Consider the following 57,671-nt stretch of genomic DNA (forward strand, 5'->3'; position numbering starts at 1 on the left):
GGCAGGAGAAGTAAGAAGATGAAAGTTACCACACTTTTCAAATCAGACTTCCCCCATGACTAGCATAGACCTTGGAGAGCTAATTACAACCATCTTTGTGATAGTAGATGATTGGTATGAAAAGCAAGTAAAAAATCCAACAGTGTTAAAACCGGGGGTGAAAGCCAGAATGAGTGATAGTGAAATCATGACACTAGCACTAGTAATGGATTATTTGCCTATCCCTTGAGAAACGCAATTTCTTGGTTTTATCAGGGGAAATTACAAGGAATGGTTTCCGAATTTACTTGACCAAAGTCAATTTAATCGGCGGTACTTTATGGATGGGATGTTAGAGAAATTACGCCGCAGTTGGGTAGAGCAATTGGTTGAGGAAGGTGAAAAATATTTCCTTCTCGACACTAAACCATTGCCAGTCTTGGGACTCAAACGCGACAAGCGAAGAAGTGATAATGCTTGTAGTGCTGCCCCTGGTCGGTGTGCTGCCAGAGAGATGCATTATTTTGGCTACAAGCTAGTGATGCTGTCAACTTGGAATGGAATCCCTATTGCTTATGACTTAGTGCCTGCTAACACTGATGAAAGAGTTGCTGCTTTATGTGTTTTAAAAACTATTCAGCATAGCCATATTTACGCAGATAAGGGATTTATCTCTGCCGATTGGCAACAGGCGATCGCTCGGCGCACAGGAAATCGCATCTGGACACGGATGCGCGATAACCAGCATCTTCAACATTCTCATGCCTTGAACCGTTTTATTAGTCGTGTTCGCCAACGCGTTGAGGGAGTTTTTCACGAAATTCAAAACACTGGTCGTAATCCCGAACGCTTGCTCAACAAAACTGTTGATGGCTTTTGCGTTCATATTGCTGCCAAAATTGCCTCTCACACTTTACGTCTGTTGCTTCTTCGCCATTTTGGTATCAATGTTCTTACTTTTCAATCTCAACCGATTTAATTCACATTAGGCGTAATTCGTAATTCGTAATTCGTAATTAAGACATCTAGAAAAAAGTGAGGAGTTTGAAGTTAGTTGCCAGTTGTGAATGGTTATTTTTTGCGTCCGCGCGTCTTTTTTATCTCTGGCTGCTCCCCTGCTTTTGTCTGGATATTGATTTTTGCTATTTCTGGAATTCAACTTTGGGATGAGGTATCCATAGTTAGATTAGAGCATGAATTGTTTATGTGAGGTGAATTCTACTTTTGGCAGGACTTTCATTCAGTATGTATGTTCGCAGTTGAGTAGTTATAGACACTTAAAATCACTAAGAACGGTATCAAACTCCATCATCTGAGAAAAATCTAATTTTACTTCAAAGAGCAATTAGCTTGGGTAATAAATATGAATAGTCACTCATTTGTAGCTTCTGGCAAGCAGCAAAATAACTGTTATCAATTTGTTGTAAATAATACGTTGCAGGCTAAAGAGGATGGGGCTAACGGTAGGAGCGAATCTGCTTTAGGTGATGGCTATTTACGCTCTTGTGCTTTGAAGTTAGCTCAACAAGGAGATTATACTGAGGCGATCGCGCTATTAAGTCAATTAATTCAGCGCCATCCGCAAAATGCAGTTGACTACAACAACCGGGGGTTAATCTATTTTCAAAGCGGTGAAGCACAAAAGGCGCTACACGACTATAACACCGCTCTACAACTTAATCCGAATTTGGCTAGTGGTTATAACAATCGGGCAAATTACTACGCAGCTTGTGGAGAATTAGCAGCAGCAATTGCCGACTACGATCGCGCCATTGATTTAAATCCCAGTCATGTACGAGCATGGATTAACCGAGGTATTACATTACGGGATTTGGGACAATATGAGGAGGCAGTTGAGAATTTTGAGGTAGCACTGCTTTTTGGTCAGCTAGAAGGTCATATCTGGGCTGAACGCGGCAGGACTTATCATCTTTGGGGCGATTGGAATTGTGCGATCGCTGATTATCGTCGCGCCTTGACTCAACTACCTTCCCTGGATAACACCAAAGATATTCCTGGTTATCGCTTGCGTTTACAAATCAAAAATTGGCTAAACGACTTGCTTTCACTTTAGAGCAAGGAACTAGGGGAACAAGGTAAATATAGCAAAGTGCTGAGTCACTGAAGTTTGCAAGGGCGGGGGGAACCCCCCGAAGTTGCTCCACTTGGTGAGGAAGTTCAAGTCTTGGCGGTTCCCGTCGAGTTGAAACTGCCGAACCCGAAGGGGCAAAGACGACACTTGCTTCAACCGAGGGAACCAAGGGCTAGCAGTGTCTCCCCAAGACCGCACTTCTCTTTGCACGCAACTTCTCGCGCTCGTGCTAAGTATAAACCCAGTTGCTTAACAAGAACACCCGCGCAGCACTTCAATCACCCCAATTTGATATTTTCTTTAGGGTGATGAGTCTGATGCTTCGACTTCCTTGCTATCCTGAGGGACTATTACAACAGGAAGCTGGTTAGGGGCAAACCGATATCCTTGTTGTTCCATAATACTTTTAGTTTGACGCGGATCGAAATTCCGACTGAACTCCGCTTGCAAACTATTGACGCGTCCTTCCATGAGCTTGACTTCTGTACGGATTTCTCGCAATTTTTCTTGTTGCGACCAGTGATATGGCAAAAGTTGCACTAGAGCAGATATTGCTGCTGCTGAAATTGCAAAGTTTACGGTTATCTTTACCGTAGTTTCCAGTACCATCACCTGGTGAGAGCGTTGGCGAAGATGCCGCTTTGGTCGAGTCACAGCCCGACGTTTTTGTATAGGTTGTAACTGAGGTGTGGAGGGTTGAATCGCGTTCATGATGCTCAAGAGAACTTTGCTGATTGAATGACAACACCGTAAACAGGCATCTAGCACTAATTACGGCTTGATTTAGCTGACATATTACTTCATTTTTGAGAAATTGCTACACGTATGTTAAACGTCAAAAAATAATAGAACATACGTAAGTATCTGGTGTTTAACACTTGATGGCATCCAGCCACCAGCATCTGGAATCTGCACCTGTCTGCCAGGATTATTATTCTTTTGTGACTTTATGTCAATTCTGAATTGTTGTCTCTTTATATGAATGACAACTTGCAATGTGGTAGATAACCGGCATTTTCCCATTTTTAGGAAGTTAAAATGTATCTGAGCGCACAAAACAAGTTTATAGTAGTTGTATTTAACTAGTTACTGTTAGTCATGTTGCGATCGCATCACTATCAACTTGCTGAACATAACTTTTAGCTCGTAAGGGTGACAATACTTTAACCTTGTTTCTCATATATTGAGCTACGAATTTTTACTTAAGTTAATAATATTTTTTATACTAATTACCTCAGCAAGTATGTTGGATATTGCGATGAATAAAATAACTTGCGTCCATCGCATTACATACCTTGGCTGAGTAGAAACAACAATCAGGCTGAACCTGATTGTTGTTTGAGGGTGTAGCGGTTTCTAGTACGATTCGCTCAACATGCGATCGCAGGCGTTATTTGTAAAGTTCTGTTGCTAACCGCCAAGCCAGAACTCCTGGAATCAACGCTACAACCAAAGCAATGTAAACTTGAGTGTCTGAGATCGACGTAACCATGAATAGAGCGTTTGACATGAGCATGGATAAAAACCTCCTAACTGGAATAGATTTTAAATAGTTCGTCTACTACTTTTCACTGTTTTGACAAGTTAGTGGAATATCTTGTTACAAGATGCAACATAAGCAGCGATCGGCCAGTATTCATTAGTTATTCTTCATTGGACAAGTTGATAAACCTATGAATTTTTATTTGGGGATCGACTACGGCACTTCAGGCGCACGCGGGATCGCAATCGATGAGACAGGTTGCATCCAGGCAGAAGTGCGACATCCAATGAAAATGTCAATCGCAGATCGCTGGGATTCTGCTTTATGGAGTCTATTAGCAGAAATCCCAGAGTCATTGCGGCGAGAAATTAAAGCGATCGCAATTAATGGTACTTCTTCTACTGTCTTGTTGTGCGATGCAACTGGCAAGCCTGTAGATGCACCTTTATTTTATAACGATGGGCGGGGAGCGGTGGTGCTAGAGCAATTGCAAAGCGTAGCACCTGCCAATCACACCGTATTGAGTGCTACTTCTAGTCTTGCTAAACTACTGTGGATGTCGCAACAACTATTTTTTGGAGAAGCCAAATATTTCTTGCATCAAGCTGATTGGTTAGCGTTTTTGCTGCATGGACAGATAGGTATTAGCGACTACCACAATGCTTTAAAGCTGGGTTATGACGTAGAAGAATTGAAATATCCAGAATGGTTAAAGAAGCTACAAATACCGATTCAGTTACCTCAAGTTTTACCGCCGGGTACTCCTATCGCTGAAATCCGCCCAGAAATTGCAGATAAGTTTCGTTTTCGCCGTGATTGCCTCGTATGTGCTGGTACGACTGATAGCATTGCTGCTTTCCTTGCCAGTGGTGCAAAATCCCCTGGAGAAGCGGTGACTTCCCTGGGTTCAACTTTGGTACTCAAACTATTAAGTCAAAAACGCCTAGAAGATGCGCGATATGGAATTTATAGCCATCGGCTAGGTGACTTGTGGCTGACTGGCGGTGCTTCTAATGCCGGAGGTGCTGTGTTACAGCAATTTTTCACTAACGCTGAATTAGAAAGTTTAAGCTGCGAGATCGATCCATCAAAAGCCAGTGAGTTAGATTATTATCCGCTATTGAAAGCAGGCGATCGCTTTCCTATCAACGATCCCCATCTACCTCCGCGGTTAGAACCACGTCCAAATAATCCTGTGGAATTTTTGCATGGTTTGTTAGAAAGTATGGCCCGCATAGAAGCATATGGCTATGAATTATTACAGCAAATGGGAGCAGATAAGTTAAATTTTGTTTATACAGCTGGTGGTGGTGCTGCAAATTCCACTTGGACTGCTATTCGTGGACGATGTTTAAAAGTGCCTGTAATTTCGTCAGTGAATGCGGAAGCTGCTTATGGAACAGCATTGCTGGCGATGCAAGGAGTGGAAAAAGAAAAAGTGGCTTGAAGAAGAATGCAGAATGCAAAATTCAGTAATCTTCAGCGTGGGAGATTGGAACCCGTCACTAATTCCAATAGATTTTTTTGATAGGATTGGATGCCTTTGTCTAGTAGTTGGTGATACTTTCTCTCACTCAAAATTGCTACTGACTCTAATAATTTAGCATCATTCCCCAACACCCGTACAATCTGTTCGCAAATATCTTCTATATCCGTATCTATCCCGGTGACAATAGACATATCGCGGCTGATACTAGGTTGATTAGATACCAGATTATAGGGTTCCAGGTTCATCTCTGGGCAGCTATTCGGGGATGGGTGCTTCGCAGCAAGCGAATGTCATCTATCCCCTTAACTAACATTACCAAACGATCTAGCAGCCCCTAACCTGATGCCGATCCTGTATAGCAAAGTTTCAGTAAACCGGGATTATTCTACCTCAATCCAGTTACCATCAACTAAAACCTCAATTTTCAAACCATTGCAACTGTATGGATGGGGAGTTTCATTCAGGCGGTAAAAGATACCTGAAACAATTGCATCAAAAGAAGCCTTTAGAACAGCTATGTCATACGCGATTTTTTAATTGACTGACTCTTAATCGTGACGTATTTACTGCTTATAAATCTAGCTCAAGCTCCATTTAGGCTTAATTTTTGTCTAAGTTCGTTACGTTATAAGTACAGTAATTAGCACTTTATAATGCTAACCTTTGCAAAGCCAATAAACCAGCACCATAAGCAGGTTCATATCTGGGAAAAATCACTTTGACATAAGGAAACTTTTTAGTAATAGATACTGTAAATCTTTCATGTATCTTGCATCTACCTCGCCAAATACTTCCTGTTGTCACTACTTCAACAACTGAGCCAAGACTAAAAATTGCATCAATTACTGTAGATGTAGCTTTTACTAACTCTTGTACAGCATCATCAATTATTTTATTTGCTACTTCGTCTCCTGACGCTGCTGCTAAATCTACAATTGGTGCTAAAGCTGCTATTTGTTTTACTCCCCATCCTCGCCGATATATTACTTCTATTAAATCTTCTATACTATTCAAACCAAGATGCTCTATGAAAGCGTCTATTAAACTCGTAGATATATCTCGTCCATCATAAGCTTTTAATGCTGCTTGCATCCCAGTAACAGCAATTTTATAGGCGCTACCTTCATCTCCTAAAATATAACCCCAACCGCCAACACGCTTAGTTTCTCCTTGATGATTTCGCCCGAAAACTATAGAGCCTGTGCCAGCTGCTACTACAATTCCTACAGGATGACCAACTCCACCAACTAAAGCAATCAAAGCATCATTATAAATTACAATATTAGCTGGTTGTAAATCCCAATTAACAAGTAATAATTTGCTGGTTTGTAGTTCTTTTACTAAATTTTTTACTACTTCGATATCTCCTGTACGACCTACACCTGCTAAACCCAAACAAATAGCTTCAATATTGATTACATTTGTGATTTTTCTCGCTTCATTTACCGCCATATGGATTGCGTATTCAATCGATTTTAGAGATGCTTCAATACCTATACTTTGATAGTTAGATGCACCTGCTTCACCACGACCTAGTACTTGACGCGTGTCATCCATCAAGATACAAATAGTCTTGCTACCACCACCATCTATTCCCAAAATGTAACTCATGGACTGTATTAAGGATAATTATTTAGATGATTCTTCTTTTAAAGGAATAAAAAACAGAGCAATCATTCCCGGAATGGTGAGTAAACAGACCAAGATAAAAAATAATGGATATCCCAACGCTTTTTGTAAGTAACCACTAATTATTCCGGGTAGCATCATCCCTAAAGCCATAATGCCAGTAGATATAGCAAAATGGGAAGTTTTGTATTCTCCTTGAGAGATATACATTAAATAAACACTAAAAGCTGTGAATCCGAAACCATATCCGAATTGTTCTAAAGAAACCAACGGATATACTAATGTTAGCGAAGGTTTAGTATAAGCTAAATAAACATAAAATAAGTCTGGTAAGTTCAAAGCTAAAGCCATAGGAAATAAACATTTTTTCAATCCATATTTGGAAATGACTAAGCCTCCTAAAATTCCGCCAAGAATTAGAGATATCACGCCGAATGTTCCGTAAACCAAGCCAACATCTGATGTTGAAAGTCCTAGACCACCGACTTCTGGTTTATCCAATAGAAATAAAGAAGCTATCTTGACGAGCATTGCCTCACCAAATCTGTAGAGCAATATAAATGCTAGGATAGCTATAATCTTCTCTTGAGCAAAATACGAGCTAATTATTGTCCAAAATGGTATATTATCTGTTTCTTTGATCTGTCGTTGGTTATCTGATTTTGCTATAGGTAAAATCAGGCGATGGAAGATAAAAATTATTGCTAAAATTAAAGCAGAAAAACCAATAGCTAGAGTCCAGCTTAAAGGAATATTATTGAGAGATACTTCAAGTTTTCCAGCTATAAATACTAAAATACCAGAGCAAAATATAACAGCCAGTCTGTAAAACAGCGAACGGATGCCAACAAAAAATGCTTGTTGTTCAGGACTTAAGGCTAGTAGATAAAAGCCGTCGGTGGCAATGTCATAAGTGGCGGAGATAAATGCTCCTATTGTCAATCCAGCAAGGGATAGGAAAAAGAAGCTTGGTATTTGTAAAGATAATGCTACTAAGCCCAAACAGCAGAACATGGCAAATTGGGTGTACAGTATCCATCTTCTTTTGGTGGAGTAAATATCTACAATTGGCCCCCAAAACATTTTGATGACCCAAGGTAGGTAGAGAAAACTTGTCCATAAGGCAATTTGTGTATTGTCTATTCCTAGTTTTTTGTAAAAGATGACGGAGACTGTATTGATAATTACGTAAGGTACGCCGGAGGTGAAATAGAGGGTGGGGATGAATGTCCACGGGGAAGGGGGTATTGTTTTCATGGATTTTTTAACGAACCGCGAAGGTCGCAAAGGTCGCAAAGGAAGATTAAGAAGAGAGGATAATGCGTTTGATACCGTCTCTCAGGAGAGGAACGTTAAAGTTAATAAGAAGGGCTAAGGGGTAATTAGTCATTTTAAGGTAAGAGAGGACTTGTGCTTCATGAATAGCGGTTAAGTTTTGAACAGCTTTTAATTCAATAATTAGAAAATCTCCAACTAGAAAATCTAACTTACCCTCGCCTACCGAACGTCCTTTGTAGTGTACTTTTACGGGATGCTCAAACTTGTGAGGTATATTGCGAATCAAAAACTCTTCTCTGAGTGCTTTGTGATAAACCTCCTCTAAAAACCCTGAGCCTAAGATTCTATGTACTTCAATTGCTGCACCAATGACTTCGTAAGCTAGCTTTTCTATCTGCTTAGTAGGTTGTCTCATCTTACCTTCCTCCTCTTCCTTTGCGTACTTCGCGTCCTTTGTGGTTCGTTTCCATCAAAGCCTCTCCAACCCTGTGGCAAAATTTATTAGAGTCCTTCCACCTTAGTTTTCCCAGCATGATCGCAACCATTCCGAATCTCCCTAGTCTCTACGATCCCTTTACCACTGAAGCCAAGTGGCAAAAATTTTGGGAAGAAAACCAAGTCTACAAAGCTGACCCCAATCAAGGTGGCGAACCCTACTGCATCGTCATTCCGCCCCCTAACGTCACTGGTAGTTTGCACATGGGTCACGCTTTTGAGAGTGCATTAATTGATGTCCTTGTGCGCTATCACCGTATGAAAGGACGCAATACTCTCTGGCTACCCGGAACCGACCACGCTAGCATCGCCGTCCACACGATGTTGGAAAAGCAACTCAAGGCAGAGGGTAAAACTCGCTATGAATTGGGACGCGAACAATTCCTAGAACGCGCTAGGCAGTGGAAAGCAGAATCTGGGGGAACGATTGTCAACCAGTTGCGACGCTTGGGTGTTTCGGTAGACTGGACGCGGGAACGGTTTACTTTGGATGAGGGTTTATCGAAAGCTGTTTTGGAAGCTTTTGTTAGCCTTTACGAAGAAGGTTTAATTTATCGTGGCGAATATTTGGTGAACTGGTGTCCGGCTTCGCAGTCGGCAGTGTCTGATGTGGAGGTGGAAAACCAAGAGGTCAACGGAAATCTCTGGCACTTCCGCTATCCCCTGACGGATGGTTCTGGGTATGTGGAGGTGGCAACAACTCGACCAGAAACCATGCTGGGTGATACCGCTGTGGCAGTTAATCCCAATGATGAGAGATATCAGCACCTAATTGGCAAAACGCTAACTCTACCAATTATGAATCGGGAAATACCTATCATTGGTGATGAGTACGTTGACCCAACATTTGGCACGGGTTCGGTGAAGGTGACTCCAGCCCACGACCTGAATGATTTTGAAATGGGTAAGCGTCACAATCTGCCGTTTATTAATATCCTCAATAAAGATGGCACGCTGAACGCAAATGCTGGAGAGTTTCAAGGACAAGACCGCTTTGTTGCCAGAAAGAATGTGGTTTCTCGCCTAGAAGCAGATGGCTTTTTAGTGAAGATAGAAGATTATAAGCATACCGTTCCTTACAGCGATCGCGGTAAAGTCCCGATTGAACCCCTCCTCTCGACTCAGTGGTTTGTCAAAATTCGCCCTCTCGCAGATAAAGCGCTAGAATTCCTCAACCAACAAAATTCGCCGGAGTTCGTCCCCCAACGCTGGACTAAGGTTTACCGTGATTGGTTAGTTAAACTCAAAGATTGGTGCATCTCTCGGCAATTGTGGTGGGGTCATCAAATTCCTGCTTGGTATGCTGTCAGTGAAACGGGCGGACAAATTACCGATAACACGCCGTTTGTAGTGGCGAAATCGGCAGATGCAGCATGGGAAAAAGCTAAAGCACAATTTGGCGAAAATGTCCAGCTAGAACAAGACCCAGATGTACTGGATACCTGGTTTTCTTCTGGACTTTGGCCGTTTTCAACTTTGGGCTGGCCGGAACAAACTCAAGATTTAGCGACTTACTACCCCACGACTACCTTAGTAACAGGTTTTGACATCATCTTTTTCTGGGTTGCCAGAATGACGATGATGGCTGGGCATTTTACTGGGCAAATGCCGTTTCAAGATGTTTACATCCACGGGTTGGTCTTGGATGAAAACGGGCAAAAGCAATCTAAGACTAAGGGTAATGGCATTGACCCGCTGCTGCTGATTGACAAATACGGTACTGATGCCTTGCGCTACGCCATGATTAAGGAAGTTGCGGGGGCTGGTCAAGATATCCGCTTGGAGTACGATCGCAAAAAGGATGAGTCAGCTTCAGTAGAAGCATCCCGTAACTTTGCCAACAAGTTGTGGAATGCTGCCCGGTTTGTGATGATGAACTTGGACGGCCAAACCCCAGCCCAATTAGGCGAACCAATCGCCACCGAACTGAGCGATCGCTGGATTCTTTCGCGCTACCATCAAGTTGTGAAACAAACTGCTAATTACATCGATAGTTACGGTTTAGGGGAAGCGGCGAAGGGACTGTACGACTTCATTTGGGGCGATTTCTGCGATTGGTATATTGAACTAGTAAAATCTCGCTTGCAAACAAGTGCCGATCCTGCATCCCGGCGAGTTGCCCAACAAATCCTCGCTTATGTACTGGAAGGGATTTTAAAACTACTTCATCCCTTTATGCCCCATATTACTGAGGAGATTTGGCAGACTCTCACCCAACAACCAGCATCCCCACAAACTTTATCTTTACAACTCTATCCTCAAGCAGATAGCAAACTGATTAATCCAGCTTTAGAAGAACAATTTGAATTGTTAATTGGCACTATCCGCACAATTCGGAATTTACGCGCTGAAGCAGATATTAAACCAGGGGCAAAAGTAACTGCGAATTTGCAAAGTGAAAACGCAAAGGAACGCGAAATCGTCACAGCAGGCCAATCTTACATTAAAGATTTGGCAAAGGTAGAAACTTTAACCATTACTGATGGGCAAAAAGGCAAAGCAATTACGGCAAAAAAACCACAGAAAGGTTTAAAGTTCCTGGGCTTAACTATTGTTGCGATTGTCTTTTTGAAGGTAGCTTTAGCTATTGGAGATGCAATTAATGATGTTCCCTTGTTAGGAAATTTCTTTGAAGTAGTTGGGTTTGGTTACAGCAGTTGGTTTATAGCCCAAAATTTAGTGAGTTCGCAAGCTAGACAAAGGTTGTGGGCAAAGTTATTCCAGCGGACTACTCAAAAAGAACTGCCCCTAGAATCACAACAGCCCCAAGCACCAGAAAAAGCGATCGCTGGTGTAGTTGGTACAATCCAAGTGGTAATTCCCCTCAGTGGTGACGTTGTAGATATCGAAACCCTGCGTGCCAAACTAGAGAAAAGCCTCAGCAAAGCTGAAGCAGAAGTAAATTCTCTCAGTGCTAGATTAAGTAATCCTAATTTTGTGGATAAAGCTAGAGCAGATGTGGTGCAAGGAGCAAGGGATGCTTTAGCAGAGGCTGAAAAACAAGCAGAAATTTTGCGCGTCCGCCTTCAGGCATTGGTGTAGTCATCGCTTGCGTGGTTTAGTATCGCTGCAATGGGTAATGGGAGATTTTGATTTTCCCTTGCCCATTATCAATTAAAAATTCTTAAAAAATTAAAAGTAGAAAATATGTTTGGAACTTAAAATTTGAAATAAGAACAAAAATTAAGATCATGCTATATCTAGCCCAGGTACATAAAAACGAATTTTTAGACCAGTACCAGTTGCGTTTATTAGCGCGTCAGGAAGCTGATAATGTCTGGGCAATTATCCCGGAAGAGGCTTTCATTCTGCTGGGGAAAGGAAACATTATGAATGAAAAATTGCTTGTTTTAGTTGAGCTTTCCCCTACAGGCGACATCGAAAGGCTAGAAGAAGCTACCGACTGGGTACTGCACTTGGTGCAAGCCTATCTCAGCACTGGTATTACTCCTGATTTCTTACAACAAGAAGCAGAGCGAGCCGAACAGTGGCGACAATCTCTAACATTGCAAAACCAAGACTTAGCACGTCGTTCCCTAGAATTGGAAGCCCGTCGAGAACAAATTCAAGCTTTAGAAGAAAGTATTAAACGCGATAAAAACGGTTATACGAGAGATGATGGAGGCGACACGTAGGCTATTCACAAAACTTTAAAAAGTTTTGAAACTGTGTATAGACATTAATTTTAATAAATATTAGTAAAGAAATCATAACTTGGTTAATCTCAGTTCATACAACCACAGTAATAGCCCTACTTTGGACAATACTGAATTTAGAACTTTGTCTTTCACCAATTTATATTTCCCACAAATCTAATCTTTTTTGGCAACATCTTCAAAGTCTGTCACCGCGCAAGCAAACTCCCTGAAAGCTGTTTTCATCAGAACCTCTCTCATTCCCCTCTCCAGCGAAGAATTACGTATAAGGTCTGTTAATTCTACAAATAGCAGAGAAAACATAAAACGATCTTGGCGGTCAACCTGTTTCATGCAAGACAATATAAACTCATAAAGCTCTGTTTTTCTAGGTTTGGTTTGTTCTTCCCATAATTGCAGCGCCAGTCGAAAAGTTTTCAAGCGTATCTCGTTAGTGTTGTAAGATGTGTCTTTATAGCGAATTGATACGCGTTGAGGCAAGTCCATAAGCTTTATATAGAGACTCGATATAAAATCTTATTCAGATATATTTTGTCTCATCCGGAAAACAGTATTCTCCGACAAATTTGCATTCAAATCTATTTAGTAGAGACAAATCATGATTCGTCTCTACTAAGAATAGCTACAACCCTAGATTTTTGTAGATAAAGATAAACTTGCAGTCTGGTCTAATTTTCGATCTTGAGTGTTATTAACTTCTTCGGCTGCTAATAATTCACGAAGCAGATGAGCTACAGCTTTTTGTGCCAAGCGGTTAGTAACTTGCTGTCCCAAACGCTGTACGCCTGGATTTACTGATAACTGGGTAAGTTGCGGAACAAGCTGCATTGGATCGAAACCACGAGTTTCTCGGAGAATATTTAAAATGTGTTTGATATGCTCCAAAGTTTGTTGCTGTTCGACTGTGGCCGCAGGAGTTTCGTTAACTGCTGTCAAGCCTACCCGTTCTCGTAGCAAATAGGTAAAGTTATGCAAAACATTTTTACCTAAAGCATTGAGTCCATTAGCAAATTCATCTACCAATTTGTCACGAATGAAAGCACCACGTTCGGAAGAGAGAAAGTCTAACCCTTGATTTAAAACCAAATTAAAGTCGTAGTCTTGATTTTTGCGGGCGTTGCGTAACAGATTTTCTAAACGATTCCAACGGAATTTTCCTTCCTTAAACAGCAAATCTCGCAATGATGTTCTTAATTCTGGTGATGGGTCGGTTAACAAGCGTTTAGAAACGTAAGGATAAGCTTCGCTGAGGACTTTGAAATTGGGATCTATATATATAGCAATACCTTCCAGCGTCACGAGTGAGCGAATAATTAAAGCGTAGTAGGGAGGTACGCGGAAGGGATACTCATACATCAAAGCTGATAGTTCGTCGGTGATACTTTTAATGTTGAGTTCAGCAACACTAGCACCTTGAGCATCAGCAAACACTCTCGCAAAAGCCGGAATTATTGGTGTTAAATCGGTATCTGGTGATAAGAAATCTAGTTTGACGTAATCGCTGGCTAAACCTTCAAAATCGCGGTTAACGACATGAACGATCGCTTCAATTAAACCATAACGCTGGGGCGGTTTAATTTCACTCATCATCCCAAAATCGAGATAAGCCAATTTGCCATCTAGTGTTGCCAACAAATTTCCTGGGTGGGGGTCAGCATGGAAAAATCCATGTTCTAACAATTGGCGCAAAGAACACTGTACGCCCACTTCAATCAAATAACGAGCATCTATACCTCGATCGCGGATTTCTGCTGCTTGAGTTAACTTGATACCATCAATCCACTCCATCGTCAAAACGCGACGATTAGTGTATTCCCAATAAATTTTTGGTACGTATATATCTTTTATATGACCGTATAACTGAAAAAAACGCTCAGCATTTTCGCCTTCATGGATGTAATCCATCTCTTCAAAAATGCGCTCGCCTAATTCATCTAAAATACCAACTAAGTCGCTCCGCACTCGTTTGACATTCTTCTGTACCCAACCTGCAAGGCGACGCAAGATATACAAATCAATTGTAATTCGCTCTCTCAAATCAGGACGTTGGACTTTAACAGCAACTTCCTCACCAGTTTGCAGTTTGCCTTTGTAGACTTGTCCCAAAGAAGCAGCTGCTATTGGCTGGGGTGAGAGTTCTACGTAAATATCTTGGGGTGGCGCGCCTAGTTCTTCTTCAATAAACTGATATGCAATTTCGTTGGGAAAAGGTGGTAATTGGTCTTGTAGCCGAGTTAGTTCTTCTAAATACACGGGAGGAACCAAATCCGGTCTCGTGGATAAAGCTTGCCCAATTTTGATATAAGCTGGCCCCAATTGCGTCAGTAACTCTCGTAGCTGAACAGCTCGACGACGTTCATCTTTAACGACAATTCCCCTACGACTGTCCCACCACAACCCAAAAACAAAGGACAGAGTTGGCCCCAAAACTGCAAAAATACGCTGCAAAACTTGCAGCGGTCTTTTTCTATAATACGCTTCTATCTCCACGGGATTGTAGCGTATTGTCTCAAACTGGGCTGGTATGGTTAGCGCCTGCTGTTTTCGGGTTGTTAAACCCTGAGAAGGTCGCACTACCAACGCTTGTGTACCATTTTCTGGTATCACTTCAGTAACCTGTGGTTCGCCCTCAAGTGATTGGGGAGTTGGAGGAAGTGTCTTAACAATCATGAACAAAGCCACCAGTTAGTATCGATATCGATTATGTTAAGTATTGTAACAACCATGTTTACAATCCAGCACCCCTCAAAAGGGTATAAGATTTACTATTTTAAAAATAAAACTTTTGTGGCACTTAGTACTTACAATAATTATGGGCAGCTGCAATTATTTTTTAATCTACATTTTGGCAGTTTTTGACCCCTTTATTCGGAATTTTGCAATAAATTCACGCTAGCTGCGATCGCCATTTCCATGGTAGATCGTTATGTAGGATAGAGGCTCTATTTTTCTTAAAGGAAAAATAGACCTTGATTTTTGTTTCACTGCGTAAGTCCTATTTTTTCACTGCCTCACATCAGTAAGCATTCCCTAGCTGAGTCAGGAAACAAAAAATTAGGAGCATGAAACAGTGTTTAGGAAATTCGTAATCAGTGTTTTATTATTGCCCGCTTGCCTTGGGTTTGAGATAGCCACTGCATCTCAAAAAAATGAGTTACAAGTGCTACTAACTTCTGAGCAATCGAGCGCCCTAACTGTACAGACAAAGGCAAATAAAAATGAAGGAAATTCCTTAGCAAATGCAGTTACAGAATATTCCTCAATTCCAGAAGATTGGGAAAGTGATACTGAAAAAGTAAAACATAGAAGATACCACCATTACAAAAGATATCGTCAAGATTATCGTCATCATAGGCGGTATTATCAAAGGTACAGAAATTATCGCCTTCGTAGGTATTACTATCCCCAAAATATTTATTACCGCAGACAATATCACAATCAATATCGGAATTACCACCAAAGAGTTTACGATCCGCTGTACTGTCATTATCTCAGATACTATGACCATCGACAGAGGAATTCTCGTTTAAGCTGCTACTAGTTAGTAAAGAGTAGGGAGTTGGAAAATGAGGAAACAACTTCTATCTCCTGTACAGACGCGATTAATCGCGTCTCTCCCAACTCAGCACTATTTTTCTGTCTCAGGGCGATCGCCTGGGGGATGTGGCGGAACTCCTAAAGCTTCAATTAACTTTTCTTCGCTCACGCCCAGTTTGGCGGCAGCAGCTTGAAAATCGGGACGAGGAGGAGGGCCAGATGGGCGCTCTGTCGGTGGGTTAGCAGGCACTCCCAATGCTGCTTTTAATTGAGTTTCTGTGACTCCTAATTTTTGAGCAGCAGCCGCAAAATCAATTCGAGGTGGTTGACGGTCTGAGCGCTCGCCTTGTGGCTGACGGTCAAAGCGCTCGCCTGGGGGACGTGGCGGAACTCCCAAAGCTTCAATTAACTTTTCTTCGCTCACGCCCAGTTTGGCGGCAGCAGCTTTAAAATCAGGACGAGGAGGAGGGCCAGAGGGACGCTCTGTCGGTGGGTTAGCAGGCACTCCCAACGCTGCTTTCAATTGGGCTTCCGTGACACCTAGTTTCTCAGCAGCAGCAGCAAAATCTATGCGTGGTGGTTGTGGTCTTCTTTGTTGCTGTTGGTCATTGGGTGGTGATGCATTCTGGGCGATCGCATTGGATGGATTAGCGATCGTTTTATTTGAACCTACAAAATTAAAAGCCCCGATCGCAACAGGAACAGTAACCAGAATTAATAGTCGCTTCATCTTCATGACAATCAAACTCCTTAATTTGAGGGTGTAGTGTTGTCTATATTTCGATTAAGCCGACTAAAAATTACAATTTGCCTTTTTTCTGAATTACAGTTTTGTAATCTATGGATGATGGCTGTTAAGTGTTAACTATTATGAATTACTAGATAATCATGCACGTCCTGTTTGTTGAAGACGAACCAAAAATTGCCAACTTCGTGCAAGCTGGGTTAAAAGAGCAAGGATTTATTGTTGATTACTGCGACAACGGTAATGAAGCATACATCCAAGCGATGGATAACGAGTATGATGCGATCGTGCTAGACATCATGATACCGGGAAAGGATGGTCTAGCCATTCTTAAGAGCTTGCGCCAAGCAGGACGGAACGTGCCAGTAATTTTATTGACAGCTCGTAACGAACTGGACGATCGCCTCGAAGGTTTGAATCTTGGGGCAGACGATTATATAGCAAAACCCTTTTTTGTTGAAGAACTAGTTGCCCGGATTCATGCTGTAGTGCGTCGGAGTTTTGGCGATCGCCAAAATCTGCTTTGTGTTGGCCCTCTCAAGCTAGATCGCATTGCGCGAGAAGTTACCTGCAATAGTCAAGTTGTGGAACTTACCACCCGTGAGTTTAATCTCTTAGAATACTTGATGCGCTCTCCCGGACGAGTTTTTACCCGCACACAAATCCTAGAACATGTCTGGGGTTATGATTTCAACCCCAATACCAATGTGGTTGATGTGTGCATTCAACGAATTCGCAAAAAGATTGACTCTATTGGTGGCTTGAGTTGGATAGAAAGCGTGCGAGGAGTCGGGTATCGTTTTCGCAATTCTCATTCCTAATCGTGAGACCAGGGATTGCGGAGATGAGGGGGATGAGGGGGATGAGGGGGAGAAAGAATTAAAAATCCCTACTCTTGTACAGACGCGATTAATCGCGTCTGTACGATAACTGATAATCGCGTCTCTACTCAGCACTTACTTAATAACTAACTGTGAAACTCCGTTCTTTTCGACTTAGAATTGCTTTGTTGTCTGCCATACTAGCTGGTGGCACTCTAGCAGGGTTTGCAATTGTATCATGGTGGCTAATTTACGAGGCTAAAGTTAGTCGCCTCGATGCAAAACTAGAAGCGCAGTTGATGCGCCCACCAATCAAAGATTTTTGGCAATCTTATGAAACCTTCTTAACTCCTGAATTGCAGATAGATGTAGAAACTCCTATCGCCCTTTTGGTAATCGATCGAGATGGTAAGAAGCTTTATCAATCTGCTAGCTGGCCTGCCGATTTGAACTCGAAGGGTCTGTGGTCTTCACTCCCTCAGATATTTCCATCCCCATTACCACCCCCAGAACAGCGGACAACAGAACAACCTCCACAAAGACCCCCATTCCCTAACGATCGCCTGCCGATGCCACCGCCCCGTCCGCAATTAGTTACTCGGCGCACGACTACAGGAATCTGGCGCGTTGCTGCGGCTACTTTTCCCCAAGGTCAATTAGCGATCGCTATCAGTTTACATACAATTGACCGAGAAATGACCGCGATCCGCGATATATTTCTAATTTCGATACCTGTCGTACTTCTCATAGTTGCTGGTGGTGCTTGGGGATTATCTGGTAGTGCTTTGCGTCCCATCCAGCAGTTGATTGTGGCGATTCAGCAAGTCACAGTCAAAGGATTAGATCAAAGAGTTCCCATTGCTGCAACGGATGTGGAATTTTTGGAATTAATTCAAGTGTTTAACAAAATGCTGGAACGCTTGGAACGCAGCTTTAACCAGTCTTCGCGCTTCAGTGGCGATGCTGCCCACGAACTTAAGACACCGCTAGCGATTTTGCAAGGCGAACTCGAACGCACCTTACAAAAAGCGGAAGCAGGGTCAGAAATGCAACAAAGCCTAAGTAATCTGCTAGATGAAGTGCATCGCCTCAGTGGAATTGTACGAAAACTGTTGTTGCTGTCTCTAGCAGATGCTGGACAAATGAGTTTATATCGGGTCGAAGTCGATCTATCCAAGATGCTAGCTGAAATGCTAGAGGATATAGAATTACTCGCCCCACATCTAGAAGTGCAAACCAAAATTGCTGCTGGATTGCAGGTGCAGGGCGATCGCGATTTGCTTGCCCAAGTGTTACAAAATTTGTTGAGCAATGCCATCAAATATAACCTCTCAGAAGGGTGGATGCAGATTGATGCTGGCTACCAAGGAAAAACTGTGTTGATAACTATCAGCAATTCTTCCCAAAACATTGCCCCCAAAGAGCGAGAACGCATTTTTGACCGTTTCTATCGGGGAGATCCAGCCCGAACCCGAAAAGTAGAAGGAACAGGGCTAGGACTGAGTTTAGCTAGAGAAATCGCCATTGCCCACGGCGGCAATCTCACCCTCGATAAGGCGGTGTCAGGTCAAACTTCATTCACTCTCGGCTTACTGAGGGGGTAGTAGCACAGGAGATAATGGCTATTTATCCTGATAGCCTCCTGCATACGTAATTACACACATGGTTTTATAGATTTTGTGAGTGCCATAAGCAACACCAGCTACTTTGAACGCACTGTTAAAGATATTTTTGCGATGACCTCGTGATGGAACTCCATCATCAATAATTAATTGCATAACAATATCTTGGGCTGTGTTTGGGCCATAACTGATGTTTTCCCCAGCTGTAGTTTGCCATTTACCGTAGCGATCGATGCGATTAAAGGGGTCGCTACCATCACTACCATAATGACCCGTTGCACCTTTCGATCCTTGGTCTTTGACATGATCTTTAGCGCCTAAAGACATACCTTTGGATGCAGTCAACGCACCTACAGACCGGACTGATTTGAGAAATGCGATCGCCTCATTAACTGGTTTTACTCCTTCTTGAGTTCGTAAATAGGTATTACCAGGTAGTTTGACGTAGTTGCCTTGGAAGTGTTTTTTATAATTTTCCAAAATAGAGATGTATGCTGTGGGATTTGTTCGCACTTTGGTCATTTCATCTATCACCTGCTGTTCTAATGGTGATAAATAACTGGCCTTGGCTAACACATTCGTACTAGCTGTTTGGGCCATACCAGGTGTTGATGCTGCTACAAATGAGCTAGGTTGAATTAATTGATAAGAACTGTAGCTTGTCAATAAAGCTAGTATAAATACGTAAACTTTTTTGCGGTGCATGAATTACCTCACAATTTTATACTTAGGCAAAAGTTTGGCTAATTGATGCACTACAGTCTGATAATTGGTTAATTAACGCTCAATTTTCAAAAGAACGTGAAACTGACATAAAGAATATAGTAATATTTTTAACATTAAAATGTGAATGGTATTTCTACTATTAGTGTAATTAATGACCAGTACTGTAGGGAAAAGGTAAGTCGTCAAACTGTGAGTAGCGGTATCAGGGACTTCCAAATAAATAAATATCCCATTGCTGTTGAAGCTGTTGAAGCTGGGGGAGAAGAATCAGGCAAAAATTGGATAGTTTATTTCTGGGAGTTACCTAAAGCAGAGAAAGAATAGAGGAGTTTGAGCAAAATTTAAATAAAATCAGCAATATTAAAATAAAATACTTTGCTTAATTGCTTGGGATAGTTACAATAGTGGTTCTTTTTATTCTTCTGCTAATAAAACAATCAAACTAGATGCAAAAAAACGATTATAATTTTTTGAATAAAATAGAACTTTGGGAACAATAATTTTAAAACAATGCTTTTCAAAGCATTTATGTCAACTTATATTTTTCGGACTTATTTATATTTGTATATATAAATAAGTTTAGCCAGAGCATATATTTCACATATCCTCGATAAAATCATTAGAGTCGCAATAGCAGCCGTAATAGTGAAACAAAGCCCTAAATGTTAAAACGTTTGAAGATTGGAACCAAGATTGGATCGGCTTTTGCCATAAGTCTGGGACTTTTAACTACGATTGGTCTAATCTCCTACCAAAGCACCAAAGAACTTATTGAAACTTCGTATTGGGAAAAACATACATACGAAGTGTTAAGTCAACTCAAAGAACTTAATATTGAGCTAAAAAATGCTGAGACTGGGCAACGCGGTTACATAATTACGGGCGAACAGCGCTATCTAGAACCTTATAACGTTGCTATTAAAGTACTGGATCGAAAAGTCAAAGAACTTCAAAAATTAACAGCAGATAACTCCAATCAACAGTTTAGGCTGGAAAGGTTGCAGCCACTAGTAAATAGGAGAATCGCTGTTATGAAAGAAGCGATCGCTCTGCGACAAAATCAAGGCTTGGAATCTGCCCAGAAAGCTATCCTGACAGACCAGGGTAAGCAAATAATGGATGAAATCCAGAATGTCATCCAGGCTATGGAAGCTGAGGAAAATGGTTTGTTGAAACAACGCTCTGATAAAGCGCACGCAGCCGCCCAGCAAACTGTAAATCTCATTACCTATGTTATTCCATTATTCTCGTTGATTTTAGCTGCGATTGGATTCATCCTTACCCGACAAATATCAAGACCGCTAAAGCAATTTTCTAATGTGGCGGAAAGTATTTCAGATGGCAATTTATCGGTGAGTTTACCAAATAGCGATCGCCAAGATGAAATTGGCGTACTCACACGAACTTTCAACGAGATGATTGCTAATCTGCGAAGCACAACTCAACAAAATGACGAGCAAAATTGGCTGAAGTCTAATTTGGCTGAGTTTACTCAGATGCTCCAAGGGCAACGCAATCTAGAAAGCGTTTCTCGGTTGATCTTGTCAAATTTAGCACCAATGGTTGGAGCACAACAAGGTGTTTTTTATTTGATGGATGAGCTTGACAATCAGCCTGTACTGAAGTTATTGAGTAGCTACGCTTACCAGGAACGCAAACATCTCGCAAACCAATTTCGCTTAGGTGAGGGACTAGTAGGGCAATGCGCCTTGGAAAAGCAAAGAATTCTCCTGACTGAAGTTCCCAGTGACTACATCCGCATTAGTTCTGGCTTAGGAGAAGCATTACCACTCAACATTATTGTATTGCCCGTACTCTTCGAGACAGAAGTAAAGGGTGTGATTGAACTTGCTTCTTTTCAGCACTTCAGCGAGTTACATGTAGCATTTCTAGAGCAATTCAGTAAAACTATTGGTGTATTTTTAAATAATATCGCAGCAAGTTTACAAACTCAGCAGTTACTAGAAGAGTCCCAAGCATTAACCGAAGAATTACAACTTCAACAAGAAGAACTCAAACAAAGCAATCAACTTCTAGAAGAGCAAACACGCGATTTAGAAGAAGCACAATTCTTCCAGAAGCAACAGCAAGAAGAGTTACAACAATCGAATGAAGAATTACAGCAATTGAATGAGGAGCTAGAAGAAAAAGCGGAATTGTTAGAACAACAAAACCGAGAAGTTGCTCGCAAGAATCAAGAAATCGATCTGGCAAGGCAGTCTTTAGAAGACAAAGCAGAGCAACTAATGTTGTCTTCTAAATATAAATCAGAATTTCTCGCAAATATGTCCCATGAGTTGCGAACTCCGCTGAACAGCTTGTTAATTTTAGCTAGACTACTAGCAGATAATTCGGCGGGCAACTTGACTGATAAGCAGGTAGAGTATAGCCGGACAATCTACTCTGCTGGAACGGATCTGTTGGAGTTGATTAATGACATTTTAGATTTAGCAAAAATTGAATCAGGAACTCTGTCAGTAGATATTGAAGAAATCACTTTTGAAGATTTGCAGCAATCTTTGGAGCGGACTTTCAATCAAATGGCGCGGAATAAAGGACTCAGTTTTGTAATTGAACGAGATAATAATTTACCTCCGACTATTTCTCAAGACCCCAAACGCTTGCAACAAATATTAAAAAATTTATTGGCTAACGCTTTTAAATTCACCGAACAAGGAGGCGTGAAATTACAAATTAGCATAGCTCCATCAGCTCAAACCGATGTTGTGAGCAGTAGTACTCCTATAATTGCCTTTGCCATCAGCGATACAGGCATTGGCATTTCACTCGATAAACAAAAAATTATTTTTGAAGCATTTCAGCAGGCAGATGGCACAACTAGTCGTAAATACGGTGGGACTGGCTTAGGTTTATCAATCAGCCGCGAACTGGCTCAACGGCTAGGGGGAAGAATAGGACTAGTCAGCCAGCCAGATCGAGGAAGTACCTTTACCCTCTACCTACCCCAAACTTATACAGGAAATGAGCCAATAGTTACCGAACAGAGAAAAGGCGTGCAAGTTCTCTCCCCACTTCCTCAATCCCCAGTTTCCAGTCCTCAGTCCCCATTGTCCTTAATCCCCAGTCCCCAGTCCCCACGTTTCCTAATGAAATAGCAGACGATCGCCAGACAATTCAAAGTGGCGATCGCGTCTTACTGATCGTTGATGATGATGATAAATTTGCCCGGATATTACTAGATATGGCACGGCAACAGGGCTTTAAAGTGATAGTTGCTCTCCAGAGTAAACAAGGTTTGGCCCTCGCACAACAGTTTAAACCCGATGCAATTACTCTAGATATCCATATGCCAGAGATGGATGGTTGGACAATCCTAGATCGTCTCAAGCACAATGCGGAAACTAGACATATTCCCGTACATATATTTTCTGTTGACGACAGAGAACAACGAGGTTTACAGCTAGGAGCAGTCACCTACTTGCAAAAACCCGTATCTCCCGAAGCGCTGACTGAAGTATTCAGTGAAATTACAGACTTTATAGAGCGTAAGGTCAAAAATCTTTTAGTAATAGAAGATGACCCCGTGCAAGCCCAAAGTATTATTGAACTCATTGGCAATGGCGATGTCCAAAGTACAGCAGTGGGTACAGGAGCAGAAGCACTGCGGATTTTGAAATCTCAGCGATTTGATTGTATCGTGCTGGATTTAGGTTTACCTGATATGAGCGGGCTGGAATTGATCGAGCGCATCAAACAAGAACCCAGCTTCTTAAAACTGCCAATCGTCGTTTACACTGGCAAAGAATTAACTCGACAGGAAGAAACTCAACTGAGGCGGTTGGCAGAAAGTATCATCATCAAAAATGTGCGATCGCCAGAGCGTTTGTTAGATGAAACTGCTTTGTTTTTACATCGGGTGCAGTCTAAGTTGCCCAAACCTAAGCGTCAGATGCTAGAGCAACTGCACCAAACCGATCCCGTGCTAACTCATCGCAAAATTTTGATTGTGGATGATGACTTGCGAAATATTTTTGCCCTTACTAGTTTCTTAGAAGGGTATCAAATGCAAGTGCTGTTTGCCGAAAACGGCAAAGACGGCATTGAAATGTTGCAAGCCAATCCTGACACGAATGCTGTGTTAATGGACATCATGATGCCAGAAATGGATGGTTACGAAACCACCCGTGCAATTCGCCAGCAACAGCAATTCCGGTCGCTGCCAATTATTGCCTTAACAGCCAAAGCAATGCCAGGCGATCGTGAAAAGTGTATCGAAGCTGGAGCTTCTGACTATATTACTAAACCCGTAGATACCGAACAACTACTTTCACTACTCCGGGTTTGGCTATATCGTTAGCAGTTGTCGTAGAGACACGATTAACATTTGCCGTAGAGACGCGATTAATCGCGTCTCTACAAGAGTCAGTTGTTATTCTTGCTCCCCCTGCTCCCCTGCCTTATTGCGGGACAGTCAACGGCATACCGTTATCTTGGGGTTGCAATTGAAGTATGAAGGGAACTGCTTTCTTTACCCACTCGGAAATAGGCGTGTAAGCAGCGGCTTCTTCTCCAAAGCATCTTTTTAACATATCAGTATGAATGATTCCAGGATTGAGAGGAATCGCAGCCATACCAGCAGGTAATTCTTGAGCTAAAGAACGAGTTAATCCTTCAATTGCCCATTTAGAAGCACAATAAGGTGCAACATCAGGAGAAGTAGAACGTCCCCAGCCGGAACTAAAGTTAACAATGATGCCTCGTTTCTTTTCTATCATTGCCGGGACAAAGTGGCGAATTAAATGAAAAACTCCTTTAATGTTAATATCTATCAACTGTGAAAACTCCTCAGCAGAAATCTGCCACAGAGGTGCTGGGTAATTAATAATTGCCGCGTTATTAACCAACAAATCAGGTGGTTCGTATTGGCTGAGTAAACGCTCCGCCCAGGTTTTTACTTGCTGCTCATTCGCTACATCTATGACAGCAAAATCGTGGGACGAACCAAACTTTTGGCGTAGTTTTTCTACCGCAACTTCTGAACGAGCGCAGCCTAAAATAGTATGTCCTTCCCGAATAAATTGCTCAGTCATAGCATAACCAAGACCTCGACTGATACCACTTATGAGGATGCGTTTAACCATATTTTTCCTTGGCATTAAAAGCTGTTGGCTACAAAGTAACTATTGCTGCCTAAAAAACGCATTAATATTTTAAGTCACATGATTAACTTTAAGCTGTTAGGCTTTTAAATTGCACATTGACCAAAGTTGACTGTTGACCGCTGAGTGTTAACAGTCAACAGTCAGCAGTCAACAACCACATTTTGACTTTTAACTTTTAACTTGGAGCGACAACTCATATGGGATTGCTATAGTTTCTTCTTGATTCCATTTACTACCTTGACAAAATTCATCTACCCAAGAAGCTAAAGTACGGGCATTAGTACTAGAAGATAGATCCGCTTTTTTGGAAATGTTTAATGTTTGTATTTTTGCATTGCCGTTGCCTTGAATTTCTTTTGTGACGAGCAGTGATAATTTTTTGCCATTGCTAGAAATTTCGCTAGCCAATGATGGTGATGGCAGCGTTTTCGCTGTGACAGGAACCTCAGTGGTAATTTCTAGGGACGATCGCACTAGTTTTTGCCGTAGAATAGCAGCTGGTAGTTTACTAGAGTTAGGCATTCTTTCAAGAGATTGGGGAGCTATCTTAGTTGCGACTGCGATCGCTGGTACGGGCTGATGTGTGCGAGTAACTTCAGTCGTAGCTGCAAATGATACTACAGGTTGATAACTCCGTCTGATTTCGGTTGGCTGCTGTCCTGAATCTAACTGCTTTGTTGAAGATTGGTATTTAGTAACAGCAAATGATGGTACAGGCTTATCCTGCCAATATTCCTCTTTTAGAGACTCACTTTCAACTTGGTCGGCGGTCAAAGAATCCTCTAATTTTATTAAATGTAATTCTTCATCGGGATCGAAGTTGAGGCCTAAAGCTGCAATGATGCGATCGGGATTATTATTTAGCTCTAGAATAAAACCAAGTATTTCATCAAACTCTGGCTCTAAAGCAGATAGAGTTGCCAAAATAAAACCAGACAAAGGACGGCGCAATCCATCATAGGTGTCCCAAATTCGCATTTTGACCAACCAAGTACGATTTTGCTCGTAGTAACTCAGCCACTTCAGTTTCAAAGATTGTCGTAGCTGCTGAATGTCCATCGGATGCCTCACTTCAGTGAATAATAGTGCAAACCTGTATATTTTTAACGATAAAGAATTCAGGAGGAGGCAGTCAGAATTCAGTATGAATTCTATACAATTAGGGGATTAATATGTGGGTATAAATCCTTATTTATTGATTCTGAATTCTGAATTCTGCATTCTTCTTTAATTAACTTCATCCCTGGGGGTGAAAACGATGGTAGAGCATATTTTTAACCCTTTGACCATCTATTAAGTGATGTTCTACCAATAGAGGTACTTCTTCAGGTAGAACGCGGTTATACCAAACCATCTCAGGTAACACTAAAACCATCGGCCCATTGCCACATTGTCCCAAGCAACTGCTAGCCATGATTGTCACACCAGGAATCGGCAAAGCGGCAAAAGCCGCTAATACCTTTGCTGCACCTTGCTTTTTACAAGTGCGGTTTTGGCACACCCGCACACATCTAGTAAAAGAGGGTTGGTCTGTTTTGGGGAAGTTTGATGATTGAGTTACGTCAGTCATTTTTTAATGAACAGGTAGAGGCACAGAAGAGGGCAGGGGGAGATAAATTATAACTGACTATTGTAGAGACGCGATTAATCGCGTCTCTACGACAATTGACTAATCTACTGATAGTCCTTTGGAGGCCAGCCATTCGCGGTTAAATATCCGCGACTGATAGCGGGAACCACTATCACATAGAATTGTGACAATGGTGTGTCCTGGCCCTAATTGTTTAGCTAGGGCAACAGCTGCCGCAACATTAATACCAGTAGAACCGCCCATTAATAGCCCATCTTTTTGCAGTAGTTGGTAAACGACCCGCAAAGCTTCTTTGTCATCTATTTGGATGGCATCATCAGCGGGTGCGCCTTCCATATTGGCTGTGATGCGACTGTTACCAATACCTTCGGTGATAGAGTTTCCTTCTATTTTGATTTCACCAGTTTTGACATAGCTATAAAGTCCACTACCCAGTGGGTCAGCAACAACGCATTTAATCGCCGGATTTTGTTCTTTTAGGTACAAAGCTACACCAGCAAAAGTACCACCAGTACCTGTTGCAGTTGTCCATGCATCAATTTTACCATCTGTCTGCGCCCAGATTTCTGGGCCTGTGGTTTCGTAATGGGCGCGACGGTTGGCTAAGTTATCAAACTGATTCGCCCAAATGGCGTTTTCTAACTCAGCAGCTACTCTGCCAGACAGCTTGACATAGTTGTTTGGATCTTTGTAAGGTACGGCAGGAACGGGACGAACTTCTGCTCCTAATGCTGTTAATGCATCTATTTTTTCTTGTGACTGAGTGTCGGGAATAACGATCAAGCATTTGTAGCCTTTGGCATTGCAAATATGTGCTAAACCAATGCCAGTATTCCCAGCAGTTCCTTCTACAACAGTGCCACCGGGTTTGAGTAAACCTTTTTCTTCCGCGTCTTCGATAATATAAAGTGCAGCGCGGTCTTTGACTGAACCGCCAGGATTGAGAAATTCTGCTTTAGCAAGGATTTCACACCCAGTTTCTTCACTGAAGCTGTTCAAGCGAATCAGGGGTGTGTTACCAACTGTGCCAACGAAGCCATTTTTAATATCCATTCTGACTGTACCTGTGTTTTTGCCTATAAAAATTGTGGCTTATTGCGATGGTATGATTTACAGCTTCTTTGTCCAAAGTTTAATATTGTGCGATCGCTTGAGATTTAAGCTTTCCATTCAAACTCTGGGATATCTACTCCCAGCATAATGTTACGTAGCGTTCCTATGGGTAAATCGCGACCTTTATGATACGGCACAATTACTTTGAAGCTGTCGCTCAATATTTCGCCATTTGCGATGACTACCTTTTTGAGAGACTAGCTTAAACCCGTAACGTTGCAAAATGTTCTTAACTTCATCGGCATTCATCCGTGGGGTGCGGCTCATCCCACAGAAACCTCGCGTGTAACAGACCCTGGCGCTAGTTCAATCGAGTCAGGCTCAAGATAAAGTGCGTAGACGCAAAGCGGCTTGTCGTTAGACATCGCTTCACGAATATTTTCTAAAGCCTCTTGCTCTGTTTCTCCTGCTGAGACGCAACCTGGTAACTCAGGACACCAAACGACCCAATCACCTGTTTCTGAATCTGGTTCAAGAATTACACGCCACTTCATTGTCATACCTGCTGAGTTTGATTACATTATTGCGGTAGCGAGACAATTCCAAGGCTTTTTGTCAGACATCGCAACCACACTTTACTCAAATTCAGTTTAAACCTAGGTAAATTGTTCTTCAACGGTTGGAGGTTAGGAAAATAAAAATAATCAAACACAAGAAGACGCGATTCAAATACAAGAAGACGCGATTCATTGCGTCTCTACAAGGGGGAATGGGGTGGTTGTTCGCGATCGCGTTCCCAATTCATTGGGTTATTGATAATATATTGTCTAATTCGATCGAGGGCAAATTTATCACGAATTATGTTGTCATGAAACCTTTCTTGCCATCCAAAACCTTGATAAATTTGATTAATTTCAAATTTACATCGTCCTTTGTACCATCTAACAATTTTAGAAAGAGAATTTTTGGACAACATTGGGTTAAATAGTCCAGTCACCCCACCCCGTTCACCACCCGCTTTTGTAGAGACGCGATTTATTGCGTTTTCTTCTTGTTTTGGAATCGCGTCTCCCTGTATTTGATTAATAATCAAAATTCCATGAATATGATTAGGCATGACGCAGAACGCATCTATATGGCAATTAGAAAAATTATTAGGAATCTCGTACCAAAATTTCTGAGCAATTTCTCCAATTGCTGATAGTTGCATTTCACCCTCTACAACCTCACCAAAAAAGTATTTTTTACCGTCTGTACAAATAGTAACGAAATATCCCCCATCACTAGCATAATTCCATGCTGGCAAGCGTGTTGAATCAATTCGATATTTACTTTTGTATTTAGGTTCGCTATTTTGTGGTTGAGGAGCGTCATTATTCATAATTACATCTTTGATTGATACGAAAATTTATGCAATTATTGCTTTGCATTGATGTAATTGCCAACCCAAAAAATTCGGAATTATTTTCACTATGTAAATGTTGGAAATAAAGACGCGATTCATCGCGTCTCTACAAGAGGCGATCGCTTTTTTGATCGCATTTCCGTTCTGTTTACAATATCTATTTTATTAGGGGCGATGTCTGCGACGGGCTACGCCTACGCATTTCCTGGATTGCGGAAATATCGGACACACCAAAATGCTTGTAGAGACGGCGATTTATCGCGTCTCAAAAACCCAACCGTATTGACACCCGATTTATCGCGTTTGTATAAAGGTTGATTTTTCAAGGTCATCGCTGCTTACACATTTCCCTTATGTTTTGGCTGGAGGAAGTATTTTTCTTTCCTACTCTCCATCTTTCACTTTCTCTTGTTGATGCCAAGCTTGATAAAAATCTGGGTAGGGCATACTTTGGGCGCACTCCCAGATAATTCTGTAGCAATTATTAAATCGCTCAAAGTCATTTTTGTAAGTTTCAGGTGATAAGTAATTGTTCAACACAGTGATAACATTCGGCATCTGTTCCTCTAACAGAATTTTCTCTAAGCTTTCTGCCGCTGACGTTCGGACAGAATCATCAAGTTGTGGTTTGCCGATTAACTCCACCAAAGCATCAATCACTTTTATGCGATTTGTCTGAGGTAGTGCTGTCTTTGCTCCCTCTGCGATTGGTTCGAGAAATCTCGCCCACTCGTTTTGTTCAACCTTAAACTCGCCAAAACGCCATTTAACTATTTCCGCCACAATAGCATCTGCGTTGCAAGAATTTTTCCACTCATCAACCCCCGCAGCAGCTAGTAAATAAGCGCGAAACTCGTAAAATCCCCTTGTGACTGTATCAATAGCTCTGTATTCTCCGCACCCATCATCAAATTCTATCAACGCCTGAATAAACTCTTCCTTCTCCTCCTTCCCCACATCCTCACGTCCCAGCCACAGCAAAATCACCTCTTTCCACTGCGGTACAAAAATACGATAAACGCCTAGCGCGGGGTTGTCAGGAACATGATTTAGAAACTCGTGCCAATCATCAACCACTAACGCTGCAAAATATTCCTCAAATGTGGGATGGTAGAAAGCGTAAACTTTCTCTTTCGTTGCTGATTCCGCAGCCAGTCCAACTTCATTTAGCCATCCCAACTTTAACGCTAACCAAAATAAAGAATTTGGCTGTTTTGGATCGCCTAATTCCTCACGCACAAACTTATGTGTTAGCCGAAACCGTGACGTTTCTCGCTCAATTGCCCGTTTCGCCAAACGTCCCAAAGCTGCATTTAATTCCTCTTGCTGCTGTTCGGTGGTAGGGAAGCGGTTTTCTTTCCACTTGTAAAACTCTTCCACAAACTGCTGATAAAGTCCGGCTTTAGTTTCTGGTAAACCTTAAAGCTATAGTTTGCAACTGAGTAGTTTTTCCCGCACCCGGTTCCCCAATTAAAGCGATGCGGTGTCCTTGAGTTTTACCAACACCATCACCGATAACTTGCTTTAAAAAAGCCTGATGTTCAAATCGCTGCTTCTCTTCATAACTCGGTTCGTAAAGCCGCGAACCTTGTTCTGGGGAAATATCCTTGCTGCACTTCTTCTGTTTGTTACGCTCCACCAATGCTAAAGGAACATGAATTTCGTCTAGCTCAAATTTCATCTCTTCATCAGCAAACAGCAACTCATTTGTGGTGAGACGCTTGTGCTTTTGGAGCATAGCGCGGCAGGTTTTTTGCCAATGGAAGCTATTATCTGTTGTTTGTTGCTGGGATGTTTCTCTTAAATTTGTCTTTTGGTGGTATTCCTTCCACTTCTGCTTAACCACCTCCAGATTTTCTTTTATCGTCGCTGTCTGATATTTTAGCGTCAGGGTAAATTTCCAATAACCTTGATTATTCGCGGCTTTTTGCGGTTCTCGCAGTCCCAAATTCCATAACCAGTTGAGTGCAGTTTGAAGCTCTTGCAATTCTCTTTCTTTCTGAGAAAGGTTAGATTCTGCTTTTTTTCGGGGAAGTTTTAAACTTTTACCAGCATCTTTAATCTGTTTGAGTAAATATTCCTTCTTTGTACCAACTTCAGATGTTTTGCTTCTGTTTCCTGTTGTCTTTTGGATTTCATATCCGGTAATTTGCAGCTTATCAGCATTCCAGACAACGCAAAGTGGAAGTTTTGACTCGCAGTCTTGCTCTTGCGACAGTTGCAGCAATGCTTCTACCAGACTGAGTACATTTTCTAAAACTGATTCATCTCCACGAATATTTCTTGACATCAGTCTGAAATAATTTTGAATTACCCAAACAAACCAGCTTCCCCAAGCCGCAAAAGCTGACGATACAAGCATTATAGACGTTGCGTGGGGGATGTGTCTGGGGAAATACCCAAAAAAATAATTGACCTTGTAAACCCAAAAACAAGGTGAATTCAGATGTCAGCTAAAAAAACTGGTAAGAGTGCAAGTCAAAAAGCGATGTCTACGACGGGCTACGCCTACGCTTTCTTACTAATCCTGCAAACAATCTTAATTGGCGTAAATGCCGAAAACCGCCTTCAGCAAAGAGACTCACCAATCGAGGTTTTAATGTGGATGATTAACCAGTGTATCCCAGTCCTCAAACAAGCCAGCAATTTGCAAGAAAAACAAAAAAAGAGCCTGTTACCCACACATCACCGTTCTAAGGATAAATAGCAACACGGTTCGGTTAAGGTTATTAGACGAAAATTATAGATCCTAAAAACGCGATAAATCGCCATTTTTACTTGTAGAGACGGCGATTTATCGCGTCTCTCTAACCATTCGTCCACAACACAAGTCAATTCATTCACAACACAAGTCAATTTGTTCACAACACAAGTCAATTCGTTCACAACACAAATCGATTCGTCCACAACACAAATCGATTCGTCCACAACACAAGTCAATTCGTTCACAACACAAATCGATTCGTTCACAACACAAATTGATTCTCAATGATTTGTTGTCTGGCATCGTGTAATTACTGGGATAGCAATCCAATCTTATTATAAAAAACACTTGATTTCGCAAGTTTTACTGAACCACTAAATTGTCCTATTGAGACATCCTGGAAAGATAAGTTTAGTAAAAGGTGTACACTGATGACACGCAAGAAAAAAACCTCTACTGTGCTAGAAAAAACCGAACAGAAAGTAATCGGATTTAAATCGATTGATTCTAACCTTGACTTTGGTGATTCCATCAGTTTAAACCATTTAACCCAGTTAACAGGGCAACTCCGCAATCAGCTTGACCAGTATAATATGATGCTAACTGCCCTGGACTCGGCAAAGGCAGAAATGAAAACCCTTGAAAAGACCATTCGGAAAACTTCAGAACGCTTAGTCAGTGGTGTAGTGTTTAAGTATGGCAAAGATAGCCGGGAATACGAGATGATAGGCGGGGTACGCACAAGCGATCGCATTCGTAAAGCCACCATTACTCGGTTAAAATCTACCGCAGACTCAAAAACGGCTTCTAAGGGACTTCCAAGTAAATAACTATTCCATCGGTATTAAAGCTGGGGGAGAAAGAGCCTATTCATCGTCTTTGCATTCCAAATGGAATAATTTAATTTTTGTCAACAAGTAGGCATCATTCACCGTAAATGATGCCTATACTTTGCGTAGGCGTAGCCCGCCGCAGACATCGCTCCACGCTAAGGCTAAAATTGCAATAAATTGGGAATCAGTTTTACAGTTTGTTATCCACTGGAGTATCCTCAGAGTCGGGCAGTTCTGCCGAAGATAGGAAGACAGTGCAGTGGGTGGTAATGTACCATAACGGTCTTCTGTTGAACTATGTAACTATATTTTAGGGCTAGAATAATCAAGCCTTTGAGAATATCCAACCATTAGACAGCCCATAGCTCCCTCAAACAGATAACATTTATATATGAACGCTACACAAGAACAACTAAAACTAAAATTTGAGCAGGCTTTGGTGGCTGCTTTTGGCGCTGACTTTGCTGGCGTAGATCCGATTTTGGTTGCTGCTAGCAATCCTAAATTTGGTGATTATCAGGCGAATGTTGCTTTATCGCTGAGTAAAAAATTAGGAAAGCAACCAAGAGCGATCGCATCCACAATAGTTGAGAAACTAGATGTATCAGAAATCTGCGAACCGCCAGAAATAGCCGGGCCAGGTTTTATCAACCTCAAACTGAAAACAGCATACTTAGAAGCACAACTGAACGCCATTCAGCCAGATCCCAGACTAGGAATGCCAACAGCAAAAACACCACAGCGGGAAATTGTCGATTTTTCCAGTCCGAACATTGCTAAAGAAATGCATGTCGGACATTTGCGTTCCACAATTATTGGTGATTCTATCGCCCGCGTTCTCGAATTTCAGGGACATGATGTCCTGCGGCTAAATCATGTAGGTGATTGGGGTACGCAATTTGGGATGTTAATCGCCTACTTACGAGAAGTTTACCCCGAAGCCCTAACTACTGCTAATGCTTTGGATATTGGCGATTTAGTTACCTTTTACCGCAAAGCCAAACAGCGGTTTGATGCCGATGAAGCTTTTCAAGAAACGGCGCGGCAAGAAGTCGTCAGATTGCAAGCAGGTGCAGAAGATACGCTACATGCTTGGAAATTACTTTGCGAACAGTCGCGACAAGAGTTTCAAGTAATTTATGACTTACTTAATGTCCGCGTGATTGAACGAGGCGAATCTTTTTACAATCCTTTACTTCCAGGAGTTGTGGAAGATTTAGAAAAATCTGGTTTATTAGTAGAAAACCAGGGCGCAAAATGCGTTTTCGTAGAAGGTTTTACCAACAGAGAAGGCGAACCTTTACCCTTGATTGTGCAGAAATCCGATGGTGGCTATAACTACGCTACGACAGATTTAGCAGCTCTACGCTACCGGATTCGACAAGATGAAGCAAAGCGCATAATTTATGTAACAGATGCTGGACAATCTAACCACTTTGCCCAATTTATCAAAGTAGCACGCAAAGCCGGATGGGTTCCCGATGATGTGGAACTCGTACATGTCCCCTTTGGTTTGGTATTAGGGGAAGATGGTAAGAAATTCAAAACTCGTTCTGGGGACACTGTAAGATTGCGGGATTTATTAGATGAAGCGATCGCTCGTGCCCGTACAGACTTAGAACTAAGATTAAAAGAAGAAGAGCGTCAAGAAACTGAAGAATTCATTAATAAAGTTGCTGAGGTAGTTGGTATTAGTGCAGTTAAATATGCCGATTTAAGCCAAAACCGCACCAGCAACTACATTTTCAGCTACGACAAAATGCTGGATCTTAAAGGCAATACCGCACCTTATATGCTGTATGCTTATGCACGGATTCAGGGTATTAGCCGTAAAGGTGGTATTAGCTTTGAAGAATTGGGCGACAATGCCAAAGTTGTGTTGCAACATGAAACAGAATTGGCACTAGCAAAATACTTACTGCAACTAGATGAAGTTATTAATACTGTAGAGCAAGACTTATTGCCCCATCGTTTATGTGAATATTTGTACGAACTGAGTAAAAAGTTTAATCAGTTTTACGATCGCGATCGCGGGGTTCAAGTTTTAAATGCTGAAGAACCACTACGGACATCTCGCTTAGTTCTCTGTGACTTAACAGCTAGAACTCTAAAATTAGGACTATCTTTACTAGGAATTCAAGTACTAGAAAGAATGTAAAAAACTTTGTATCCTTGTGTCTTCGTGGTTGTTGATAACAGCCACAAAATTGAGATTTTTACAAGAGGCGATCGCAATGTTACAGACATCAAAAAAAAGCATAACATTAGCAGAGTTTCTTAAGCTCCCAGAAACCAAACCCGCCAGTGAATACATTGATGGTAAAATTATTCAAAAACCAATGCCACAAGGAGAACACAGCACAATCCAAGGCGAATTGATTATCACTGTCAACACTGTCTTGAAGCCCCAAAAAATTGCACGAGCATTTCCCGAATTGCGGTGTACATTTGGTGGTAGGTCAATTGTTCCCGATGTAGCCGTATTTACTTGGGACAGAATTCCTCGTAAAGAAAATGGCGGTGTAGCAAACTTATTTCTAGCTGCCCCTGATTGGACAATTGAAATTTTATCGCCTGACCAAAGGGTTACGAAAGTCACCAAGAATATTTTGCATTGCTTAAACTACGAAACACAAATGGGCTGGTTAATTGACCCAGAGGAGCAAATCGTAATTGTCTATATACGCAATCAACAGCCCGTTTTTTTAGATGAAGCAAATGCTTTACTTCCAGTCCCGGATTTTGCAGGTGAATTAAAGCTGACAGTTGGCTATTTATTTGGTTGGTTATTGGAATAAATTAAGTGACTGGGGATTGGGCTTTAAAACAAAAATTACCAGTTGAAATAATTAAAGCATGGAATAATTATTCCATGCCTTGTTGCTGTGAATATTAATCCTTATTGCCAAACATAAATAAGGATAAACAAAACAATCCAAATGACATCGACGAAATGCCAAAACAAAGAAGTTGCATTGACACCATAGTGACCCGAATCGTAGTTGCCAGGAATGAAAGAGCGCACTAAAATAATTAATTGCAACAGAATTCCCGTAAAAACGTGCAAACCATGGAAACCTGTTAACAGGTAAAACATACCTCCGAATGTTCCAGTGGTGAAGCCAAAAGCTAAGTGACTCCATTCAACAGCCTGTCCAAACAAAAAGTAGCTGCCCATCGCCATCGTTGCTAAGAGAAACAAACGATATTTCCACAAGTTATGGCGTTGCAACTCGCGTTCTGCTAAATAAATGACAAAGCTACTGGCAACAAGAATTACCGTATTGATTGCAGGTTCTTTAATTTCCAGTCCCGAAACACCAGCTGGTAGCCAGTTAGGAGTCGTTATTTTGTAGATGATGTATCCTGCAAAAAAACTTAGAAAAATGACGCTTTCAGACAGCAGGAACACGATGAAGCCAAACATCTTATTGCCTTCTTCGTCGTGGCTGTGTTCGCCACCTGTCTGGTGCAGATGTTGCTGCAAATCGTCTGAAACAATATAACTGTCCATTGGTGCAATTATCCTTTACCTTGGAGACTAGGAAGATGCAAAGAAAGGGGGACGCGGAGAGGGAAGATTTCCCCGTGTCCTGTTCCCTCATTTGTCAAATGCTATTGCTGAATGCAATTTGCTATCAGCTTGTGCTGTTAACGGTTCAGATTTACCGTAACCATAGGGTTCAGAAATAATGATGGGAATTTCTTCAAAGTTTTCTACTGGGGGTGGTGAAGAAACCATCCACTCTAGTCCAATTGCTTGCCAAGGATTATCTGGTGCTTTCTCACCTTGCATCCAAGAAATCACCATGTTGAAAATAAAGGGCAAAGTAGACATTCCTAGTAGGAATGCACCGAGGCTAGCAATAATATTCCAAAATTCGTACTCTGGGGCATAGGAAGCAACTCGGCGTAACATTCCTTGCAACCCTAATGGATGCATGGGTAAAAAGTTAAGGTTAGTGCCGATAAAGGCTAAAGCGAAATGCAGTTTGCCCCAACCTTCGTAGTACATCCTACCAGTCATTTTGGGGAACCAGTGATAGATGGCAGCATACAAACCCATCGTCACCGTACCGTAGAGGACATAGTGGAAGTGACCGACTACAAAGTAGGTGTTGTTAACGTGGACATCAACTGGCACAGAAGAAAGCATAATGCCTGTGATGCCAGCAAACACAAACATGACTAATGCACCCAAGGCAAACAGCATCGGTGTATTTAGTCGCAACTTACCTCCCCAGATAGTCGCTACCCAAGCAAACACCTTAATACCAGTGGGCACAGACACAAACATAGTAGTCAGCATGAAAATCAACCGCATCCAGCCAGGAGTACCGCTGACATACATGTGGTGTACCCAAACAATGGCGCTAACTACGGCAATTAAGAGTGATGAAATAGCAACTACTTTGTAGCCAAATAGAGGTTTGCGAGAGTAAACTGGGAAGATTTCTGAGAAGATGCCGAAAACGGGCAAAATAATTACATAAACGGCAGGGTGGGAGTAAAACCAGAAGTAATGCTGGAACATAACTGGATTTCCTCCGTTGGCTGGGTTAAAAAAGCCAGTACCAACAGTGAGATCCAGTAGCAGCATGACTGCACCTGCGGTCAGTGCGGGTAATCCAAATAGTTGGATAATCTGAGCGCTGAATACTGCCCAAACAAACAGTGGCATTCGGAAGAAAGTCATCCCAGGCGCGCGCATCTTGACGATGGTGGTCACAAAGTTGACTGCCCCCATAATCGAAGACACGCCAGATATTGCTACTGCCAACAGCCAGATAACTTGTCCATTGATTAAGTTACCTGTGGGGTTCTGGAGGCTGACTGGCGGGTAAGACCACCAGCCGGCTTGAGCTGGGCCGCCAGGGACAAAGAAACTGCCCATCAACAGAATCCCAACTACTGGAACCATCCAAAAGGCGACGGCATTGAGGCGGGGAAATGCCATATCTCGCGCCCCAATCATCAGGGGTACTAGATAGTTGGCAAAACCAACTAGTGAGGGAAATGTCCACAAGAACAGCATTACAGTGCCGTGCATGGTGAACATACCGTTATAGACGGTACGATCTACTAGGTCTGCATCGGGTGTAATCAGTTCTCCCCGCAGTACCATCGCAAAGATACCGCCGACTAAAAAGAAGAAGAATGAAGTAACAAGGTATTGGATACCAATAACCTTATGGTCAGTGCTAAAGCTAAAGTATTCCTTCCAGTCACCTGGGGATTCGTGGTGAGGCTTCTCACTAGGGAGACTGAGGCCTTCAATAGGGATATTTGTCATAGTTCCTTTCAACCTGGGTAATTGACCAGAGGAGATGCCGCAGGCGCAACTGTAGCCCAACCAGTTTTGACTGGCTGAGTAGATGCTTGTGCATACTCAGAAGCTGCCTGATTTTTTGCTGGTGATGGTTTTTGGCTTGCAGCTTGGGCTAGCCATTGGTGATACTCTTCTGGAGATTGAACGACTACATTCGCTTGCATGGTGGCAAAGTATGTGCCGCTATATTGAGAGTCGGTTAGGCGATATTCACCGCTGCGAATAGGAGTGAATTCAAAGTCGATCGCATGGTTAGGAATAATGTCTTGCTTGAGGCGAAATGCTGGAATGTAGAAGCCGTGTAAAACGTCTTCGGATTGCAATACTAAACGCACACGGCGATCGCTAGGCAAATGCAATTCGCTACTGGTAACATCTCTTTCAGGATAATGAAACACCCATGCCCATTGTTTGGCCAGTACGTCGATTTTTTCTACAGGCTCTAAGTTTGACGCGGAGAGGGGGAGACTAGGTGACGCGGAGAGTTCTTTCTCCGTGTCTCCGTGTCCCCGTGTCCCCGCGTCCTCCATCGTTGCTGCGTAAGCCGATTCCATACCCATCGGATTATGCAAGTGAACTAGCTGAGATGGGCCTTGAATTCCCATTTGCTCGTAAACTTGGTAGCTGTAACCCGCAATCCAAAACACTAAGAGAATTGGGATGGCTGTCCAGACAACTTCTATTGCCACATTTCCTTCAATCGCTGGGCCGTCGCTGAAGTCATCCTTTTTCGCCCGATGGAAAATTACAGAATACATCAAGGTGCTAGTCACTCCTAGAAAGATGAATGCACCGAGTGTTACCAAGAAGCTAATCAAATCGTCAATCAGGTGCGATTCTGCTGCTGCTTGTGGAGGCAGCCAGGAATAAGCTTGCTTGCCTATCCAGAGACTGGTGAAAGTAACTGCGATCGCACCAGTAATCACCGTCAAAATATTGAGAGTCTTGCGGGTGTTCATAGTTAGTGGTTAGCAGTTAGCGGTCAGTGGTCAGTGGTCAGTGGTTATTAAACAAAGAACAACTGACAACTAACAACTGACAAAAATTAATTACTTGAGTTCTGTGTTAATGTCTTTGCCCATTTGCAGCAAGTTATCGGCAGTAGTATGTATGCCAAACTCGGTACCCATTTGTGTCCCTAAAGTTCCGTGCAAAAACATAATCGCCAAAATTGCCACTCCTGAGAGCAGATAGCTCCAATGCACTTGTCTATCTGCATCTTTTCTGCCAATAAAGCGTTGCCATCCTCTCCAGACGGTCATGCTGAGAATTAGCGCTAATATTAGTACGCCACCTATGCCGTGCCAAAGCATAGTTTCCATTGCCTGCAATCCCCAAGCACTCCTGACATCAGCTGGAGGTGTTGCTAACAGCATTTCATAAAAGCCTGCTGCTACCGTGAAAAACGTGATGGTGGTTGCGGCTAGCATGTTGTACCAGCCGACATCAAAGAAGCTATCGCGTTCCACAGAAATCGCTAAAAATTTGAAGAGCCATTTTTGGAAAGGGAACAGCACGCCAACAATATCAAAGGTAAGCCCGATAACAAACAAACCTATAGTCAGATGGACTAAGTTGGGATGAATGGGAATTTTGTAAGGCAGTCCGTTAGCGCCTATGTTGCTCAACTGATTAATTAGCTCAGAGTTCATCGCAAAGTACCCTCTTTTAACGCTTCTACAACTGGCACTGTGTGCAATCCATATACCCAAACGAGCTCATCTCCGAGGTAGACTTGCACGCCAACTACTAAGATTAAAAGTAGCCCCGCTCCCAAATAATAAATTGATAGTTTTTGCGGGTTGCGAGAACGAATTACATAGCGCCATGCTGTAATTGCTGCAATAATTCCTGACAACGACCAACCAATCAGTGTGTGGATATTCAATACTGGTTTAGCTAAGTCGTAAGGTGTTGCCAAGCCAGCTTCAAATTGACCCAGAATAATCGCAACAAAGATAGAGATCGTAGCGACACACATATTCCACCAACTCACTTCAAAAAGATGAGTTTTACCAGTAAAATAACCAACTACATCACAGAAGAATGCAAACAACACCATCGCAATTACGAAGTGGACAGCGATAGGATGAATCGTATCTGGGTAAGGTAAATTATGGTCGTTCAAAGATGTAAGATACTCAAGCATTGTATTCTCCTGGACATGTCTATCGCTCCTCAGTTAAGCCTCAATAATTATTGAGATTCGCTTGCAAGACTAAGAGTATTTACACGCAACCGGAATTTGTTAATCAGATTTTCGCAGCGCCATCCGGTTGTTTAAGTGTAAACTTCGTAATAGCCAAATTCAGAGAGGCTAATATTTATAGTCGATGATTAAGTTCAATTCATTTGTTCATGTTGATACTCTACAACAGTTATTTTTAATTTATCTAACAAAATTACTGTTGTTCATTTGATTTAGTGTGACCTATCTCTTAGCTTAAGGATTTTTTTAGTAATTGTCAAAAAAATAAAAATAATCTCAAAAGAAAATTCATAGTTTACCTGAGATTTTTGTTTTTAAAAGATTGCATATTAAAAAAAAATGATTGTGCAAGAACTAACATTGATAAAAAGTGTATTTGTAATCCCAATCACAAAAAATCTCATGCTTTTTAAGCGTATTTTGTCAGTATATCGAGTGAAGTCATACCAATTTGTAATTCGTAATTCGTAATACTTCGACTACGCTCAGTACAAGTTCGTAATTAAAAAATTCCCATTTAGTTTAGGTTTCTGGGTTTGGCTCTCAAAGCAAACACATCTCAAGTAAAATAATGCTTTAATAGCAAGGGTTTGGGCGTTTTATGATTTAGCCGATTTTTTCATCAATATCCTTACCCAGCAAGGGTTTTAACTGTTAAAAGTACTATTTAATACATAAAATTGAATCTCTATTGCTGACTTACCATTCAGGGGAGTTGTTTAAAAGTCAAACTAGAGTGAACGATAAATTACCCTAGCGATCTAAAATGACACTGGTAATCGGCAAACAAATTAAGTTCTGTTTATGGCGCGTCAACGCTCGATTTTTTCATTAATTCTGGTATTATTGGCCACCTTCCTCATCAGTTGTGGCGGCCCTAACGTCGCAGTTGCACCCCCGACTTATACAACAGCGCAACTGGAGAAAATTCAAACATACGCCCCGGAAATTCAGGCTGTGCGCGATCGCGCAGAAGAATTGCAAAACCTGATCCAAAAGAAAGACTGGATATTTGTGAGCAATTTTATACATGGCCCTATCACGGAAGCAAGGTTGAGTATGACTTATGTCATTCCCAATCTTTTGCCCAAGGAGCAACCCGAAGCACGTAAGATCACAAAGGATTTGTTTAATCACTTAGTTAAAATCAATCAAGCTGCTCTCGATCGCAACTCTCTAGTTGCTTTTGATAACTACGAAGCTGCTTTCGAGGACATTGACAAATTCCTGCAACTGCTTCCTGAGACAAGTACTCAAGCAGAAGCAAGTTAGGCACGAAGTTAAGATGGGCAGAAGAGGATGAGGGAGATGAGGGAGATGAGGAGGATGAGGGAGATGAAGAGGATGAGGAGGATGAGGGGGATGAGGGGGAATAATAATTGTTCGCTTACTTTCTTATCTTCTCCCCCTACTCCCTCATCTCCCCCTACTCCCTCATCTCCCCCTACTCCCTCATCTCCCCCTACTTCCTCATCTCCCCCTACTCCCTCATCTCCCCCTCAAAACAGCAATGAGTCATGTAGTTATCATCGGTTGTGGCGTGGTTGGGGCGGCGATCGCTTACGAACTAAGTCAAGTCCAAGGGCTAAAAATTACTATTTTCGACCGTCAGCCACCCGCACAAGCTTCTACAGGGGCAGCGCTTGGCGTTTTGATGGGCGTAATTAGCCAGAAAATCAAGGGCAAGGCCTGGCAGATGCGACAAACTAGCATCCAACGCTACGAAACTTTAATTCCCGAATTGGAAACTTTAACAAATCGCCGAATCCCCTTTAATCGCCAGGGAATTCTCAGCCTTTGCAGTGAGGAAGATAATTTAGCAGCATGGGAAAACCTAGTGGCAATTCGCCATTCACAAGGTTGGCGGTTAGAAATTTGGGAGGCGGCAAAACTTAAAGATATCTGCCCTCAAATTAATATCGAAAAAATTATCGGCGCTGTTTATTCTCCCCAAGACCGTCAAATCGATCCAACTGCCCTAACGTTAGCTTTAGTTGAAGCAGCCCAAGACAAAGGTGTAACTTTCAAATTTGGTGTGACTGTTCTGGGTGTGCCAACGCCTGAAAAAAATACTTTGGAAACGCCTGGCAAATGTAATTTAGTTGAGACTACAGAGGGAAAAATTGCCGCAGATTGGATTGTAATTGCCGCTGGGCTGGGTTCAACGCCATTACTCACCCAGTTAAATCAGACGCTTAATATTCGTCCTGTACTGGGGCAAGCACTGCAACTAAGTTTAAGGCATTCATTAGGCAATCCCGACTTTCAACCAGCCATCACTGGTAATGATGTTCATATCGTCCCTGTAGGTGGTGGAAGCTACTGGGTAGGTGCAACAGTGGAATTTCCTACAAATGGCGATGAAATACCGCCAAATCTAGAACTATTAGAGTCTGTTAGACAGCAAGCGATCGCATTTTGTCCAGAGTTAGCTACAGCAGATGTTATCCGCACTTGGTCGGGATTGCGTCCCCGCCCCGAAGGACGACCAGCACCAGTTATCGAGCGACTACCAGGGTTTAGTAATGTCCTCCTCGCTACCGGACACTATCGCAACGGCGTTCTACTCGCACCCGCAACAGCTCGTGCAATTCGTGAGATGATTATTCCTGGGAATTCTTAATAAAAAATACCTTTTTATCTTTGCGCTTTTGCATGAGGCGCTGACCTTCAAAACCCAGGAAAATAATAGCGTGTCTTTAACAGAACATCAAATCACAGTAGATTCTCTAGAATGGTTTTATCGGGAATCTTCACCAATTGGCAGAACTGACTTGTTGCCTGTAGTCTTGCTGCATGGTTTAGTTTCACAAAGTTACAGTTGGCGTAATATTTTACCAGCTTTAGCAAATCAGGGAACAAGAGCGATCGCGCCTGATTGGATTGGGTCTGGTTCTTCTGCAAAACCAGAAAAACGAGATTTTGCTTATACACCCGATGCATATATTACAGCTTTAGAAGGATTTATTAAAGCATTAGAAATTGAGCGTTTTTCTTTAGTTGTCCAAGGTTTTTTAGGCTCTGTAGGACTACAATATGCCTTGCGTCACCCAGAACAAATTGCCAACACAGCTATTCTCAATACACCAATTTCCACTGCTGCTAAATTACCTTGGAAAATTAAACAAATGGGTTTACCTTTAGCAGGTGAAGTGATGACACAAGACCCTCTATTAGTCGATCGAACTCTAGAAGGTGGTAGCCGTTACCGTATAGAAGATAAGGATTTAGATGTTTATCGAAAACCTTTTTTGAAAACTTCGTCTGTAGGACGCGCCCTTCTAGCAAGTATTCGTAACTTGCAACTCGAAAAAGCAATGACAGAAATTGAATCTGGCTTCAAAGAATGGCAACAGCCAATTCTGATTCAATGGGGTATGATTGACCCTTGGTTATCTGTAGACACAGCACAAAAATTTGCCGATTCTGTGGCAAATGCTGAATTAGTCAAACTTAATAATGTCGGTCATTACCCTCAAGAACACTACCACAAAACGATTCTAGAAGACCTTTTGCCCTTTATACGTCGCTCTGAATCTAATTAACTTATACAGCGTTTTTCAGGTAAATGAAGTACGCCCGTAGGGGCGCTGTTACGTTCGCCCTTACGGGCGTACTCATGTGTAGCAAAGATTATTGAAATTTGTATAATTTAACATTGATAATTTGTCAATAAATTACTGACAATTTTCACGCTAATTCACACTTCTTTATCTATCTATAGCCTTGGCATTTGTTCGGGCAAGAGGTTTTGCCGTAACCTGATAATGAGAGGACTTGTAGTAATTTAGGCAATTGCTAAGTCAGAACGAATTGATAAAGGCAGGTTAGGATTCATGGCTTATTCCTGGTTTAAAGCGTTTCATATTATCGGGATTGTAGTTTGGTTTGCTGGGTTATTCTACTTGGTACGTCTTTTTATCTATCATATTGAAGCTAACCAAGAACCCGAACCAGCACGCACGATACTGAAAAATCAGTATCAGATTATGGAAAAACGCCTCTACCGTATCATCACGACCCCAGGAATGTTGGTGACAGTAGCGATGGCAATTGGTTTACTAACCACTGAACCGGATGTATTAAAAGAAGGTTGGTTACACATCAAACTTCTATTTGTTGCCCTTTTACTTGCTTATCATCATTATTGCGGTCGTCTGATGAAGCAGTTAGCAGCAGATGAATGTCGCTGGAATAGTCAGCAGATGCGTGCTTTAAATGAAGCACCCACAGTTATGTTAATGGTAATTGTGTTACTGGCTGTGTTCAAAAATAATTTACCGACAGATATTACTGCTTGGTTAATTTTTGGTTCGATTATTTTGATGGCGGTAACTATTCAGCTTTATGCCAAAAAACGCAAGCGCGATAAAGAAAAGCTAACAGCACAGATAGGACAACCCCAAGAACAAAGTTAGACAAGATTACCTGAGATATTCTACATTAAGAAATGTTAAAAAAATAGATTTGGTATCTCAGGCGTAAATATGTCTAGTAAACCTTTGGGTAAACCCCATCCATTGTGGCGAGTTCTTCTATTGTCTGTTGTTACCCTAATGCTATATTACGGCTGGTACAAGTGGATAATTCAAGAAGAATTGCGCCGCTACAACGGGTTCGGTTGGTCAGGGACACTGTGTTTAGCACCTTTCGTCTTGGGGATAGTAATTCCCCAAGCTTTACGCATATTCGATCCTGATGTTCCAGGATGGTTTGGTTGGTTTTCGCTATTAGGTATCGTTTGGATTTACATCGTCCAGTTTAAGTTATATAAAACGATAAACGCATTGTACTGCCAAGAAGGAATGAAAGCACCGCTTGTAGTTTGGTGGATATTTATACCTGGATTAAATTTAATTGTTGGCTTGAGACAGATTCACTTTTTGAGCCAACTTTGGGCAAAAAAACAGGGAGTAAAAATTCCAGATTCGCTGGCTGAAAATATTCCGCTGCTATCTGGCAATACTTAACAGAGGAAAGAATAAATCATATGATTTATTCAACAAGAGATTCCTAAACTACGCCGTCTATACCAAGCTACAAATCGAACAGTCAAGATAATCATTGACGTGTTGAAGTTCCTTGGTTGAAGAGATTCCAGCCAAGCAGGAGTACAAGCAGGGGAGGGAAACTACTACTGTTTAATTCAGTAACATCCGCTCATTAATAACTATAAATTCTCGACTCTGATTTTAAAATAGAGTTATGGCAATCCTAGATATCTACTAAATATCAAAAGTATAGTTTGGAGAAATTAATGTTTTAATCAATAGCAAAAAACTCAAAGAGTGCAAAAAACAGAGAAACACAAAATTTCCCTACTATTTAGGACTGCTATAAATTGTACAAATCACTTTAAATTCAATGAATTAGCAGCAATTTAATTGTTTTGGCGCAAAATAGCCTTTAATTTTTCATAACAATTAATTTCATCTGTTAAAGAACATAAATTGCAGATATCAGCTAGAGAGATAACGGAGAGCGATTTTGCTGAATCTAATCAAAGATACTGTATCAGGAACAGATCCACTAACACCAGCAACAAGGTTGTGGATGCCTGAACAAGTAATGTTTACTCCTGCTGCTTTAAACGAGCCTTGGGGACAGAAGATTTTTGAGCGCGTGCAGTCACTTAATTTACCAATAAAAGAGTTATCACATAACCGTCTGACTGGCTTACGCGGTCAAGACGATCGCCAGACTTATAATATTGCCAAGCGTACTTTGGCGGTTGTCACTGCACCACCCAGTCACTTCAAGCTAAGTCCGATTCCACCATCGGCTGACTGGCAATTTCACATTGCTGAGGGTTGTCCAGCACACTGCCAATACTGTTATCTAGCCGGTAGTTTATCAGGGCCGCCAGTTATTCGCACTTTCGCTAACTTACCACAAATCTTAGAGAACTTAACTACCTACGAACGACCAGAACAACTAACAACTTATGAAGTTAGTTGCTACACTGACCCACTAGGTATTGAGCATTTAACAGGTAGTCTTGCCGAGTGTATTCGTCACTTTGGTACTCGTAGCAATGCACATTTACGCTGGGTATCAAAGTTTGATGCCGTAGATAACTTACTCGATTTACCTCACAATGGTCATACTCACTGCCGCATGAGCGTCAATGCTGCACCCATTTCGATGAAGTTTGAAGGCGGTACAGCATCTGTAGCATCACGACTTGGGGCGTTGCGTAAGTTAGCCGATAGTGGGTATCAGATAGGATTGGTAATCGCGCCAATTATGCCCATAGATGATTGGCAAGTACACTACAGCCGATTGTTTAACTTAATTAGCGAAGCGCTTGATATCAATTGTCACCTGACTTTTGAGCTAATTTCGCACCGCTTTACACCAGGCTCAAAAGAAGTTTTACAGACTTGGTATCCGCAATCCAAATTAGATATGGATGAGGAAAAACGCCTGATTAAGCGCCATAAGTTTGGCGGAATTAAGTATGTTTATGATGTTGACACAATGAAAGTAATGAAGCGCTTTTTTCAGAGTGAGATTCAACAGCGTTTTCCAAATGCTGAGATTTTATATTGGACTTAATACCAATTTGAAAAAAGAATGCAAAAGATATCTTGGTAGGGGCGTTATTATACCATTTAACCAAATAAATGATACAAATAATCTTTCCTCTGCCCTCCCTGTTTCCTGTCCTAAAGCGATGGGATATTTTTTTATTTGGAAGTCCCTGATATGCGCTTGGGTTTCTTGGTAAAGAAAACACGCGGTAATTTCAGTCCATTCATCTGTTTGCGCCATGCTTCGGCGTAAGTGTAGAACACTGGAGTCAGATAGAGAGTTAATATCTGAGAGAACATTAAGCCACCAACGATCGCAATACCTAAAGGACGACGCGCTTCTGAACCTACACCTGTTCCCAAGGCAATAGGGAGCGTACCAATTAAAGCAGCCATCGTCGTCATCATAATTGGGCGGAAGCGAATCAAACAAGCAGCATAAATAGCATTCAATGGGCTTTTTCCTTCCTTTCTCTGCGCTTCTATGGCAAAGTCCACCAGCATGATGCCGTTTTTCTTAACGATACCCACCAGTAAGATAATACCGATGAAAGAGTAAAGATTCAAATCTACCTGAAAAATCAGCAGTGTGAGTAATGCACCAAAACCTGCCGACGGTAAACCAGAAAGAATCGTTAGAGGGTGAATGAAATCCTCATAAAGGATACCGAGAATCAGATAAATCACCACAATAGACACCAACAACAGCCAGCCTAAATCGTTGAAAGACTGTTGAAAAGTCTGAGCGGAACCTTGAAAGCTAGTCGTAACTGTTGATGGTAGCACTTCACGCGCCGCTTGCTTGATGGCATCTGTAGCTTGGCTCAGAGATGTTCCTGGTAGGATGTCAAAAGAGATAGTTGCAGAGGGAAGTTGAGCAACGTGGGTGACGGTGAGGGGGCCGACATTCTCCGTAATTTTTGCGATCGCACTCAGGGGAACCTGTTGCCCATTACTCGATTGCACATAGAGCATCGATAAAGCGGTAGGATCTCGCTGAAACTGCGGCATTACTTCTAAAATCACATAAAACTGATCGCTGGGAGTATAAATAGTCGAAACTTGGCTGGAACCGTAGGCAGTACTGAGAGTTTGTTCGATCTGTTGTGCTGTAATTCCTAAAGTTGCGGCTTTGTTATGGTCAACTTGGACTTGTACTTGGGGAGTGCTGAGTTGCAAGTCGCTATCAACGTCCCGGAGTCCTGGTAAGGTTTTGACTTTTGCCAAAAGTTGTGGAACATATTGCCGCAGGTCTTGCAAGTTTAAGCTTTGCAAACTGAACTGATACTGAGAATTAGTTTGTTGACCGCCGATGGGAATGGCAGACGGAGAACGTAAGAAAGCCTGAATTCCCGTGACGCGCCTTAACTTCGGATTGAGTTCTTGAATAATTTGGTCGGCACTAAGTTGACGTTGGGAACGCGGTTTCAAGCGGATGGTAATCCGTCCAGAATTGACTGCGGCATTCGGCCCGCTTGCGCCCACAGTCGAGTCAATGGCTTCAATGTTGGGGTCTTGACGAATGATGTCAACAATTGCCTGCTGATGAAGCAGCATATCATTAAAAGATATATCTTGCGCTGCTTTCGTGTTTCCCATCAGTTGTCCGGTGTCTTCTGTGGGAATGAATCCTTTGGGAACGACGACAAACAGATAAACAGTCATTAAAACAATAATTCCAGAAGCAATCAGGGTGATGAAGCGAAATTGCAAAACAGGTTGAAGCGTCCAATCGTATAGCCGCAATAGTAAATTAAATCCTCCCTCAAAGATCCGAAATAGGAGATTTTGCTTTTGCTGATGAGATGAACTACCGAGAAAGCGACTGCATAACATTGGCGTGAGGCTGAGGGAAACAAAACCCGAAACCAAAATTGCCACAGCGATTGTGACAGCAAACTCATGAAATAACCGCCCGATTAACCCACTCATGAACATAATCGGGATAAACACCGCTACCAGCGAAAGCGTCATTGAGACAATTGTGAAGCTGATTTCACTTGAGCCTTTGAGTGCAGCTTCTAAGGGAGATGCTCCCATTTCTCGATAACGGACAATATTTTCTAACACCACGATCGCATCATCAACCACAAAGCCGACAGAAAGTGTCAACGCCATCAGTGAGAGGTTATCTAGGGAGTAGCCTAAAAGATACATGGCGCTGAAAGTACCGATGATTGCTACAGGTAAAGCCAAACTCGGAATCACTGTAGCTGTCAGGTCGCGCAAGAATAAGAAGATAACTAAAACAACTAGACATATTGAGATAAATAGAGTAAATTTTACATCGTCAACCGAAGCTCGAATCGTTTGAGAGCGATCGTACATAATGCCCATAGCGATCGATTGCGGAACTTGTTGGCGGAGTGTGGGCAAAAGTTGCTGGATAGCATCGACGATTTCCACAGTATTAGCACCCGGCTGCGGCTGCACTGCCAAAACAACAGAGTGCTGATTCTTCACCTTGTCATCGCTGTATAAATTTGAAACTTTGATATTCTGTTCGCTGTCCAGCACTTGTCCCAAATCTTGCAAGCGTACCGCTGCCCCATTTTTGTAAGTGACAATAAGCGATCGATACCCAGCCGCATCGGTAAGTTGACCGTTCGCCTGAATCATATAACTTTTGTCAGGCCCGGAGAGACTCCCAGTCGGTAAATTCACGTTTCCCTGTTGAATTGCCGTCTTCACTTGATTCAAGCCAATACCTCGCGCTGCCAACTCTCGCGGATCGAGCTGGACGCGGACAGCATACTGCTGTTGACCAAATACCTGTACTTGAGCAACACCATTAATCGTTGAAATTGGCTGACCGACCGTTACCTCAGCGTATTCGTCCACCGCAGAGATCGGCAGAGTATTAGAATACATGTATAAAAAGATAATTGGTGAAACCGAGGGATTCACCTTGCGGTAAGTGGGTGGGTGAGGCATTCCGGCTGGCAATTGTCCCGCTGCTGCGGAAATCGCTGCTTGTACATCTTTCGCCACATCTTCAACTCGGCGGCTGAAGTCAAATTGTAGAGAAATATTCGTACTGCCAGTAGAACTGGTGGAATTAAATGAATTGAGTCCGGCTATTTCAGTAAATTGTCTTTCTAAGGGCGCGGCTACAGCAGATGCCATCGTTTCAGGGGTAGCGCCAGGAAGACTAGCAGAGACAGAGATAAAGGGATATTCGACGTTAGGCAACGCACTGATTGGTAATAATACGTAACTCATGAGACCAAAAATCACAATACCCATCATTACCAAAGTGGTCATGACCGGACGACGAATGAAGAGTTCTGAAAGGTTCATGAGTTTATAACCGTAATTCGTAATTCGTAATTAAAAAATGCAGAATTTATGAGGGTTTCGAGGTTTAAATCTGTTGCTAAATTTTAGAGAATTAGTATTAGTTCTCCAAGGCATATCTTTTTTGCTCTCGTGCAAAGACGCTTTACGTAAAATCAAAAAATCTGGTTCATTTAAACGAGAAAACCCGACGGAACTTCACCTGAGTGAGCTTGTTCCGCCAAGATTCCATGTAGATATAGAACACAGGAGTTAAATACAGCGTCAAAATTTGGGAAAACAACAACCCGCCGACAACTGCAATTCCCAAAGGACGGCGAGATTCAGCACCAGCCCCAAATCCGATCGCAATTGGTAATGTCCCCATCAGTGCTGCCATTGTGGTCATCATAATCGGGCGAAACCTGACGAGACAGGCTTGATAAATTGCCTCAAAGGGCTTTTTCATTTCTTGTTGCTGGGCTTCAATGGCAAAGTCAACCATCATAATCCCGTTTTTCTTAACGATACCCACTAAGAGAATCATGCCGATGAAGGAGTAAACATTGAGTTCGACATGGAAAAATAACAGCGTTAATAATGCCCCAAAGCCTGCGGAAGGCAAACCCGAAAGAATCGTAATCGGGTGAATAAAATCTTCGTAGAGAATCCCTAAAATCAGATAAATCACTAAAATCGCAATCAGCAGCAGCAAACCCAAACTCGGTAGCGAACTTTGAAATACCTGACTCGCTCCTTGGAAATTTGTGGTAATACTACCAGGGATCGCTGTCTGAATCAGCTTTTCAACTTTTTCGTTGGCAGTTCCCAAGGATACGCCAGGAGCGAGGTTATAGGAAATTGTGGCAGCATTCATCCGACCGACATGATTTACCATCAATGGAGTGATTCCCTGAGATAATTTAGCGAATGTCTTTAGGGGAACCGCCTGCCCACTGCTAGAGTTGACGTACAGTGTCATTAAGGCATTAATATCTTGCTGATACTGAGGTTCTAATTCTAGGATGACTTGATATTCGTTGCTGGCTGCGTAGATGGTTGACACTTGGTAAGAACCATAGGCATTTCTGAGGGTGTTTTCGATTTGCTCGGCGGTAATGTTATAAGTTGAAGCTCTATCGCGATCGATGTCTATTTTCACTTGAGAAGTAAATTGCACATCGCTATTGACATCCTGGAGTTCTGCTAAAGTCTTCATCTTTTCCACCAGTTGCGGTACATACTCCTGCAAAGGTTGGACATCGGTACTTTGCAGCGCAATTTGATAAAGTCCTGTGCTTTGCTGCGTCCCAATGGGAATCGCTGGGGGATTCTGTAAAAACACTTGAATACCCGGAACAGTAGCGAGTTTTGTCCGCAGTTCTTGTACAATATCGTCGGCAGTGAGTTGGCGCTGATTTCGCGGCTTGAGTCGAATAAACAGGCTGCCAGTATTTTGGGGAACTGCTGCGCCGCTACCACTTGCACTAGCCCCAGCCCCAATATTGGAGTTGACTGCATCTACGTTCGGGTCTTGACGAATCAAGTCGGCAACTGCCTGTTGATGCCGCATTAAGTCATCAAAGGATGCATCTTGGGCAGCTTGAGTAATGCCTGTGATTTGTCCGGTATCTTCGCTGGGAATGAAGCCTTTGGGAACGATTACGAACAATCCAATTGTGACGATAAACACGATCGCCGATAAAATCATTGTCGTGCGGTGATATTTTAAGGCTTTTTTCAAGCTCCAATCGTACAAAGCTAAAAAGCGATCGAATACATACTCGGAAGCCTGATACAATCGACTTTGATGGCTGCGATCCACAGGACGCAGAAAGCGGCTGCACAACATTGGTGTTAGCGTCAAAGAAACAAAGCCAGATACTAAAATTGCCACAGCGATCGTCACCGCAAATTCGTGAAATAATCGTCCCAACAATTCACTCATGAATAACATCGGGATGAAGACTGCGACTAACGAAAGTGTCATCGAAAGAATCGTAAAACCAATTTCTTTTGACCCATTCAACGCCGCATCTAGGGGACGTTCTCCCATTTCCATGTGACGAACGATATTTTCTAACATAACGATCGCATCGTCCACCACAAAGCCCACAGATAAAGTCAAGGCCATCAATGACAAGTTATCTAGGGAGTAATGCAGCAAGTACATGACTGCAAATGTTCCAATCAGCGACACGGGTAATGCCAGACTGGGTATCACCGTTGCCGAAAGGTTCCGCAAAAACAGGAAAATTACTAAGATAACGAGAGCGATCGTTAATATCAAGGTAAATCGCACATCATCTACAGAATCTCGAATCGATTGAGATGCATCGTATAAAATCCCAATTTCCACGGATGCCGGAATTTGCTCGCTCAAGTTCGGTAGCAACTTCTTAATCGTGTCTACCACTTCTACTGTATTGGTTCCGGGCTGTCTTTGAATCGTAATAATAATTGCACGGGTGTTGTTATACCAACTTGCTATTTTGTTATTTTCTACACTGTCAATTACCCGACCTAATTGCTCTAGATAAACGGGCATTCCATCTTTGTAAGTCACAATCAACTGGCGATAAGCAGCGGCATCCTGAAGCTGACCGTTGGTCTGCACTGTATAGTTTTTGTGACTTCCTGAAAGACTGCCAGTAGGTAAATTGACGTTTCCTTGCTCAATTGCCGTTGCCACTTGCTCTAAACCAATTTGCCGAACTGCTAATTGCTGCGGATCGAGTTGAATTCGCGCCGCATACTTTTGGGAACCGTAAACAGCTACCTGGGCAACTCCATTGATTGTAGATAGCTTTTGTGCTAGGTAAGTCTCGGCATAGTTGTCTACTTCTGAAAGCGGCAGAGTCGGAGAGTCTAAGTAAAGGTAGAGAATCGGTTGGTCTGCGGGGTTAACCTTGCTATAAGTGGGAGGATTGGGTAAATCATCGGCAATTTGCCCGGATGCTGCCGATATCGCTGCTTCTACATCTTGGGCAGCATCGTCAATGTTACGACTGAGATTAAATTGCAGCGTAATTTGAGTATTACCTAAAGTGCTAGTCGAGTTGAGCGAATCGAGTCCGGCAATACTAGAAAACTGCTTTTCTAATGGGCGGGTTACCGATGCTGCCATTGTTTCGGGGCTGGCTCCCGGTCGAGCAGCGCTGACTTGAATGGTCGGATAATCTACACTTGGTAAATCGCTGATTGGTAGCAAGCGATAACTCATGAAACCGAAAATTAAAATCCCTGCTACTAGCAGAGTTGTCATGATTGGGCGGCGGACAAACAGTTCCGAAAGGTTCATGAATTACCTCCGCTTGACCCTGAAGAACGATGTTTTCTTGGCTGTTCATTGCCGCTTGGTGAATTTAAACCAGTTTTGATGCGGATTTTGCTGCCAGAAACTAGATTTGCTTGCCCGTCTGTGACCACTTGACTTCCTGGTTGTGGCCCTTTCTCAATTACGTCTAAGCCATTAATCGTATTACTGACGGTAACGGGAACATTTTCTACTGTCATATCTGGCTTCACCACGAACACAAATTGACCGTTTGGCCCGTTCTGTACTGCTTGCGCGGGAACCACAGTAGCATTTGGTTGTTGAGTCAGCGTCAAGGTTGCGTTGACAAATTGACCGGGAAATAGATGTCCTTGGGCGTTGTCAAAATCGCCAATCAGTTGAATCGTACCTGTGGTGTTATCCACCGTATTATTGACAAACGACAAAACCCCTGGTATTGAATTGCCGTTACTATCGGGAAACGTCACATCTACCTTCAGCTTGCCATTCTGCATATACTTTTGCACCTGCGGTAGATTCGTTTCGGGTATCGAAAAAGCAACTTGAATAGGACGAATTTGAGCAATGGTGACTAAGGCAGTTGTGCTGTTAGCTTGGACGACATTGCCTTGAGTTACTAGGATGTTACCAGCACGACCGCTAATCGGGGCATAAATTTTGGAGTAGGATAATTGCACTTGGGCGTTGTCTAATGCTCCTTGGTCTGCGCGGACAACCGCTTCGGCATTGGCGATCGCAGCTTGGTCGCCCTTAACAACTGCCTGAGCATTCTGAATCGCTACTAAGTCTGATTTCACACCTGCTTGGTCGTTGGCGATCGCTTCTCGATCTGCTTGCAGAGTTGCCGCAGCCGAACGGCTATTGGCAGAATATTGCTGTGCTTGATCCTGGCTAATAGCGCCTTTGCTGTACAATTGGTTGTAGCGATCGCTTTGTCCTTGGGCGTATTCTGCTTGTGCTCGATCCTTGGCCAAAGTCGCCTGGGCTTGTTTTACTAGCGCTTGGTCTTTGACTAATGTCGCTTGGGCTTGTTGTATTAGTCCTAAGTCTTTAGCCAATGTTGCTCTAGCTTGTTGTACCTGCGCTTGGTCTTTGGCCACAGTTCCTTGAGCTTGTTGGATTGCAGCATTTTGCGATCGGTCATCCAGCGCAAACAGCAGTTGTCCTTTTTGTACGTCCTGACCTTTTTTGAAATAAACTCCAGTAATCCGCCCACTAGCTTCAGGCGTAACTGATACCGTAGAAGCTGCTTGCACATTCCCAATCGCCTGTAATTGCACTGGTACTGTTTTTTGGCCGATCGTCGCTACAGTTACAGGTGTCACCGCCAGCCTTCCTCTACGTTCGGATTTGGTATTACTAGTATTAGGTTTGGCAAATGCACGAATACCAAAAAAGCCTAAGACGGCGAGTAATAGTACACCAAGTAAAACTAAACCAATTCGGCGTTTATTAGGCTTTAGTTCTAAGTTTTTTTCCTCAAAACTCTCATTAGGAATATCGACTGACATCGGAGACTCCAATAAGTTTAAGTTAATCGTATATTTTGAGTCAGAAGTAACATGAAATCCTTTTTTTCATTAGTGCTAAACTAATCGGTATTTAAGCTGTAAAAGTTCAACCTTGGGATGTGCCTCACAGTTAGCATAGAATTTAGCTTCAGCATTTACATCGACCAAAAAGACTAAACTACTTAGTTAAAAATTACTAAGATCGCTATGACTTTTTTCCTAGTTCAGATTTAACAAATTAGTAAAAATGGTTCTATCTAAGACCATTTAAGCAGCGTAAACAGCAACATCCCTCAAATTCCTTTTATCAAAAGCACTCTACTTGGGCAAAGCCCAAGACCGCACTTCTCTCCGCACGCAACTTCTCTCCGCGTCTCCCCTTCTCCGCATCCCCGCGTCTCGCCTTCTCCGCATCCCCGCGTCTTTCTAAGGCAAAGGATTGTGCAACTTAAAGGCAGATTAGCTTAGTTGGGAGTGAGAGTAGTCCCGAATATAGAAAAGGCGATTGCTAATCAAGAGAACTGCAATCGCCTGTAAACTAAATCGATAACAAATGAAATCATCCCACAAAGCATAGTAAATATACTCTTGCTACCACTTTTACACACCAGCGCCTGAGCGATCGTTTTACGAACACCAAGCAATTGTTAAAGAATAGGAACGACTAAAAGGAGCTTTAGCCGTTCCCTAAAAAATTTGCTATGTTTTACAGTTTAAAAAATAGCTAAATATATGCCTACTTTCTGAAGAAAGATTACAAAAATGTATTTTGTTATACAAACTATAGTAATAATTCCTCAATAACAGCGATCTAAATGCTACTAATCTAATACAATTGCATTGCTAGGAATGACGGTGTCAGTGTCGGAATAGTTCGCCTGAAAAAGGCAAGCGCCGATCCAAAGAAGAAAAATCGCCCCTTGAACTTGACTTGATAATTAATTTGGCTTCTCGGCATGGATGATATTTTTTCAAAAGGAAAAACCATGAAATTATTTCATTACCTTCTGTTGGTTTTACTTATTGGACTGAATTTTATGTTTGCTAAACCCTCCTTAGCAGACCCGCCAAAAATCACAAAAAATCCTGATTATGTAGAAGTAACAAAATCACTCGATCTTCTTCAAGAGCAACTAGCAGTCACAAAATCTGGGCAAGCAACATCAGAGACTTTGACAGCCGAAGACATCCAGAAAAAAATTGATGAATTGTCGTTTCAAAAATATGCTTTAGAAAAAGGCATTAACTGGAGTCAATGTCGTAATGAAACAGACAAAACAATTGCTGTTTATGGCCCCAAACCCAAAAAACCGAAAACGCCCTACGAGAATACACTCTATTTTTTAGGTGCTGGTCAAGCAACACCAACAGAATGGGATTGTCAGGGTATTTATCTACCAAATGACATCAAACTTACTAGTTCAAACACTGACCCCAATCAGCAATTAGAAGGTGCTGTAGCAATCAAAATATTCAAAGGAACGCAATTAATAGCTAAGAACGATGCAGAAACAGGAGCATTAGAATTAAATATTTCTCCTAGTAAATTTTTCAAGTCTGGTGATATTAATTGGTACATTCCCAATGTATCCGAAAGAAATATTGCTTTTAGAGTTCCTGATGTTCCTTTAGGTGGTGAAGAAGAAGCTGATTAAAGCATAAGTTTTCACGAAGAATTCAGCTATCCTGAATTCAGGAGTCTTCAATCAGTCGGGAATTGAGACCCGCGACTGATTGAAGACTCCCAAATTTATGATTTGGAGGGGGTTTTAAACCCGTTTATTCATCCGCTAGTCGCACAGAATTTAAGCTTGTATTCTGGCTCCTGACTCCTGAATTCTGTTTGATAAAATGTGAGGCGTTATGTGTAGCGTCTCTATAAATATACCGCAGCGCTAAAAATTAGCGATGCTATGTAATAGTTTCCATTCATTTGTGTTGGAATTTGTACGGGTGTGGTGTCTACGTTTCAGTCCCCGTGAGGGGTAATGGTTAGTGGAAACAGCTCGTTGCTGAAACTGTTACAGAGCAAGCTTCCTAGGAAGCGATTTGACAAACCTCAAAAACAGGTTGATTTCAGATGCTGTTATTGCAACTATTTCTTAACTTCCTAATTATTAAAATGCTGTAAGCTATTAACTTGTCAAGGTTCTGGCGATTTTGGCAAACTCCCCAGGGTTTTTGACCCCGCTTCGGTTTGCCAAACATCAAGTTGATACAACCATCATACGCCGATTACTGAGGTTTGTCTATAATTTTTTCAGCTGATGCGGTTTGTTCGTTTTGCTTGAGAGCTTTGCGAGCTAATTTTACATAAGTTTTAACTGTTAAAATCGGCATTTCTAAATCCGAGGCGATCGCCTGCAAAGAATCGCCCATTTCTCTACGAGCCAATACAGTTGCCCAGGTTGAGGCAATTCTATCAGTGCGCGAGCCTCCCTTGCGTTTGCGCTGTGCAGTAAATATCTCTGTCAGTTCCTCAATGCGCTCTGCCAACATATTAGCCAGCAATTGAGTAGATGTATTTGACCTTTGTTCCACCCAATCCAACCGAGTTTGTCCCAAACCAAAAGTAGTTTTATGACCTGTACCGCAGTACGGCGCAAGTCTGACTAAAGCATAAAATAGCTGGGTAAATTCTGTGTTGGCTAAAGCTGACCGACTCAAACCCAAGGAAATTGCCCCAGTAAAACCTGTGACTGACCCGCGTTTTCCTGCTGCCACTTTCATCGATTCCAAACGATGCTGGTGAATAATTACCCCCGCGTCTATCCATTCAAGAAATGTTTCTTGTTCTACTGGCATCTGGGAAAAATCGTTCCACCTCCGTAGGTAACTGTGGAAGAGATTTTCTGGTACTGGCAGAGGGAAGTGATTTCCTTTGCGACGAAAACTTGTTGGTGAAATAAAACTGAGATTTACTTGTGATTCTTGTTGTAGCGAGTGCAGTAACTGTGCATAAGTAGTTGGAGCCTGAGCGATATTCACCTGTTTTATCTGTAGAATTGTGCCACTCAAGTCCATAGTTTTTGGTAAGTTGGTTAACCACTGCTTGAGGAACAATGCCACTGTTTGAGACAGCGCATTGATATGCCAATGGTAAATTTGGTTGGCTACTAATTGCAGTTGTTTGCCACTAGGTAGCAGTTGCCCTTCTAGTGCTGAAATGGTAAAGGCTTTTTCTGACTCTCCATCGTGGAGATATGCAGAAAGGTCTGGGTCGATTTGCTGCACTTGCTTTAGAAACCACGCAT

The 57,671-nt window shown here is 42.2% G+C and carries 52 protein-coding genes (1 of these 52 running past the window's edge); 24 read left to right on the top strand and 28 right to left on the bottom strand.

The features are described 5' to 3' along the window. Positions 1 to 55 precede the first annotated feature (55 nt). The 3 genes from I8752_RS33640 to I8752_RS33650 all read left to right on the top strand — a co-directional run bounded on the left by I8752_RS33640 (position 56) and on the right by I8752_RS33650 (position 2,053). Positions 56 to 229, top strand: coding sequence for a hypothetical protein (locus tag I8752_RS33640; RefSeq protein WP_214436077.1), 174 nt, complete (start codon positions 56 to 58; stop codon positions 227 to 229). 21 nt (positions 230 to 250) lie between these two features. After that, the gene (locus tag I8752_RS33645) at positions 251 to 958 is read left to right on the top strand and encodes an IS982 family transposase (RefSeq protein ID WP_214436549.1); all 708 of its coding nucleotides are present in this window, start codon (positions 251 to 253) and stop codon (positions 956 to 958) included. A gap of 384 nt (positions 959 to 1,342) precedes the next feature. Next, positions 1,343 to 2,053 carry a tetratricopeptide repeat protein gene (locus tag I8752_RS33650; protein WP_214436508.1) on the top strand — a complete coding sequence of 237 codons (711 nt, stop codon included), beginning with the start codon at positions 1,343 to 1,345 and terminating at the stop codon, positions 2,051 to 2,053. 318 nt (positions 2,054 to 2,371) lie between these two features. Here the strand turns inward: I8752_RS33650 and I8752_RS33655 are convergent, their stop codons facing one another. Both I8752_RS33655 and psaM read right to left on the bottom strand, forming a co-directional pair. After that, positions 2,372 to 2,782 (bottom strand): slr1601 family putative cell division protein, encoded by a 411-nt coding sequence (locus I8752_RS33655; protein ID WP_214436509.1) that lies wholly within the window; start codon positions 2,780 to 2,782, stop codon positions 2,372 to 2,374. Between the two features lie 679 nt (positions 2,783 to 3,461). Further along, positions 3,462 to 3,563: a photosystem I reaction center subunit XII gene (gene psaM / locus I8752_RS33660; protein ID WP_225896069.1), complete on the bottom strand. Its 102-nt coding sequence runs from the start codon at positions 3,561 to 3,563 to the stop codon at positions 3,462 to 3,464. Between the two features lie 181 nt (positions 3,564 to 3,744). Here psaM and I8752_RS33665 point away from each other — a divergent pair, with 181 nt between their 5' ends. Further along, on the top strand, positions 3,745 to 5,001 hold the full coding sequence (locus I8752_RS33665) for an FGGY-family carbohydrate kinase (RefSeq protein WP_214436511.1): 1,257 nt from the start codon (positions 3,745 to 3,747) through the stop codon (positions 4,999 to 5,001). A 32-nt stretch (positions 5,002 to 5,033) separates the two neighbouring features. Here I8752_RS33665 and I8752_RS33670 read toward each other — a convergent pair whose 3' ends face one another. The 4 genes from I8752_RS33670 to I8752_RS33685 all read right to left on the bottom strand — a co-directional run bounded on the left by I8752_RS33670 (position 5,034) and on the right by I8752_RS33685 (position 8,365). After that, positions 5,034 to 5,288: a hypothetical protein gene (locus I8752_RS33670; RefSeq protein ID WP_214436512.1), complete on the bottom strand. Its 255-nt coding sequence runs from the start codon at positions 5,286 to 5,288 to the stop codon at positions 5,034 to 5,036. A 403-nt stretch (positions 5,289 to 5,691) separates the two neighbouring features. Then, positions 5,692 to 6,654: an N-acetylglucosamine kinase gene (locus tag I8752_RS33675; protein WP_214436513.1), complete on the bottom strand. Its 963-nt coding sequence runs from the start codon at positions 6,652 to 6,654 to the stop codon at positions 5,692 to 5,694. Positions 6,655 to 6,672: 18 nt separating this feature from the next. Continuing rightward, positions 6,673 to 7,929 (bottom strand): MFS transporter, encoded by a 1,257-nt coding sequence (locus I8752_RS33680; RefSeq protein ID WP_214436514.1) that lies wholly within the window; start codon positions 7,927 to 7,929, stop codon positions 6,673 to 6,675. A 46-nt stretch (positions 7,930 to 7,975) separates the two neighbouring features. Further along, positions 7,976 to 8,365, bottom strand: a complete 390-nt coding sequence (locus I8752_RS33685; RefSeq protein ID WP_214436515.1) for a GxxExxY protein — start codon at positions 8,363 to 8,365, stop codon at positions 7,976 to 7,978. A gap of 116 nt (positions 8,366 to 8,481) precedes the next feature. On the opposite strand from I8752_RS33685, the gene I8752_RS33690 reads away from it, so the two are divergent. After that, positions 8,482 to 11,487 (top strand): valine--tRNA ligase, encoded by a 3,006-nt coding sequence (locus tag I8752_RS33690; protein ID WP_214436550.1) that lies wholly within the window; start codon positions 8,482 to 8,484, stop codon positions 11,485 to 11,487. 149 nt (positions 11,488 to 11,636) lie between these two features. Further along, positions 11,637 to 12,080: a hypothetical protein gene (locus I8752_RS33695; RefSeq protein ID WP_214436516.1), complete on the top strand. Its 444-nt coding sequence runs from the start codon at positions 11,637 to 11,639 to the stop codon at positions 12,078 to 12,080. A gap of 177 nt (positions 12,081 to 12,257) precedes the next feature. On the opposite strand, the gene I8752_RS33700 is transcribed toward I8752_RS33695, so the two are convergent. Next, entirely contained in the window at positions 12,258 to 12,587 is a 330-nt protein-coding gene (locus I8752_RS33700) for a hypothetical protein (protein ID WP_214436517.1), read from the bottom strand. Between the two features lie 144 nt (positions 12,588 to 12,731). After that, positions 12,732 to 14,771: an ABC1 kinase family protein gene (locus tag I8752_RS33705; protein ID WP_214436518.1), complete on the bottom strand. Its 2,040-nt coding sequence runs from the start codon at positions 14,769 to 14,771 to the stop codon at positions 12,732 to 12,734. Positions 14,772 to 15,171: 400 nt separating this feature from the next. Here I8752_RS33705 and I8752_RS33710 point away from each other — a divergent pair, with 400 nt between their 5' ends. Then, positions 15,172 to 15,642 (top strand): hypothetical protein, encoded by a 471-nt coding sequence (locus tag I8752_RS33710; RefSeq protein ID WP_214436519.1) that lies wholly within the window; start codon positions 15,172 to 15,174, stop codon positions 15,640 to 15,642. An 87-nt stretch (positions 15,643 to 15,729) separates the two neighbouring features. Here the strand turns inward: I8752_RS33710 and I8752_RS33715 are convergent, their stop codons facing one another. After that, positions 15,730 to 16,374 carry a hypothetical protein gene (locus I8752_RS33715; protein WP_214436520.1) on the bottom strand — a complete coding sequence of 215 codons (645 nt, stop codon included), beginning with the start codon at positions 16,372 to 16,374 and terminating at the stop codon, positions 15,730 to 15,732. Positions 16,375 to 16,526: 152 nt separating this feature from the next. On the opposite strand from I8752_RS33715, the gene I8752_RS33720 reads away from it, so the two are divergent. After that, entirely contained in the window at positions 16,527 to 17,204 is a 678-nt protein-coding gene (locus I8752_RS33720; RefSeq protein WP_214436521.1) for a response regulator transcription factor, read from the top strand. A gap of 152 nt (positions 17,205 to 17,356) precedes the next feature. After that, on the top strand, positions 17,357 to 18,808 hold the full coding sequence (locus tag I8752_RS33725; RefSeq protein ID WP_214436522.1) for an ATP-binding protein: 1,452 nt from the start codon (positions 17,357 to 17,359) through the stop codon (positions 18,806 to 18,808). A gap of 18 nt (positions 18,809 to 18,826) precedes the next feature. Here the strand turns inward: I8752_RS33725 and I8752_RS33730 are convergent, their stop codons facing one another. Beyond that, on the bottom strand, positions 18,827 to 19,531 hold the full coding sequence (locus I8752_RS33730; protein ID WP_214436523.1) for a CAP domain-containing protein: 705 nt from the start codon (positions 19,529 to 19,531) through the stop codon (positions 18,827 to 18,829). Positions 19,532 to 19,672: 141 nt separating this feature from the next. Between I8752_RS33730 and I8752_RS33735 the strand changes: the two genes are divergently transcribed. The 3 genes from I8752_RS33735 to I8752_RS38920 all read left to right on the top strand — a co-directional run bounded on the left by I8752_RS33735 (position 19,673) and on the right by I8752_RS38920 (position 23,870). Continuing rightward, entirely contained in the window at positions 19,673 to 19,876 is a 204-nt protein-coding gene (locus tag I8752_RS33735; RefSeq protein WP_214436524.1) for a hypothetical protein, read from the top strand. 338 nt (positions 19,877 to 20,214) lie between these two features. Further along, positions 20,215 to 22,668, top strand: coding sequence for a CHASE3 domain-containing protein (locus I8752_RS33740; protein WP_404827139.1), 2,454 nt, complete (start codon positions 20,215 to 20,217; stop codon positions 22,666 to 22,668). Positions 22,669 to 22,754: 86 nt separating this feature from the next. Further along, the gene (locus I8752_RS38920; RefSeq protein WP_404827140.1) at positions 22,755 to 23,870 is read left to right on the top strand and encodes a response regulator; all 1,116 of its coding nucleotides are present in this window, start codon (positions 22,755 to 22,757) and stop codon (positions 23,868 to 23,870) included. A 100-nt stretch (positions 23,871 to 23,970) separates the two neighbouring features. Here I8752_RS38920 and I8752_RS33745 read toward each other — a convergent pair whose 3' ends face one another. The 7 genes from I8752_RS33745 to I8752_RS33775 all read right to left on the bottom strand — a co-directional run bounded on the left by I8752_RS33745 (position 23,971) and on the right by I8752_RS33775 (position 28,700). Beyond that, the gene (locus I8752_RS33745) at positions 23,971 to 24,654 is read right to left on the bottom strand and encodes an SDR family oxidoreductase (protein WP_214436525.1); all 684 of its coding nucleotides are present in this window, start codon (positions 24,652 to 24,654) and stop codon (positions 23,971 to 23,973) included. A gap of 189 nt (positions 24,655 to 24,843) precedes the next feature. Next, positions 24,844 to 25,734 carry a DUF5331 domain-containing protein gene (locus tag I8752_RS33750; RefSeq protein WP_214436526.1) on the bottom strand — a complete coding sequence of 297 codons (891 nt, stop codon included), beginning with the start codon at positions 25,732 to 25,734 and terminating at the stop codon, positions 24,844 to 24,846. A 178-nt stretch (positions 25,735 to 25,912) separates the two neighbouring features. Beyond that, positions 25,913 to 26,245, bottom strand: a complete 333-nt coding sequence (locus I8752_RS33755) for a (2Fe-2S) ferredoxin domain-containing protein (protein WP_214436527.1) — start codon at positions 26,243 to 26,245, stop codon at positions 25,913 to 25,915. A 99-nt stretch (positions 26,246 to 26,344) separates the two neighbouring features. Next, positions 26,345 to 27,319 carry a cysteine synthase A gene (locus I8752_RS33760; RefSeq protein ID WP_214436528.1) on the bottom strand — a complete coding sequence of 325 codons (975 nt, stop codon included), beginning with the start codon at positions 27,317 to 27,319 and terminating at the stop codon, positions 26,345 to 26,347. 183 nt (positions 27,320 to 27,502) lie between these two features. After that, positions 27,503 to 27,646, bottom strand: coding sequence for a type II toxin-antitoxin system HicA family toxin (locus I8752_RS37795; protein WP_225896070.1), 144 nt, complete (start codon positions 27,644 to 27,646; stop codon positions 27,503 to 27,505). Further along, complete coding sequence (locus I8752_RS33770; protein ID WP_214436529.1) at positions 27,643 to 27,873, bottom strand: type II toxin-antitoxin system HicB family antitoxin; 231 nt, start codon at positions 27,871 to 27,873, stop codon at positions 27,643 to 27,645. Before I8752_RS33770 ends, I8752_RS37795 begins: the two co-directional genes overlap by 4 nt. A gap of 203 nt (positions 27,874 to 28,076) precedes the next feature. Next, positions 28,077 to 28,700 (bottom strand): transposase, encoded by a 624-nt coding sequence (locus tag I8752_RS33775; protein WP_214436530.1) that lies wholly within the window; start codon positions 28,698 to 28,700, stop codon positions 28,077 to 28,079. Positions 28,701 to 28,757: 57 nt separating this feature from the next. On the opposite strand from I8752_RS33775, the gene I8752_RS33780 reads away from it, so the two are divergent. Next, on the top strand, positions 28,758 to 29,042 hold the full coding sequence (locus I8752_RS33780) for a hypothetical protein (protein ID WP_214436531.1): 285 nt from the start codon (positions 28,758 to 28,760) through the stop codon (positions 29,040 to 29,042). A gap of 66 nt (positions 29,043 to 29,108) precedes the next feature. On the opposite strand, the gene I8752_RS37800 is transcribed toward I8752_RS33780, so the two are convergent. Together I8752_RS37800 and I8752_RS37805 are read right to left on the bottom strand one after the other, a co-directional pair. Beyond that, positions 29,109 to 30,104, bottom strand: a complete 996-nt coding sequence (locus I8752_RS37800; protein WP_225896071.1) for an NACHT domain-containing protein — start codon at positions 30,102 to 30,104, stop codon at positions 29,109 to 29,111. 22 nt (positions 30,105 to 30,126) lie between these two features. Continuing rightward, positions 30,127 to 31,086 (bottom strand): hypothetical protein, encoded by a 960-nt coding sequence (locus I8752_RS37805; protein WP_225896072.1) that lies wholly within the window; start codon positions 31,084 to 31,086, stop codon positions 30,127 to 30,129. Between the two features lie 84 nt (positions 31,087 to 31,170). On the opposite strand from I8752_RS37805, the gene I8752_RS33790 reads away from it, so the two are divergent. The 4 genes from I8752_RS33790 (at position 31,171) to I8752_RS33805 (ending at position 35,059) form a co-directional block, all read left to right on the top strand. Further along, entirely contained in the window at positions 31,171 to 31,431 is a 261-nt protein-coding gene (locus I8752_RS33790; RefSeq protein ID WP_214436532.1) for a hypothetical protein, read from the top strand. A gap of 428 nt (positions 31,432 to 31,859) precedes the next feature. Beyond that, positions 31,860 to 32,258 (top strand): hypothetical protein, encoded by a 399-nt coding sequence (locus I8752_RS33795; protein ID WP_214436533.1) that lies wholly within the window; start codon positions 31,860 to 31,862, stop codon positions 32,256 to 32,258. Between the two features lie 394 nt (positions 32,259 to 32,652). Continuing rightward, on the top strand, positions 32,653 to 34,419 hold the full coding sequence (gene argS / locus I8752_RS33800; protein WP_214436534.1) for an arginine--tRNA ligase: 1,767 nt from the start codon (positions 32,653 to 32,655) through the stop codon (positions 34,417 to 34,419). Positions 34,420 to 34,495: 76 nt separating this feature from the next. Next, a complete protein-coding gene (locus I8752_RS33805) occupies positions 34,496 to 35,059 on the top strand; it encodes a Uma2 family endonuclease (protein ID WP_214436551.1) in 564 nt (187 codons plus the stop codon). 101 nt (positions 35,060 to 35,160) lie between these two features. Here I8752_RS33805 and I8752_RS33810 read toward each other — a convergent pair whose 3' ends face one another. The 5 genes from I8752_RS33810 to I8752_RS33830 all read right to left on the bottom strand — a co-directional run bounded on the left by I8752_RS33810 (position 35,161) and on the right by I8752_RS33830 (position 39,739). Next, positions 35,161 to 35,775 (bottom strand): cytochrome c oxidase subunit 3, encoded by a 615-nt coding sequence (locus I8752_RS33810; RefSeq protein WP_214436535.1) that lies wholly within the window; start codon positions 35,773 to 35,775, stop codon positions 35,161 to 35,163. Between the two features lie 87 nt (positions 35,776 to 35,862). After that, the gene (gene ctaD, locus I8752_RS33815) at positions 35,863 to 37,554 is read right to left on the bottom strand and encodes a cytochrome c oxidase subunit I (protein WP_214436536.1); all 1,692 of its coding nucleotides are present in this window, start codon (positions 37,552 to 37,554) and stop codon (positions 35,863 to 35,865) included. Positions 37,555 to 37,562: 8 nt separating this feature from the next. After that, positions 37,563 to 38,549, bottom strand: coding sequence for a cytochrome c oxidase subunit II (locus tag I8752_RS33820; protein WP_214436537.1), 987 nt, complete (start codon positions 38,547 to 38,549; stop codon positions 37,563 to 37,565). Between the two features lie 90 nt (positions 38,550 to 38,639). Beyond that, entirely contained in the window at positions 38,640 to 39,242 is a 603-nt protein-coding gene (locus I8752_RS33825; RefSeq protein WP_214436538.1) for a DUF2231 domain-containing protein, read from the bottom strand. Beyond that, a complete protein-coding gene (locus I8752_RS33830) occupies positions 39,239 to 39,739 on the bottom strand; it encodes a DUF2231 domain-containing protein (protein WP_214436539.1) in 501 nt (166 codons plus the stop codon). Before I8752_RS33830 ends, I8752_RS33825 begins: the two co-directional genes overlap by 4 nt. A gap of 864 nt (positions 39,740 to 40,603) precedes the next feature. On the opposite strand from I8752_RS33830, the gene psbQ reads away from it, so the two are divergent. From psbQ to I8752_RS33860, 6 genes are all read left to right on the top strand, one after another. After that, a complete protein-coding gene (psbQ, locus tag I8752_RS33835; RefSeq protein ID WP_214436540.1) occupies positions 40,604 to 41,071 on the top strand; it encodes a photosystem II protein PsbQ in 468 nt (155 codons plus the stop codon). A 238-nt stretch (positions 41,072 to 41,309) separates the two neighbouring features. Then, the gene (locus I8752_RS33840) at positions 41,310 to 42,422 is read left to right on the top strand and encodes an NAD(P)/FAD-dependent oxidoreductase (protein ID WP_214436541.1); all 1,113 of its coding nucleotides are present in this window, start codon (positions 41,310 to 41,312) and stop codon (positions 42,420 to 42,422) included. A gap of 70 nt (positions 42,423 to 42,492) precedes the next feature. Further along, positions 42,493 to 43,344 carry an alpha/beta fold hydrolase gene (locus tag I8752_RS33845; RefSeq protein WP_214436542.1) on the top strand — a complete coding sequence of 284 codons (852 nt, stop codon included), beginning with the start codon at positions 42,493 to 42,495 and terminating at the stop codon, positions 43,342 to 43,344. A 291-nt stretch (positions 43,345 to 43,635) separates the two neighbouring features. Next, complete coding sequence (hemJ, locus tag I8752_RS33850) at positions 43,636 to 44,217, top strand: protoporphyrinogen oxidase HemJ (RefSeq protein WP_214436543.1); 582 nt, start codon at positions 43,636 to 43,638, stop codon at positions 44,215 to 44,217. Positions 44,218 to 44,286: 69 nt separating this feature from the next. Further along, on the top strand, positions 44,287 to 44,769 hold the full coding sequence (locus I8752_RS33855) for a hypothetical protein (RefSeq protein WP_214436544.1): 483 nt from the start codon (positions 44,287 to 44,289) through the stop codon (positions 44,767 to 44,769). Between the two features lie 583 nt (positions 44,770 to 45,352). Next, the gene (locus tag I8752_RS33860; RefSeq protein WP_214436552.1) at positions 45,353 to 46,357 is read left to right on the top strand and encodes a spore photoproduct lyase family protein; all 1,005 of its coding nucleotides are present in this window, start codon (positions 45,353 to 45,355) and stop codon (positions 46,355 to 46,357) included. A 131-nt stretch (positions 46,358 to 46,488) separates the two neighbouring features. On the opposite strand, the gene I8752_RS33865 is transcribed toward I8752_RS33860, so the two are convergent. The 3 genes from I8752_RS33865 to I8752_RS33875 all read right to left on the bottom strand — a co-directional run bounded on the left by I8752_RS33865 (position 46,489) and on the right by I8752_RS33875 (position 54,417). Then, positions 46,489 to 49,632 (bottom strand): efflux RND transporter permease subunit, encoded by a 3,144-nt coding sequence (locus tag I8752_RS33865; protein WP_214436545.1) that lies wholly within the window; start codon positions 49,630 to 49,632, stop codon positions 46,489 to 46,491. 166 nt (positions 49,633 to 49,798) lie between these two features. Beyond that, the gene (locus tag I8752_RS33870; protein WP_214436546.1) at positions 49,799 to 52,909 is read right to left on the bottom strand and encodes an efflux RND transporter permease subunit; all 3,111 of its coding nucleotides are present in this window, start codon (positions 52,907 to 52,909) and stop codon (positions 49,799 to 49,801) included. After that, entirely contained in the window at positions 52,906 to 54,417 is a 1,512-nt protein-coding gene (locus I8752_RS33875; RefSeq protein WP_214436547.1) for an efflux RND transporter periplasmic adaptor subunit, read from the bottom strand. Before I8752_RS33875 ends, I8752_RS33870 begins: the two co-directional genes overlap by 4 nt. Positions 54,418 to 55,403: 986 nt before the next feature. On the opposite strand from I8752_RS33875, the gene I8752_RS33880 reads away from it, so the two are divergent. Next, positions 55,404 to 56,072, top strand: a complete 669-nt coding sequence (locus I8752_RS33880) for a hypothetical protein (RefSeq protein WP_214436548.1) — start codon at positions 55,404 to 55,406, stop codon at positions 56,070 to 56,072. Between the two features lie 580 nt (positions 56,073 to 56,652). On the opposite strand, the gene cas6 is transcribed toward I8752_RS33880, so the two are convergent. Then, positions 56,653 to 57,671, bottom strand: the 3' portion of a protein-coding gene (gene cas6 / locus I8752_RS33885; protein WP_214436553.1) for a CRISPR-associated endoribonuclease Cas6. 163 nt of this gene lie beyond the right edge of the window; 1,019 of the gene's 1,182 nt are visible here — the last part of the coding sequence; its start codon lies beyond the right edge, outside the window; the stop codon is at positions 56,653 to 56,655.

The sequence above is a fragment of the Dendronalium phyllosphericum CENA369 genome (genome assembly GCF_016056275.1).
Taxonomy (GTDB): domain Bacteria; phylum Cyanobacteriota; class Cyanobacteriia; order Cyanobacteriales; family Nostocaceae; genus Dendronalium; species Dendronalium phyllosphericum.

Coding starts and splice junctions, on each gene's coding strand:
- I8752_RS33795 (WP_214436533.1), top strand. CDS start 31,860: ATGACACGCAAGAAAAAAACCTCTACTGTGCTAGAAAAAACCGAACAG.
- I8752_RS33730 (WP_214436523.1), bottom strand. CDS start 19,531: ATGCACCGCAAAAAAGTTTACGTATTTATACTAGCTTTATTGACAAGC.
- I8752_RS33860 (WP_214436552.1), top strand. CDS start 45,353: ATGCCTGAACAAGTAATGTTTACTCCTGCTGCTTTAAACGAGCCTTGG.
- I8752_RS33805 (WP_214436551.1), top strand. CDS start 34,496: ATGTTACAGACATCAAAAAAAAGCATAACATTAGCAGAGTTTCTTAAG.
- I8752_RS33810 (WP_214436535.1), bottom strand. CDS start 35,775: ATGGACAGTTATATTGTTTCAGACGATTTGCAGCAACATCTGCACCAG.
- I8752_RS38920 (WP_404827140.1), top strand. CDS start 22,755: ATGGCACGGCAACAGGGCTTTAAAGTGATAGTTGCTCTCCAGAGTAAA.
- I8752_RS33855 (WP_214436544.1), top strand. CDS start 44,287: ATGTCTAGTAAACCTTTGGGTAAACCCCATCCATTGTGGCGAGTTCTT.
- I8752_RS33680 (WP_214436514.1), bottom strand. CDS start 7,929: ATGAAAACAATACCCCCTTCCCCGTGGACATTCATCCCCACCCTCTAT.
- I8752_RS33745 (WP_214436525.1), bottom strand. CDS start 24,654: ATGGTTAAACGCATCCTCATAAGTGGTATCAGTCGAGGTCTTGGTTAT.
- I8752_RS33655 (WP_214436509.1), bottom strand. CDS start 2,782: ATGAACGCGATTCAACCCTCCACACCTCAGTTACAACCTATACAAAAA.
- I8752_RS33695 (WP_214436516.1), top strand. CDS start 11,637: ATGCTATATCTAGCCCAGGTACATAAAAACGAATTTTTAGACCAGTAC.
- psbQ (WP_214436540.1), top strand. CDS start 40,604: ATGGCGCGTCAACGCTCGATTTTTTCATTAATTCTGGTATTATTGGCC.
- I8752_RS33755 (WP_214436527.1), bottom strand. CDS start 26,245: ATGACTGACGTAACTCAATCATCAAACTTCCCCAAAACAGACCAACCC.
- I8752_RS37805 (WP_225896072.1), bottom strand. CDS start 31,086: ATGCTTGTATCGTCAGCTTTTGCGGCTTGGGGAAGCTGGTTTGTTTGG.
- I8752_RS33750 (WP_214436526.1), bottom strand. CDS start 25,734: ATGGACATTCAGCAGCTACGACAATCTTTGAAACTGAAGTGGCTGAGT.
- I8752_RS33715 (WP_214436520.1), bottom strand. CDS start 16,374: ATGAAGATGAAGCGACTATTAATTCTGGTTACTGTTCCTGTTGCGATC.
- I8752_RS33640 (WP_214436077.1), top strand. CDS start 56: ATGACTAGCATAGACCTTGGAGAGCTAATTACAACCATCTTTGTGATA.
- I8752_RS33770 (WP_214436529.1), bottom strand. CDS start 27,873: ATGAAGTGGCGTGTAATTCTTGAACCAGATTCAGAAACAGGTGATTGG.
- I8752_RS33820 (WP_214436537.1), bottom strand. CDS start 38,549: ATGAACACCCGCAAGACTCTCAATATTTTGACGGTGATTACTGGTGCG.
- psaM (WP_225896069.1), bottom strand. CDS start 3,563: ATGGTTACGTCGATCTCAGACACTCAAGTTTACATTGCTTTGGTTGTA.
- I8752_RS33875 (WP_214436547.1), bottom strand. CDS start 54,417: ATGTCAGTCGATATTCCTAATGAGAGTTTTGAGGAAAAAAACTTAGAA.
- I8752_RS33705 (WP_214436518.1), bottom strand. CDS start 14,771: ATGATTGTTAAGACACTTCCTCCAACTCCCCAATCACTTGAGGGCGAA.
- I8752_RS33840 (WP_214436541.1), top strand. CDS start 41,310: ATGAGTCATGTAGTTATCATCGGTTGTGGCGTGGTTGGGGCGGCGATC.
- I8752_RS33740 (WP_404827139.1), top strand. CDS start 20,215: ATGTTAAAACGTTTGAAGATTGGAACCAAGATTGGATCGGCTTTTGCC.
- I8752_RS33690 (WP_214436550.1), top strand. CDS start 8,482: ATGATCGCAACCATTCCGAATCTCCCTAGTCTCTACGATCCCTTTACC.
- ctaD (WP_214436536.1), bottom strand. CDS start 37,554: ATGACAAATATCCCTATTGAAGGCCTCAGTCTCCCTAGTGAGAAGCCT.
- I8752_RS33720 (WP_214436521.1), top strand. CDS start 16,527: ATGCACGTCCTGTTTGTTGAAGACGAACCAAAAATTGCCAACTTCGTG.
- I8752_RS33760 (WP_214436528.1), bottom strand. CDS start 27,319: ATGGATATTAAAAATGGCTTCGTTGGCACAGTTGGTAACACACCCCTG.
- I8752_RS33825 (WP_214436538.1), bottom strand. CDS start 39,242: ATGAACTCTGAGCTAATTAATCAGTTGAGCAACATAGGCGCTAACGGA.
- hemJ (WP_214436543.1), top strand. CDS start 43,636: ATGGCTTATTCCTGGTTTAAAGCGTTTCATATTATCGGGATTGTAGTT.
- I8752_RS33650 (WP_214436508.1), top strand. CDS start 1,343: ATGAATAGTCACTCATTTGTAGCTTCTGGCAAGCAGCAAAATAACTGT.
- I8752_RS33675 (WP_214436513.1), bottom strand. CDS start 6,654: ATGAGTTACATTTTGGGAATAGATGGTGGTGGTAGCAAGACTATTTGT.
- I8752_RS33685 (WP_214436515.1), bottom strand. CDS start 8,365: ATGAGACAACCTACTAAGCAGATAGAAAAGCTAGCTTACGAAGTCATT.
- I8752_RS33670 (WP_214436512.1), bottom strand. CDS start 5,288: ATGAACCTGGAACCCTATAATCTGGTATCTAATCAACCTAGTATCAGC.
- I8752_RS33665 (WP_214436511.1), top strand. CDS start 3,745: ATGAATTTTTATTTGGGGATCGACTACGGCACTTCAGGCGCACGCGGG.
- I8752_RS33880 (WP_214436548.1), top strand. CDS start 55,404: ATGAAATTATTTCATTACCTTCTGTTGGTTTTACTTATTGGACTGAAT.
- I8752_RS33865 (WP_214436545.1), bottom strand. CDS start 49,632: ATGAACCTTTCAGAACTCTTCATTCGTCGTCCGGTCATGACCACTTTG.
- argS (WP_214436534.1), top strand. CDS start 32,653: ATGAACGCTACACAAGAACAACTAAAACTAAAATTTGAGCAGGCTTTG.
- I8752_RS33775 (WP_214436530.1), bottom strand. CDS start 28,700: ATGAATAATGACGCTCCTCAACCACAAAATAGCGAACCTAAATACAAA.
- I8752_RS33700 (WP_214436517.1), bottom strand. CDS start 12,587: ATGGACTTGCCTCAACGCGTATCAATTCGCTATAAAGACACATCTTAC.
- I8752_RS37795 (WP_225896070.1), bottom strand. CDS start 27,646: ATGAGCCGCACCCCACGGATGAATGCCGATGAAGTTAAGAACATTTTG.
- I8752_RS33870 (WP_214436546.1), bottom strand. CDS start 52,909: ATGAACCTTTCGGAACTGTTTGTCCGCCGCCCAATCATGACAACTCTG.
- I8752_RS33790 (WP_214436532.1), top strand. CDS start 31,171: ATGTCAGCTAAAAAAACTGGTAAGAGTGCAAGTCAAAAAGCGATGTCT.
- I8752_RS33830 (WP_214436539.1), bottom strand. CDS start 39,739: ATGCTTGAGTATCTTACATCTTTGAACGACCATAATTTACCTTACCCA.